Source organism: Paraferrimonas sedimenticola, assembly GCF_002282855.1.
Taxonomy (GTDB): Bacteria; Pseudomonadota; Gammaproteobacteria; order Enterobacterales; family Shewanellaceae; genus Paraferrimonas; species Paraferrimonas sedimenticola.
Genome location: NZ_NRIR01000004.1, coordinates 285649 through 342620, shown reverse-complemented (window position 1 = coordinate 342620; position 56972 = coordinate 285649). Strand labels below are relative to the sequence as shown.

The window sequence follows — 56972 nt, the reverse complement described above, 5'->3', positions numbered from 1 at the left end:
GATTACGTAGCCGATGCACCAGATACTGTGCTGCAAAGCTGGCTGCGCGATTTCAACTTCGAAGACTTCGCCGGTAATCTCGATAAAATCCAAATCGCCGCTGACTTTAGCGAAGATCAGGTGCTAGATCTGCACCTAAAGCTAGAAAACAAACTGATTGGTTTGTTGGAAGAAAACGCCAAGCGCTTATCAACCAAAGACGCTGTGCAAGCGGTAGAAGCTTTAGTGGCTGTCGAGCAAAATCGCCAAAAACGCCTAGTGCACTCTACTATGCGTATGGATGACATCTAACACCTGTCTTGCCTTTTGAGCGCCCTTGGCCTAACTTGGTCTGACCAGTTGCCAAGGAGTGCTCTATCTATGTCTGCTCAAAGTTCCGTTGCTCGTCGAGTTCAATCACTGCAGCGTTGGCCTGATTGGCTAGCCAAACCCTTAATGACCCTTGCTTTTACCCGTATGGTACCGTTTGCGGGGACCGCTGGTGTGCGCTTTGAGCAGTGGGATGGCGATGGGGTTTGCCTGACCTTAGCCAACAAGCGCAAGGTCCAAAATCACATCAAGAGCCCGCACGCTGCGGCGATGGCTTTGCTGGCGGAGAGCGCCTCTGGAGCGGCTTTCGCTTGGCACTTACCCAATGACAAATTGCCGCTAATAAAACGCATGGATATTCGTTACGTGCGTCGTGCCACCGGTGGTTTGAAGGTTCGTGCTTGGGTTACGCCAGAACAGCAAACACAGCTGCAAAGCGAAGAGCGAGGCAGTATTAAAGTGGCCATCGAATTGACCGACAGTCTGGGTGAAGTCCCAATTGAAGCCGAAATGGAGTGGGCCTGGGTTACTCGCTAGCTGGGTTTGTTGGCTTGATCAATTGCTGAGCGTCGCGATGGCGCTCCGTCCCACTGAGTTTGACGAATCATGCGCAACAAATAAAACAGAAAAATTCCGCAATTCAGCCCTAGCAGCGCAAAAATCACTTCTAGTTCGACATTAGTTAGATTAATCAGAGCTAAACAGAGGGCGAGCAGCAGTAAGTTTACGATCATCATCCGTGACATCTACCTTGGTTTGAATAGGGCTGCCACTGTCGTCCTTAACAGGGCCTTAGCCGATTACTCGTGCAAATCGATGCACTTGTTGATCCTGATTCTAGTGACAACTTTGAGAAAAGTCTAAAATTCAGAGCAATATTGCTACTGACTTCGTTTTTTGGACTCGATCATGCCAACCCAATTTCGACCTCGACAAGCCATCTACACGGCACAGGCCCTGCGAGCTGGTGAGCAAGCTTGTTTGCAGCAACTGGGCATTAGTGGGTATCAGCTCATGTGCCGCGCCGGCGAAATTCTGCACGCAGAATTAATACAGCGCTGGCCAGAGGGTCGAGTCAACATTGTCTGTGGTCGAGGAAACAACGGTGGTGATGCCTATGTGGTAGCGCGCTTACTGTTGGCCGAAGGTCGAACCATTCAGGTCTACCAATGGCAAAGCGAGCGCGAGCTAGCTGGTGAGGCGGCACAAGCACAGCAAGATTTCATTGATGCCGGCGGCACGATTCAACCCTTGAACGACGAAAAATTGGCTGACTGCGACTTGATAGTGGATGGACTGTTGGGCAACGGCTTTAGCGGTGAGCCAAACGACGAGCTGGTGAGCTTGATACGCGCCATCAACCAATTCCCCGCGCCTGTGCTGGCGATTGACCTGCCTTCAGGGCTAGAACCCGATACGGGCTGCGCCCCTGCGGGTGCTGTGGTTGCCGATGTCACAGTGACTTTAGTGGCCTATAAGTTGGGCTGTTTAACCGGGCAAGCGCGTCTTTACGTCGGCGAGCTGGTGTTAGCGGATTTGGGCATAGGTGAGTGCCTAAGCAAGCACGCCGAAATGCTGGCCCAACGCCATACCGCCGAGCAGGTGGGTGATTACTTACGCCCAAGAAGCGCCATTGCGCACAAGGGGCAACATGGCCGCCTTACGGTGATTGGCGGCGATTTGGGCATGCCTGGGTCGGTGAAGCTCGCCGCCGAAGCCGCCTTGCGCGCTGGTACTGGTTTAGTGACCGTGGTCTCTCAACCACAACACCAAGCCACCATTGTCCAAAATCGCCCCGAGTTGATGTTCTGTCGATGCGAGCTGGTGGATATGGAGGTGTACTCTCGCTTGGGTTGGGCCAACGTACTGTTACTCGGGCCTGGCTTAGGACAGCACGAATGGGGCTACAACTTATTCAAAGCTTGCTTACTGAGCGAGAAATCCATGGTGCTGGACGCCGATGGTTTGAATTTCCTCGCTATTGAACCCAGTAAAAGTGACCACTGGATTTTAACGCCACACCCGGGCGAAGCCGCGCGATTACTCAACACCAGTGTGGCGCAAGTGGAGCAAGACCGAACAGCCGCGGTGCAAGCTCTGCAGCACAAATATGGCGGTGTAGTGTTGCTTAAAGGGCCTGGTACTCTGATCTACGACGGTCAGCGTCTAGCTTTGTGTGATGTGGGGAATCCGGGACTTGCGGTTGCGGGCAGCGGCGATTTGCTGGCGGGCATTATCTCGGCGATGTGGGCGCAAGGGCTTGAGGCCTTTGAAGCCGCGGTTGTGGCAACCCTAATTCACGGTGGAGCGGCGGACCGCGCCGCTACTGAGGGTCAGCGTGGCATGCTGCCAAGCGATTTGTTACCTTATGTCAGAATTATGGCTAACCCTTAAAGTCGATGGACGCTGTACAACAACTGACAATAACTCTGGCCGATGACCAGGCCACCTGTGCCTTTGGTGAAAAACTGGCTCAAGCGGCACAAGCCCCCTTGGTAATATACTTAGAAGGCCCACTGGGCGCGGGTAAAACCACCTTTAGCCGAGGCTTTATTCAAGCCCTTGGGCATCAGGGCGCGGTCAAAAGTCCCACCTATACCTTGGTGGAACCCTATCAGCTAAACGGCGTCGAGCTATTTCATTTTGACTTGTATCGACTGGCCGACCCAGAAGAGCTGGAGTTTATGGGGATTCGGGATTACTTTCATCAAAACAGCATGGCTTTGGTGGAGTGGCCTGGACAAGGCGAAGGCTGTCTTCCCGATGCTGATCTTGAAATTAAAATCGGTTACCTTGAGAGTGGTCGGCAACTAACCGCGCGTGCGCTAACGCCACAAGCAAGCAAATTATTAGAAAAACTAGCATAGCAATGAACAACTGGAAGTGGGTGTGGGGCGTGCTGCTCTGCTGGCTGACCTTGAGTGCGTCAACCGCAATGGCCGCCAACCAACTAAACAATGTGCGCTTTTCGCAAAACGGCGAGAACACTCGATTGGTATTGGACTTAGCTTCTAAGCCCAAGTACGACGCCTTTGCGCTTTCTTCACCCTCTCGCTACGTCATTGATCTCGAGAACAGCCGCTCCAAAGTGGCGTTGGACAAACTCAAGGTCAACAGCAAACTGGTCAAAAAAATTCGCGCCAGTAAACCCAACAAGAAAAGCGATTATCGGCTAGTGCTGGATTTAAACCAGTCGGCGTCGGTAAAGCACTTCACCCTAGCGCCCGCGCCACCTTACGGTCACCGCTTGGTGATTGACCTGGCTCCATCGGGCGCTGCAGCCTCGTCCCAAGTGGTCAAGCAAGCACCGGCACGAATTCGAGATGTTGTGGTGGCGGTGGATGCCGGCCATGGCGGGCGGGATCCGGGCGCGATTGGGCCTAAGGGCACCAAAGAAAAGGTGCTGGTGCTAGAGATTTCCAATCGATTGGCCAAGTTAATCAACGACACGCCTGGCATGCGCGCAGTGATGGTTCGCAGCGGTGATGTCTATGTGGATCTCAATGAGCGCTCGGAACGCGCCCGTCGAGCTGATGCTGATATTTTATTGTCCATCCACGCCGATGCGTTTCACAGTCCCCAACCAAAGGGCGGAGGTGTATTCGTACTGTCAGACAGTCGCTACACTCGCGAGACCAACAAACTGTTGAAATCGACGGATAAACACGAACATTTAGTGGGGGTTGGCGAGGCGATTAAGCACGCTGAAGGCGGCGAGGATGTGGCTCAGTGGCTGATTGAGCTCAACAGCGTTCGTTCGTTAGAGCAGGCTCGCAGCGCCGGTCAGCGCATTTACGCTGAAATGAAAAAAGTTACCAAAATGCACCGCCCTCGCGTGGAGTACAAAAGTTTGGCGGTACTCAAAGCAACGGACATTCCTTCGTTGCTCATTGAAGCGGGCTTTTTGTCGAACCCAAGTGAAGAGAAAAAGCTTCTTACGCGCAGCCATCAGAACCGCTTAGTTAGCGCAATTCACCGCGGTTTGGTGTCGCACTTTGAGAACAACCCACCAGAGCAGACCTTGTTTGCCAAAAACGCCTCCGCCAAGGAAGTGAAGTACAAGGTGCGTTCCGGCGACAACTTGTCGAGCATTGCCCAGGTCTACGGCGTGAGCGTGACTGAAATCAAACGCCGCAATAAGCTCAGCTCAAGTCAGATTCGAATCGGCCAGACGTTAGTAATTCCAAGGCGATAACCATGGCACAAATTCAAGTATTACCACCGCAGCTGGCCAACCAAATTGCAGCGGGCGAGGTGGTAGAGCGTCCCGCATCTGTGGTCAAAGAGTTGGTGGAAAACAGCCTAGACGCTGGCGCCACTCGAGTGGATATCGAGATTCAAGGGGGCGGTGCTCGGCTGATTCGCATTCGCGACAACGGCAAAGGCATTGAGAAAGAGCAACTCGCGTTAGCCTTGGAACGTCACGCTACCTCAAAGTTGGCTAGCTTAGAAGACTTAGATGCAATCTTGAGTTTTGGTTTTCGCGGTGAAGCTCTTGCCAGTATTAGCTCGGTGGCGCGCTTGACCCTTATCTCCCGCCCCAAAGACCAAGCCCAAGCCTGGCAGGCGTTTGCTGAAGGCCGCCAGATGGAAGTGCAGTTGCAACCAGCGGCTCATCCAGTCGGTACCACTATCGAAGTGGCTGACCTGTTTTTTAACACCCCGGCGCGCCGACGATTCTTAAAAAGCGACAAGACAGAAATAGGTCACATCGACGAGTGGCTAAAACGAGTGGCGTTAGCGAGACCGGACATACACTTGAGCTTGAGTCACAACGGCAAGCTACTGCGCAGTTTTCGACCGGCCAAAGACGAGAAGGGTTATCGAGCGCGTTTGCAGCAGGTGTGTGGTAAAGATTTCGTCGCACATGCGCTTGCTATCCAATGTCAGCACGACGACCTTAGCATCAGTGGTCACCTGCAGTTGGGCGGTGAGCCTAGCGCTCATCACCCACAGTATTTTTACGTCAACGGACGCTTGGTGCGCGATCGCTTGATCAATCACGCGGTTAAGCAGGCGTTTGCCGAGTGTGGTCGCGATGCCATCGCCGGTTATGTACTTATGCTGCAAATCGACCCGGCGCAAGTGGATGTCAACGTACATCCAGCCAAACACGAAGTGCGTTTCCATCAATCTCGATTAGTGCACGACTTTGTGGTGCAGGCCTTGGTGTCCGCCATCAATCAAGGACAAGATTTAAGTCTGGACGACTCGATTGACCCACCAAGTGTCCACACGGAACCACAGTCGGCCCAACCTCAGTCAGAAGTCGATCCTTACGCTGACCAAAGCCGAGATTACCCCAGCCAGCTCAGCCCCTATCAAGCCAGTCCCGCGACACCTGCGGGGGGATATTCAAGTACTCGCTCGCCGAGCTCAAGCTACTCTCGCGGTGTTGAAAGGGGTGGTGTCGGTGTTCAAAGCGGTGGCGCTCGCGGTGGCGGCTCGTCCACGGGCGCTCGACACCACTCCAGCTCGCAAGACCCACGAGCCTTTAGTAACTATCAAACTCTGATGCAGGGCAGTGTCGTCCCCGAGGCCAACTCGCGCATGCCTGCACTGTTGGCGGAGCGCTATTGGGTACGAGTCGAGGCCGATACTATCAGTTTGCTGGACCTCGATATTGTGGAGCAGCACACCCTGCAATGGCGCTGTCAGTCGGACCTTGAGTCCAATGGTCAGTTGACCGGGCAACCTTTATTGCTGCCCTTATCTATGCCCATGCAAGCTGAATGGAAGAGGCTTTTAGCCCCATTGCACGAAAGCTTAGCGGCGCTGGGTTTTCAGCTAGAGGTACGCGCGGGCAAGTTAGTCTTGATGCAAGTCCCAGCCTTTTTACGCCAACGAGATATGAGCCAGTTGATGCCCAACGTGCTCGATCAACTCAGCGCGCAATCATTATCCGCTTTTGAACTGCTACCCTTACTGGTGGCCGATGCCTCGCGTACCCAAACCCCTGAGCAGCTGTGGGCTCGGGTTAAGAACGCGACTGAAGCGCAACAGCAATTGCTCTGGCAAAGTGCCATCGAGTGCCCTTGGCAGGATTGGCTCGAGCAATCGGCTGCGGCCAAATAACAATTTCTAGGAACTTCATGTCTCAATCACAAACCGCGCCAAAGGTGCTGTGCATCATGGGTCCTACCGCTTCGGGCAAAACCGGACTGGCTATGGAGCTGATCAAACGCATGCCGGCTGAAATTATTTCGGTGGACTCAGCGATGATCTATCGAGACATGGACGTAGGCACCGCCAAGCCAACCGCAGAGGAGCTAGCCGAGGCGCCGCATCGACTGATCGATATTTTAGACCCCCGTGAAAGTTACTCGGCGGCGGATTTTCGTCGCGATGCCATCGAGCAAATCGAGCAGGTGCTAGCGGCGGGAAATACCCCGATTCTGGTGGGTGGCACCATGTTGTATTTCAAAGCCTTGCTCGAGGGCCTAAGTCCACTGCCCAGTGCCGACCCTAACATTCGAGAGCAGATTCAAGCCGAGGCGGATGCTAACGGCTGGCAAGCGCTGCACCAGCAATTGGCTCAAATAGACCCGGTTTCCGCCGAGCGCATTCACCCTAATGACCCGCAGCGATTGTCTCGTGCCATTGAGGTTTTTCGAATTAGCGGCCAAAGTTTGACCGAATTGACCCAAAAAAAGGCTGAGCCGCTTCCCTATGACTTCGTTCAGTATGCTATCATGCCGCCCCAGCGTGCGGAGCTGCATCGCCTAATTGAACTCAGATTCGAACAAATGCTAGCGCAGGGTTTGGTTGAAGAAGTCGAGCAATTAAAGCAGCGACCGGATTTACACGTGAACCTCCCTTCAATCCGATGCGTCGGTTATCGCCAGGTTTGGCAATATTTAGATGGCGACTATGATTACACCAGTATGGTGGAGAAGGGAGTGGCAGCAACGCGGCAACTGGCCAAACGCCAAATCACTTGGTTGCGAAGCTGGAAGCATGTCACCTTTCTTGAAAAGCAAAAATCAGCTAATGTTGATGTGATTTTGGGTGGGTTTGACTAGCATATTGCAGTTTGCTGTATCATACTGAATCAAAAATATATTTTGAAAAAGCATTTCTATCTTTGAAGGAACTAATAACATGGCAAAAGGGCAATCCCTACAAGACCCGTTTTTAAACGCTTTGCGTCGCGAACGAGTTCCTGTCTCAATTTATTTGGTCAACGGTATTAAGCTGCAAGGGCAAATCGAATCATTCGACCAGTTCGTGATTTTATTGAAAAACACTGTAAGTCAAATGGTGTACAAGCATGCCATTTCGACCGTTGTACCTGCCCGTCCATTCAGCGTATCAAGCCAGCAGCCGCAATCGCAGCAAGGCTTCGACGACAGCAACGGCAACCAGTAATAGCAAAGACAAGCACGGTTTTGCCTTTGCTGTAGGAGCAAAAACACTTGTTTGAACGTCATGAGGGCGGCGAGAACGCCGTCCTTGTTCATATCGATTTTTCCGACGACAAAGATCGCGAAGACCTCAAAGAGCTCGAATTACTCGCTTCCTCGGCTGGTGCCAATGTGCTTAGCATTGTTGGCGGCTCACGAAAGTCCCCACATCCCAAATACTATGTCGGCGCCGGCAAGGCGGAAGAAATCGCTTCAGTGGTTAAAGCCGTTGGGGCGGATGTGGTGATCTTTAATCACGCCTTATCACCAGCCCAAGAGCGTAACGTCGAAGCCATTTGTCACTGCCGCGTGCTGGATCGAACCACGCTGATCTTAGACATCTTTGCCCAGCGAGCTCGTACTCACGAGGGTAAGTTGCAGGTGGAGCTGGCGCAGTTGCGCCACTTGTCGACTCGCCTGGTTCGAGGTTGGACTCACTTGGAGCGCCAAAAAGGTGGTATCGGTTTGCGCGGCCCGGGTGAAACTCAGCTTGAGACGGACCGCCGTTTGTTGCGCGAGCGCATCAAATCGATTCAAAAGCGCTTAGAAAAAGTGTCAAAACAGCGCAGTCAGAGTCGTCGAGCCCGCATGCGCCGTGAAATTCCAACTTTGTCTTTGGTTGGTTACACCAACGCCGGTAAGTCGACCCTGTTTAACGCCATTACCAACGCCGAGGTGTACGCAGCGGACCAGCTGTTTGCCACCTTGGATCCGACCTTGCGTCGCGTCGACCTAGAGGACGTAGGGCCTTGTATTTTGGCGGACACGGTAGGCTTTATTCGTCATTTACCGCACGACTTGGTTGCGGCTTTTAAAGCGACCTTGCTCGAAACCCGTGAAGCAGACATTTTGCTGCACGTGGTAGATGCGGCCGATGCCAACATGAGTGAGAACATGCACTCGGTGCAGGTAGTACTCGACGAGCTGGAAGCGGATGAAATCCCACAATTAGTGATTTGTAACAAAATAGACCTAATGGACGAGGTGGCGCCAAAGATCGATTACGATGAGCACGGCGTACCAATTCGTGTATGGGTATCAGCACAAGAGTCTCGCGGGCTTGAACTGATAGAGCAAGCGCTGAACGAACGGCTAGGTAAAGCTATACGTTTGATTAGCTTACAAATCCCGCCAACCCACGGTCATTTGCTCGGACGTTTTTTTGATTTGGAGATTGTTCAAGATCAAAACTATGATGAAGAGGGTAACTGTATTGTTGATGTGCGCGTCACCGAAGTGGATTGGCAACGATTACTAAAACAGTTTGGCGCTGAACTGGAGAACTTTATCCGTCCGTCGCAGCCTGATAAAGTAAGCGACTGATAAGTTTAACTTTCACACTTTCCTGAACTTGGAGTATTGAATGGCTTGGAATGAGCCCGGCAACAAGGGTAATGACCCTTGGGGAAGCGGTGGTGGCAATAAGAATCAAGGGCCACCAGATTTGGACGAAGTGTTCCGCAATCTATTTAGCAAATTCGGCGGTAAAAAAGGCGGTGGCGGTAGCCAGCGACCTAGCATAGGCGGCTTCGGCATTGGCCTTGTGGTTATCGCAGCGATTGTGGTTTGGGGCTTATCGGGTTTTTACACCATCAAAGAAGCTGAGCGCGGTGTGGTTTTGCGCTTCGGCCAGTACATTGGTGAAGAAGGCCCAGGTTTGCACTGGAAAGCGACCTTCATCGATGAAGTGATTCCTGTGAACGTCAGCAACGTACGCTCGCTACCAGCCACTGGCAGCATGCTAACTGAAGACGAGAACGTGGTTCGCGTCGAGATGGAAGTACAGTACGTGATCACTGATGCGCATCGATTCCTTTTTGCAGTGACTGATGCACATGAGAGCTTGAGCGGCGCCATGGACTCCGCCTTGCGTTATGTGATTGGTCACAACGTCATGAATGACATTCTGACTACCGGTCGTGAAAAGGTTCGTCAGGACACTTGGGCGGAGCTTGAAAACATCATTGCCCCGTACAACATGGGTCTGACCATTCGCGACGTCAACTTCAAAGCGGCCCGTCCGCCAGAAGAAGTGAAAGAAGCGTTTGATGACGCGATTGCCGCGCAAGCGGATGAAGAGCGTTTCATCAAAGAAGCCGAAGCCTACGCTCGTGAGCGCGAGCCAAAAGCTCGTGGTACCGTGAAGCGTATGGAACAAGAAGCAAACGCTTACAAACAGCGCGTTATCTTGGAAGCCGAAGGTAAAGTGGCTCGCTTTGAAAAGCTTCTGCCTGAATACAGCGCAGCGCCAAAAGTGACCCGTGACCGTTTGTATATCGAAGCCATGGCCAAGGTATACGGCAACACTTCTAAGGTATTGCTCGATGGCGGTGAAGGTAATGGCAACATGATGTATTTGCCACTGGACAAAATGTTGAGCAATCAGCAGCGCTCCATGCCGGTACTGCCAAACGCGAACGATTTTCAGCAGCCGCTTCCAGACTCTGCTGGTCAAAACTCTTCGCCTAATAGCTTAAGCGGCCGCGGTATGCGCGGTGACCGCCAAGGGAGAAACTAAATCATGACACCAGCAAGAATTATTGTCATAGCCCTGGCTTTGGGTCTCGCCCTAAACTCACTGTTCGTGGTTAGCGAAGGCGAGCGCGCTGTGGTGACTCGCTTCTCAAAACTGATTGAGAAAGACGGTGAAGCGCGCGTGTTTGCACCGGGTCTGCACTTTAAAGTGCCTGCGATTGATACTGTGCGTCATTTAGATGCTCGCATTCAAACCTTAGATGGCCAACCTGACCGCTTTGTGACTAGCGAGAAGAAAGACCTGTTGGTAGACAGCTTTGTGAAATGGCGCATCGCCGATTTTCGCAAGTTCTTCTTAGCGACCAACGGCGGTAACAAACAAAACGCTGAAGCCCTGTTGCAGTCAAAAATCAACAACGGACTTCGCAGCGAGTTTGGTTCTCGTACCATTAAAGACATCGTTTCGGGCAGCCGTGACGAGCTTCAACAAGAAGCCCTAAGCTCTGCCTCTGAGAGTGCGGAAGACTTGGGTATTCAGGTTGTCGATGTGCGGGTTAAGCAAATCAACTTGCCTCGCGAAGTATCGAATTCGATCTTCCAGCGCATGCGCGCCGAGCGTCAGGCAGTGGCCAAAGAGCATCGCTCAAAAGGTCGAGAGAAAGCCGAAGTAATTCGAGCTGAAATCGATGCGCAAATCACTGTGATGATTGCGGATGCTCAGCGTTCAGCGCTAACCACTCGTGGTCAAGGTGATGCGGAGTCAGCGGCGATTTACGCAGGAGCGTACAAAAAGGATGAAGAGTTCTTCTCATTCCTGCGCTCAATTGATGCCTATCAAGAAGCTTTCAACAGCAAGAACGACGTGATGCTGGTCTCACCAGACGGCGATTTCTTCCGCTTCATGAAGGATTCTCGCGGTGATAAGCCAGCGGCTCAGTAATCGCTCTCAAACTAGGCCCGGTTGTTCCGGGCCTTTTTGTGCCTAATCACAGAACAAGGATGTGCGGGTGTCGGAACCAAAACTCTGGATAATGGCGGTGGCGTTAGTACTGGTCATTGAGGGCCTTGGCCCCATGCTATTTCCAAATAAATGGCGGGAAATGCTGTCGCAAGTGACCCAGATGGATAGTAATAGCTTACGTCGCTTTGGCGGGGTGCTAGTGGTTAGTGGTGCTTGCCTGTTGTTCATTTTTTCGTAATAAGATTGGAAAATTCGCTTCGGCTTCTGCTAAACTCCCCGCTTAACTTTCAGCCTGAAGCGAAAAATGGGTAAAAATGTAGTTGTGCTCGGCACCCAGTGGGGTGACGAGGGTAAAGGTAAGGTCGTTGACCTACTAACCGATCAAGCTAAGTACGTGGTGCGCTATCAAGGCGGCCATAACGCCGGTCACACCCTAGTGATCGAAGGCGAAAAAACCGTACTTCATCTAATTCCATCGGGTATTCTGCGCAGCAATGTTAAATGCATCATTGGTAACGGCGTAGTTCTGTCTCCCGAAGCTCTGCTTAAAGAAATTCAGATGTTGAAGGATCGCGACGTTCCCGTTGAAGAGCGTCTACTGATTTCTGAAGCTTGTCCGCTAATTCTGCCTTTCCATGTCGCTATCGACTTGGCTCGCGAAAAAGCCCGCGGCAACAAAGCGATTGGTACCACAGGTCGTGGTATTGGTCCTGCCTACGAAGACAAAGTGTCTCGTCGTGGCCTGCGCGTTGGCGATTTGTTCAACCCAGAACTGTTCGCCGAGAAGCTAAAAGAAGTGATGGAATATCACAACTTCATGCTTACCGAGTATCACAAAGAGCCGGCTGTCGATTACCAGAAGACTCTGGATGACGCGCTAGCCATCGCTGATACCCTAAAAGCCATGGTAACCGACGTTACCGAACTGCTTGACCAAGCCCGTCGCAATGGCGATGCCATTATGTTCGAAGGCGCCCAAGGCACCTTGTTGGACATCGACCACGGTACTTACCCGTACGTGACCTCGTCGAACACCACTGCAGGCGGCGTTGCCACCGGCTCTGGCTTCGGTCCACGTCACCTAGACTACGTACTGGGTATCATCAAGGCATACACCACTCGCGTAGGTGCAGGCCCATTCCCAACCGAGCTGGACAACGAAATTGGCGAACACCTAGGTGTTAAAGGCCACGAATTCGGTGCCACTACCGGTCGTAAGCGTCGTCCAGGCTGGCTAGATGCCGTTGCCATGCGTCGCGCCGTGCAAATCAACTCTATCTCAGGCTTCTGTCTAACCAAGCTAGACGTATTAGACGGCCTAGAAGAAGTGGGCATTTGCGTAGGCTACAAGTACCCAGACGGTACCGTTGCCGAAGTACCACCAATGGCAGCCGAAGGCTACGAGCAAGTAACTCCAATCTACGAGTACATGCCAGGCTGGAGCGAAAGCACCTTTGGCGCAACCTCCTTCGAGCAATTGCCTCAACAAGCCCGCGATTACATCAAGCGCATCGAAGAACTGCTAGAAACCCCAGTAGACATCATTTCTACCGGCCCAGACCGCGTAGAAACCATGATTCTGCGCCACCCGTTCGCTGAGTAAGCGATTAGGTGACATACCAGTCGAGCTCGTCATACCCAGCCGAACTCGTCATACCCAGCTCGACTGGGTATCTCGCAAAAGCCGCTTTAAGCGGCTTTTTTTGTGGGTGGTCACTGGCGGTTGGGAAGGGCGCCGCTGGCATGTAGCCGCTTGAAGGCTACGAAATTGATACGCGCCTCGGAGCGGCTAACGGGCGAAGTCTGCCAAGGCTCGCGTCGGGACGCTCAAGACATCCATGTTCGCTCTCAGGTCGTTCCCGACGACCTGAAGCCCTCCTTTGAGCCTTGCCAGACCTCTCCCGCGGCCACTCCATTGGCGCATACCAATTTCTCCGCCTTGGCGCGGCCACATGCCAGCGGCTATTGAGCGATTAGCTGATTAGCTGATTAGCTTATTAAGCAGGTGAGCTGCGCAGCACCCCAGTTTGCAACCCGCTTTAGGCCGCTTGGCACTCGCTAAGGCAACTTCGTCGTTTGGGAGTGCTCCGCAGTGGGACGCCCTTGTAGGGGCTGCGGTCGTCGGGAACGACCGCGCAGCGCATAGGGACATCTAGAGCGTCCCGACAAGGGAGTTCAACGGAGGGGCGCTCCCAAACGACGGTTGCCGCAAGCGAGTGCCAAGTGGCCGCTGGTTGCAAACAGCTACCAGCGGCGAACAGCTAAGAGCTAGCGCCGATTAACCTTGCTGGCTTTCTACCCAGCGGTTGATCTTGGCTTCTAGGATGGTGAGCGGCATGGCGCCGTCAATTAGGACTTGGCGGTGGAATTCGCGCAGGTCGAACTTGCCGCCGAGTTTGGCTTCGGCTTTGGCGCGGATTTCTTGCAGGGTCATGCGGCCAATCATGTAGCCTAGGGCTTGGCCTGGCATGGCCATGTAGCGCTCGACCTCGGCGACAACGTCAGCATCTGAGATTGGCGAGTTGGACTGCATGAACTCGATGGCTTGCTCGCGGGTCCAGCCTTTGGCGTGTAGGCCGGTGTCGACGACTAGGCGGTTAGCGCGCCAGATTTGGGCGTAGAGCATACCGAAGTATTGGTATGGGTCTGTGTACATGCCCATTTCGAGTCCGAGCACTTCGGCGTATAGGCCCCAGCCTTCTACATAGGCACCGTAGCCGCCGTAGCGGCGGAATGGCGGTAGGTTACCGGCTTCTTGGTTTAGCGATACTTGGAAGTGGTGACCAGGAGATGCCTCGTGGAGGGATAGTGCCTCCATGAACCACTTGGGTCTGGCTTTTAGGTCGTAGGTGTTGGCGTAAAACACACCAGGACGTTTGCCGTCTGGGGAGCCGCGGAAGTATTGGGCGGGTGCCATGGATTTTTCGCGGAAGGGTTCTACGGCCTTAATAATGTAGGGTGCTTTTGGCTCTACGTTAAAAATCTTGTCCAGTTTTGGGTCGACTACCGCTCGAAGGTCTTCGTAGCCTTGGAGCAGGTCTTCGGCTTTGGTGTAGTAGAACTTTGGATCGGTTTTTAGGTATTCGAAGAAGGCTTTCATATCGCCTTTAAAGCCGGTCTTTGCTTTTACCTTTTTCATTTCCTCAAACAAGCGGTCGGCTTCTTTGAGTCCCATTTGATGAATTTCTTCAGCGCTTAGGTCGGTGGTGGTGAATTGCTTAATGGCTTGTTGATAAACCAGCTTGCCCTTGGGAATACCATCGATGCCGTGGCTCTTGCGGGTTTTTGGCATGTACTCGGTTTCGATAAAGGTCGCTAGGCGCTCGAAAGCAGGAATTACGCCTTGCTTGATTTGCTGCTCGTATTCGAAAATGATGCGGGCTTGGTCTGGCTTGCTAAATGAATCTGGCAACTTCTTGATAGGGCCCCAGAACGGGCTCTTTTGTGGCGTCAATCCAACGAAGGCTTGTACTTGTGGCAGTAGCTTTTCCGCCAGTATGGTTGGTAGGACCACACCTTGTTCGGCACCTTTGCGCATCTTGGCAATCACTCGGTCGACGTAGGGGGCAAAGCCAGATACTCGCTTAATCCAATTGTCGTAGTCCTCGACGGTATTGAAAGGTTGACCTAGCATACCGTCACTCATTTGTGGCAGGTACATTGGCCAGCCGCCAAATTGGGTCAGTGGCATTAGCCCTTGGATTTCGGCAACCCCTAGTTTGCGGTTTTGCTCTGCTGTTTCGCGGTCATAAAGGAAGATGTCGTAGCTGACTCTGTCTTGGCCGCTTAAGGTTTTGGGGTCAATGGCGCGAATTTTGTTGAGGTACTTGGTGTTTAGCGCCTGCTGAGCTTTGTCATTTTCTTCGCTATCCCAGTCGCCGAACTGATCGTTAAAGCGCATGTCGCCGCGGATGGTCGCCACAATCGGGTTGAGCTGCAGCATCTCTTCCTGATAATCCATAAACAGCTGATTTAAGTGTTTAGAGGCAGAAACAACGGCTGCTTGGGTACTTGGGTCTTGCGGTGGCTCGGCGTGAACGGCTGGTGCAGCGACCAATAGAGCACTGCAAGCCATTGCGATCAGGGATAGGCGCATGGTTAGTCCTTTAGTTAGTGTAATTTTTATCCGTCCCTTACCTTACTCGGTGAGTCGTCGCTGTCAATCTTGGCGCTCAAGGCTGTCAATCTTGGCGCTAAAGCTCATGGGCTGTTGGCCGATAACTAAAGCAATCACAAGGAGTCTATTGATGCGTACACTTTCCGGCCTATTGCTATTTTGCCTATGCGCCAGTTTTGCTGCGAGCGCGCAGATGCGCGCTGTCGAGCAGTATTCTCAAGCGGGATTGCTGGAGATGATCCGCAATAACAGCTACTTAGCTCAGGTTAAGCGGGACCGCTGCCAGATTGTGCAGGACATTCAGGCCAATGCCATGGTGCTCAAGCAGCCGGTTTACCAGTTCTTGTGGGGCGAGATGCTCAACCATGGGGTTTGTGTTAAACGCAGTGTGCCAGAGGGTATGCCGCTGTTGGTAAAAGCGGCGGAGCAGGGCTTGCCCGAGGCCATGGTGAAACTGGCTCGCTACTATCGCAACGGTCAGTTGGTGATTGCGGATTCGGACAAGGCGGTGCGCTTGGCGTATCCGGCGGCGGCCCACGGTAACTTGGAAGCTCAGCTGTTGTTGGGCGAGTTGTACGCCGAGGGGCATGGTAGCCCGCGTGACTACACGCAAGCTTATGCTTGGCTTCATAATGCCTACTATCAGTCAGACTTTGAGCGTCAGCAAGCGCTGCGAATTTTGGCGCGATTGAGTGAGCGAATGCCGGCCAGTCAGATTGCACGGGCGAAAAAATCTGCTGAATTAGCATACTAAGTCCCTTATTTCCCATATAATTGGGCTTTCAACCCGCCAAGCTTGGAAGCCCATGAGCCACGACCCTCATTTTGAGCGCGAGCAGCAAAAGTACGACAATCCCATCCCCAGCCGTGAATTCATTCTCGAATGGCTAAACGGTCAATCCGGCCCCTGTAATCGAGACCAAATCGGTCAAGCCCTAGGTTTGTCTGGTGAAGACCAGTGGGAAGGCCTGCGCCGTCGCCTGCGTGCCATGGAGCGCGATGGCCAACTAGTCTTTACCCGTAACAAGTGCTACGCGCTGCCTGAGCGCATGGACATGATTCTCGGTCGCGTAATGGGCCACAAAGATGGCTTTGGTTTCTTACGTCCAGATCACGGCGATCAGGACTTATTCATTCCTTATCGTTGCATGAGCAAGTACTTCGATGGCGATCGCGTCATGGCGCAGCCATTGGGAGTCGATAAGCGCGGTCGTCGCGAGGTGCGTTTGGTTCGTTTGCTTGAGCCGCGCAAAGCGCCGATTGTTGGTCGCTTTCACAAGGACGGTTCTATCGCGTTTGTGACTCCTCAAGATAAGCGCATTCCCCAAGACATTCTGATTGATAAGGGCATGGCCAACGGCGCTCGTGAGGGTGATATTTGTGTGGTCGATGTGCTTGAGCGCGCCACTCACTTTATGGCCGCTAAAGGCCAGGTGCGTGAGATCTTAGGCGAAGAAAATGCGCCGGGCATGGAAATCGAAATTGCCCTGCGCAATTACGACTTGCCGCACCAATGGAATCAACGCATAGACCGTCAGTTGCGCAAACTGTCCGATGAGGTCGTTGACGACGATAAGACCAATCGAGTCGATTTACGTCACTTACCATTAGTGACCATTGACGGCTCGGACGCCCGCGACTTTGACGATGCGGTATATGCCGAGCGCAAACGCAGCGGTTGGCGCTTGTGGGTGGCGATTGCTGATGTCAGTCATTACGTTAAAAAAGGCTCGGCGCTAGACGAAGAGGCGATTGCCCGCGGTAACTCTGTGTACTTCCCGTCCCAGGTCATTCCTATGCTGCCCGAAAAGCTGTCCAACGGTCTGTGCTCGCTCAAACCAAAAGTGGACCGCCTGGCCATGGTGTGCGAGATGACCATTAGTGATAGCGGCAGCTTATCCGGCTACAAGTTTTACCCAGCGGTTATCCATTCTCACGCTCGCCTGATTTACGAGCAAGTAGCGGATGCGCTGGAGCAGGGCACCAAAGACCCGAATTTAGAGCGTTTACTGCCGCATCTTGAAGTCTTGCAAGAGTTGTATCTGACGCTTAATAAGGCCCGTGAAGAGCGCGGTGCCATTGCCTTTGAGACCGAAGAAACTCAATTCATCTTTAACGACCAGCGCAAGATTGAGTCGATTGTTCCGCGTTCGCGCAACCAGGCGCACAAGATCATCGAAGAGTGCATGATTTTGGCCAATGTCGCGGCGGCGCGCTTTATTAAAAAGCACAAGGCTGAGACTCTGTATCGGGTTCACCAAAGTCCATCGGAAACCAAACTCACCAGTTATCGCGAGTTTGTTCGCGAGCGCGGCCTGACCTTAGGCGGTGGTGATGAACCTCAGCCCATGGATTACTCCAATCTGTTAGGGCAAATTGGCGATCGCGATGATGCTGAGCTGATTCAAATTATGTTGCTCAGAAGCATGAGCCAAGCCCAGTACAGTCCGGATGAAGACGGCCACTTTGGTTTGGCACTAAATGCCTACGCCCACTTTACCTCGCCGATTCGTCGCTACCCAGATTTGCAGTTGCACCGCAGCATACGCTATTTGCTCAATCGCGAAGCCGCCGCTAAAGCAGGTAAACCGATTACCGAGAATTGGACTCGTGACGGTGGTTACTTCTATCAAATCGAAGAGCTCGATGAACTCGGCGTGCAGTGTTCGACCACTGAGCGTCGCGCCGATGACGCCACTCGTGAAGTGTCCGATTGGCTCAAGTGTGAATACATGCAAGCCCACCTCGGTGATGAGTTTGACGCTGTGATCGCCTCGGTGACCAGCTTTGGCTTCTTTGCACGCCTTAAAGGCTTGTTTATCGACGGCTTAGTACATGTATCCTCATTGGCCAACGATTACTATCATTTCGATTCAGGACGTCAGATGTTGCAGGGCGAGAGCTCGGCGCGCAGCTATCGCATTGGCGATGCGGTGCGAGTCAAAATCGCCGCAGTGAATTTAGACGATAAGCAGATCGACATGGTGCTGGTGGACAATGTAAAATCCCGCGCCAAATCAGGACGCACGGCTAAAGCCAGCAGTGGCCGCTCCAAAGCCAAAGGCTCGATTCGCTCGCAACTTGCTCGCGGCGAGATAGGCGGCAAGTCAAAGTCTTCACGCTCAACTAGTAGCAAAGCCAAAGGCGGTCGGGGCAAAAGCGGCGGCAGTAAGAGCAGGACCAGTCGCGGCGGTAAGAGCAAGCGTCAACGTTAATCACAGAGAGACACAATGAGTAAGCCACAATGGGTTTTCGGTTTGCATGCAGTGCAAGCCATTTTGGACAGCCAACCAGAACAGGTACTGTCTATCTACTGCCTTAAAGGACGCCAAGACCAGCGTTTACAACAGCTGTTAGACGCGGCTGCGCCTTATGGTATTAGCGTGCAGCAGGCCAATCGCAAAACCTTGGACGACAAAGCCGGTAGCACTCAACACCAAGGGGTGTTGGCTATGGTCAAAGAGATCAAACCCAAGAACGAAAATGACTTGGACCGCATTCTCGATGCCACCGAGTCCCCTTTGCTGCTGATTCTTGACGGGGTGACTGACCCTCATAACCTAGGCGCCTGTTTGCGCAACGCTGATGCTGCTGGTGTGGCTGCAGTGATTGTGCCTAAGGACAAGTCAGTGGGTATTACTCCAACCGTGCGCAAAGTGGCGGTGGGTGCGGCGGAATCTGTGCCGCTAGTGGCTGTGACCAATCTGGCGCGTACCATGCGACAGCTACAAGACAAAGGCGTTTGGATTGTCGGTGCGGCAGGCGAGGCCGATTGTGACTTGTATCAGGCTGACCTAAAAGGGCCATTGGCAATTGCCATGGGCGCAGAGGGTAAAGGTTTGCGTCGCTTAAGCCGTGAAAGCTGCGATACGCTAGTGTCGATCCCTATGCTGGGTCAGGTGAGCAGTTTGAATGTTTCCGTGGCCACTGGCGTGTGCCTGTTTGAAGCACTGCGCCAGCGTCGCGCCGGATAAAAGATTTACTGGAAGGTATAGAGTAAGTTCACAGTGGTAATGGTATCTGTGTTCTTACTGCCTTCTGGAACCACTCGGTTGTGCTTGATGAACAAGCCAACTTTTAGCGCCCAATCTTTAAAGAACAAGTTTTTGTAGCTCAAATCCAAAGTGGTTACCGTGTTCTTTTCACCCACCTCAGAAACTAAGTCAGCGTTAAAGGTGGTGTACTCTTGCAGCTTGTGTTCAAACTTGGCGGCACCACGGGCAATCACTTCTCGCTCATCCTCTGGTTTGGGAACGTCTGCGCTGACCTGCGGCAAGGACAAACGATAACCAGGACCCGCTTCAAAACTTAGCTTGGAGCGCGAATTTTGAAGCACGTCAAAACCGTAACCGGTCGAGAAGATGTATTGGCGAGTGAACGAACCAAATTCGTCCCAAGTCAAATCGCCACGGCCGTAGAGGTAATCGCCGTCGGCAAACTTGCGGTCCGACTGAAACTGCAGCTGATATTGCTGGGCGGTGATTTTTTCCGAATCCGATGCGAAGTAAGCGCGAAAGTTACCTTCCTGCTTAGCATTTAAGGTGTCGTAAATGACTTTGGTGCGGCCGTTGAAGGAGTTGGCCACAGTGTTACCTGTGGTCAGTTGTAAGCCCATCTCCACTTCAGCGCTGAAAGGATTGGAAGGGTCTTGGTATTCAGGCGGCACAATAGCCCAGGCAGGACTGACAACTAAGGCCAGTAACGCGAGGCGGTTAGCTTTCATAGTTCTTGTTGTAGCTCTCGTTATTCTAGTTTTTAGCGCACGTTTGGGGTTGCTCCGCATATGATACGCAACTGCCACGCAATGTGAAGAGTCAAAGCACACCCCAGTGATACTTTGGTAAGCACGCAGACAGGTTTTGAACTATTGTATTTTCGGTGGCTTTTCTGTACGATACGCCGCCTGAATCAGTCACACATCTTTATGTTCCTTGCCTCAAAGTGGTCCGACTGAACCCAGACGAGGCTGATTAACCCGTAAGGAGCTCTAAATGCGTCATTACGAAATCGTATTTATGGTCCACCCTGATCAAAGCGAACAGGTTCCTGGCATGATCGAGCGTTACACCGGCATCATCACTGAAGCTGGCGGTACTATTCATCGCTTGGAAGACTGGGGCCGTCGTCAACTAGCTTACCCAATCGATAAGCTGCACAAAGCCCACTATGTTCTGGTAAATGCCGAAACTACTGCTGACTCTGTTGCTGAGCTGGAAACTGCTTTCCGCTTCAACGACGCTGTTCTACGTAGCATGGTTATCCGCGCGAAAGACGCTGTAACCGAAGCATCTCCAATGGCTAAAGCCAAAGAAGAACGTGAAAGCCGCCGTCCTGCTCCACAGCAAGAGGCACCTGCAGCAACTACTGAAGAAGCGAAGGCCGAGTAAGGAATTCTGTGACCACCAATCAGGTACGGATTGTTGGCTTGGTAGCCAGCGCGCCTAAGCAAGTCACCAGTGCCGCGGGAATCCCGCACACGGTATTGCACTTAGAGCACCGCTCCAACCAAACCCAAGCCGGCATGCTGCGAAGCGTGTTTTGCCCGATAAAGGTTGTGGTCAGCGGCAGCCATCTACAGGATGCCTGCAAGCGAATTTCTTCTGGTAGTAACGTGAAAGTCGAAGGCTTTCTGGCCTGGCAACAAGCCAGAGATGGCAGCGGCAAAGTCATGTTACACGCAGATTCAATTGAATTGATAAGTTAGGAGACTAACCAATGGCACGTTATTTTCGTCGTCGCAAGTTCTGCCGTTTCACCGCTGAAGGTGTAACTCAGATCGATTACAAAGACATCGCTACTTTGAAGAACTACATCACTGAGAGCGGTAAAATCGTACCGAGTCGTATCACTGGTACTAGCGCTAAATACCAGCGCCAGCTAGCCACTGCTATCAAGCGTGCTCGTTACTTAGCTCTGTTGCCTTACACCGACCTACACAAGTAAGTCAGTAAGCAATTCATCACTGAATTAGAGAGGAAAAGTAATGAACGTTATTTTGCTTGATAAAATCGCAAACTTGGGTGGCCTAGGCGACCAAGTTTCTGTTAAAGCTGGCTACGCACGTAACTTCCTGCTGCCTCAAGGCAAAGCAGTAGTTGCGACCAAAGCCAACATCGAAGTTTTCGAAGCTCGCCGCGCCGAACTTGAAGCCAAAATGGCTGACGAGTTGGCTGCTGCTGAAGCTCGCGCTGAGAAGCTGGCTGCGCTGGGAGGTGTTAGCATCGCTTCTAAAGCTGGTGACGAAGGCAAACTGTTCGGTTCTATCGGTACTCGCGATATTGCTGAAGCGGTTTCTGCTGCTGGTCACGAGCTGGCTAAGTCTGAAGTTCGTCTACCACACGGTGCTCTGCGCACTTTGGGTGAGTTCGACATCGACGTACAATTGCACACTGAAGTTAAGACCACTGTTAAAGTAACTATCGTTGCTGAATAAGAGTCTTGCTTGATGCAATAAAAAGACACCGCCTTCGGGCGGTGTTTTTTTTACCCTAAATTACATTAGCAAAAACTTTGTCTGACTTAGCCGGTCATACAAAGGGATGCAGGAAGCGTTATAGACAAGGAACAGTTATGAAAACTCGAGTTACTATCCTGTTGGCCTTAACCCTTATAACGGGGTGCGCCACCAACAATTACTCGCTCACCGAGTCGATTGCCGACGCTCGAGACCAGAGAGTGGCCCAAGGCGGTGCCAGTGAATCGCACAATATTGAACGCTCTGACGTCAATGTGGGGCTCATCGATGGCTTGATTAACGCCATCGCCGGATTGATATTTGGTTCAAACGACTAACCTGCACGGTTGGCGTTTGCCAAGGCGGATGCTTGAGGTACACTGTAGCCCACAAGCTGTAGGGGGTGTCGTTTGAAGACCATAGCGCTAACTTTATTATCTGGATTACTGGCTTTTAGTAGCATTGCTAACGAATACACCATGAACGTCGATGGCAGTCGTTTAGTGGGCCGTTTGCAGTACCACAAAGTCGACAAAGGCGAGCACCTCAACGGTATCGGCCAGATGTACAATGTTGGTTTGTTGGCCTTAATGGACGCCAACCCAGGCGTTGATCCTTTCCTACCCGACCCAGACAGTTTACTGGTGATCCCAACTCAAGCGCTATTACCTGATGTCCCACACAAGGGTGTGGTGATTAATCTGGCCGAGTTGCGCCTGTATTACTTCGAGCCTAAATCCAACAAGGTGCACATCTTCCCGATTGGGATTGGTCGAGTTGGGCGCGAGACACCCGAAATGAATACTAAAGTCGCGGTGCGTATTCCTGACCCATCGTGGACGCCAACCCCAGGCATTCGCGAAGACCACTTCAAGCGCACGGGTGAGATTTTGCCACGCGTGGTGCCCGGCGGAACCAAAGACAATCCGCTAGGCCGGCATGCGCTTAAGTTGGCCCACGGCGATGGCAGTTACTTAATTCACGGCACCAATAAAGACTTTGGCATTGGTTTACGCGTTAGCTCGGGCTGTATTCGCATGAATCCGCCGGACATCGCTTGGTTGTTTGACAAGGTTCGTGCAGGCACGCCGGTACGAGTGATTAACCGCACGGTAAAAGCGGCTCGTGAGCCTGATGGAAAGTTGATTGTGGAAGTGCACTCGCCACTGACGGAGAAGGAAGGTCAGGCGCCGAGTCGTCAGATTAATTTCACGCCGTCGGTGCGGACTTTATTGGCCGAGTCGGATGTGGATCCTAGCCACTTGAAGCGCGAACTCGAAGCTCAGCGCGGTATTCCTGTGCGCCTAAATATAAAGGCGCAGCTAACAGCTGCGCCTTTATCAAGTTCTGCTCGCTAAGAGCTCTTACTTCTTGTAAGAGTCTGCGATGTTGTCTACGCGCTCGTTTGCACGGGCAGCTTCTTGCTGAGCTTCCATTGCAGCGGCTTTAGCAGCGTTAACGTCAGAGCGAAGAGAAGCGTGCTCAGATTTCAGAGAGCTAACTTCAGCAGACAGCGCGTCTACTTTGTCGTTCAAGCTTGCAACGCTAGACTCTAGTTGCTCGGTGTTAGCACAACCGGTCAGCATAGCAGCCATGGCAACACCTGCCACAGTGATCAGTTTCTTGTTCATGCGAATTATCCTTTATCAAATGTTTAAGCTCAGCCTACGCCTAGAATCGAACAGGCGTACTGCTTAAGTATGTCATAGTTTTCGCTAACTTCATCAAATAATTCAAAAAAAATCCGAATTGTTGCGAAAATTATGCACACTTAAGCGCAAATCCTGAAGGTTAGTCCAAAGTAATGATGTGTAGCTTGGGGGCGCTAGAGTCAGCCGCTTCGGTCACTACTATTTGGTAGTGTTTGCCCGCCTGCAGGTTCTGCTCGTCAAAACTACCCAGGTTATTGGCCGGATTGCCAAAGTCTGGTGCTAGGTTTGCATCGGTGACTATGATGCGATCCGCTCCAGGTTGAGCGGTGACAGCAGTGACCGCACCGCGCTCACCAAAACCAACTTTGTCGCCAATTTTGTCGCGTATGCCGTGAGTGAAATACACATCCACCACCAAGCTCGAACCTGGCGTGTAGGCGTGTACGACACTAATCGCAAACTGATTGGAATTGAGCGGGTCGTTGAGCTCGCTCAACGACGGGGCAGCAACCAGCACGGCTTGTAAGCTCTTGTCGCTTTGCCCTACCAAATACACTTGCTGATGGGCGCCATTAGCGACTTCAGTTTCTTGAGTGCCCAAGGTCTGGCCCGAATCGGCGTCGAGTACTGTGGTGCTTAGCTTTGAGTTAGCCACCGGTGACTCGTTTGTCTGAACCCAAGTCAGGTTTTGACTGTTTTGCTCACCTAAGCCCAAATTAGTCACCAGATTGTCAAAGCTCTTAGTTTCCTCTTTTGAGGTAATACTGGCATTGACGTTGATCTTACCCGAGTAGTTACCATCAATGGGTTTTGCCGCGTTAAACACGCTGACTTCGATGGCTTGGTCGACGGTGCCGCCGCCGGGTGGAGGTGGTGTGGGGTTGGGGCTTGAACTGCCGCCTCCGCAGCCGGCAACGAGTAAAGTGCAACCCAAAAGTATTGTCCCTAGACGCATCAAAATTCTCCCTTAGTACAGGCTAACGCTAAGTGTAGTTCAGTCTATTCAACAGGCAGCAAATCAAAGGGCTTTTTTGGCAATAAAAAAGGCCGGTGAATACCGGCCTTAGAAAGTTACTTAACCAACTCTAGCTCATCGAGTAAGTTGTGGGCGTTGTCCACCTTATCCATCATCCACAGGATGTAGCGAATATCCACGTGGATGGCGCGAGTGATCTCTTCGTTGAAGAACCAGTCTTTAGTGATGGCTTCGTAGGTTGAGTCAAAGTTCAATCCCACCAGTTCGCCTTTACCGTTAAGAATTGGCGAGCCCGAGTTACCACCTGTAGTGTCTACGCTGGACAAGAAATTTACCGGCACTGAGTTAAAGCTCGGCTGTGCATCGTTACAGCTGATAAAGCGGCACATCCAAGACTGACGATTCGGGTAAACTTGCTCAACTTTGTGCTCGCCCATGTCGCCTTTGGCAATCACTTCAAGTAGGCGACTAGGCGCGTTGAACGGCTCCTGACCCTTGTGCTTGGCGACAATCCCTTCTAGCTTGGTGAAAGGTTGTTTGTACAAAGCGTCGGCAGAACGATAACCGTCCACTGTGCCATACGAGATGCGCAGAGTGCGGTTGGCGTCTGGGTATACCGGTTTGCCTTGTTCTTTATTGAAGGCAATGATGGCTTTCATGTATGCAGGACGCGCCTTGGACAATTCACCCCAAAGGGTTTTTTCGAGGCGTTCTTGCTTTTCAATCACAGGGTAGAGGGATACCGCCGCGCGAATGAATGGGTCAGCGCTGCTCTCAAACTCAGCCACGTCTTTGTTCATCCAGTCCAAACGAGCCTGTTGGTCGCGCAACGATGATAGCGCGTATAGCGCTTCTAGACGCTCGCCCAGTGGCACCTCGGTATTCTCTTCCAACAGGGCGTCGAACTCAGGCACACGGTGGTCTTGGGCAAGATAGGCTTCAATGTCCATTTGCCACAAGGCTTTGTCCACTTTGGCATCAAAGCTGGTGTCCAAACGTTTAAGGCGCGCGGTGAACATCTTTTGATCGCGCTGCTGAAAGCCCAGTTCGCGCTCCGCGTCCGGCTTTTGTTTTTCTAAGGCCCAACGGTAGAGGTTCATCGCGGTTTTAAGTAGTGCGCTGGATTGGGCGTTTTCAAAGTAGTGGTCGGTTTGCTGGCGGTCGCGCTTTTGCGCCAGCAGTTGCTCGAGTTTTTCTACCTCAACCAGCACGTCGGCGTGGTCTTTTTGTGCCCACTTAGCAAACTCCGCTTGTTGCTGTTGCTTGATGCCAACAATGTCGGTGGCGCGAAAGCCGTCCATCAAACCATTGAGCTTTTTCATGCGGTTGGCCATGCTGGCCACTGAGCCGGCGTACTTAATGGCCACCTCTTCGTTGTCTTTTGACATCTCAGCAATGGTGTCCAACTGACGCTGGTAACGAGCCGCCTGGGTTGGGTAGAGCCACTCTTTGGAAAATTTCAGTTCACTGGCGCGACGGTAGCGTTGGGTGGCGCCCGGGTAACCGGCCACCAATACGCCATCACCAGCGCTAACACCCTTGGCGTTCACTTTCAGATAGCTTTTTGGTACGTAGGGCACATTGTCTTCTGAATACGCCGCTGGTTTGCCGTCTTTGCCAACGTAGGCGCGCAAGAAGGTGAAGTCACCGGCATGACGAGGGTACTCGTAGTTGTCGATATCCCCACCAAAGGCACCGACACTCTTGGGTGGCGCGTACACCAAGCGCACGTCGCGAATGATTAACTGCTTGATTAGGTAGTACTCAAGGCCCGAGTGAAAACTCGGTACCGAACAGCGGTAGTTCTCGTCCGCTTCGCACTCAGCAATTAATGCTTTGCGATTATCTTCTAGTGCGCGGTAGCGCAATAGCGGATCTTCTGGCAGGTTAGAACGAACTTTATCGGAAACGTCGGTAACCGATTCGGTCACGTACAAACGCTCGCTTGGACCGGCGTGGACCTCAGCGCCCATGGTGTTTGCCAGGAAACCATCGCGCATGTAGTTGTGCTGTTTGCGGCTGTTGTATTGGATGGCGCGGTAGGCGCAATGGTGGTTAGTGACCACCAAACCTTTTGGTGAAACAAAACTGGCGGTACAATAGCCCAAACCTACGACGGCATTCATCGGATACTGGGTCAAATCGGCCAAGTCTTCGGCAGCAATGCTAATGCCACTTTGCTTGAGTTTGTCAGCGATTTGGGGCATTTGATAGGGTTGCCATTGCCCTTCGTTGGCCTGAGCTAGGCCCATGAGCATCATCAAAGATGCGGCAGATAGCGCTTTGCGCATATGCGATCCTTTTTTATTATGAGTATTTTTACGACCGACATTTAACCATAACTGAACGGTCGATAGCCAAGAGAAACAGCGATTCATGACACAGCAAGGGCAATTTAGCAAAAGCAAAAGTGTGGCTCAGCGCGATGCGCAAGTAGCGCAGCTCAAGGTACCACCGCACTCGCTCGAAGCTGAGCAATCGGTTTTGGGCGGCTTGATGCTAGATGCCGAAGCATGGGATCGAGTATCCGAGCACTTGGACAAGGGTGATTTTTACGCCCGCGCCCACCAGTTGATCTTTGAAGCTATGGCCAGCTTGGTCGAAGGCGGTCATCCGCTGGACATGATTACCGTGTCCGAGCGCTTAGAGCTTCACGACCAGCTCGAAGACGCTGGTGGCTTTGCTTACCTGGGCGAGATTGCCAAGAACACGCCAAGCGCTAGTAACATTGTGTCTTATGCCGAAATCGTGCGCGAGCGCGCGATCGTACGCGACATGATTCGAGTCTCTAACGAAATCGCCGAAGCGGGCTTTAATCCTGAAGGGCGCAATTCGGCGGACTTGCTGGACTTGGCGGAAACCAAAGTCTTTAAGATTGCCGAATCTCGCGGTAAGGAAAACGAAGGTCCAGAAGACGTTAAGAGCATTCTGGAAAAAACCGTCGACCGTATCGAGCAGCTTTACAATAACCCAGACTCCGGCGGTATTACCGGCGTGTCTACCGGTTACCAAGATCTCGACAAAATGACCGCGGGACTGCAACCCAGTGACCTGGTGATTGTGGCGGCACGTCCTTCTATGGGTAAAACCACCTTCGCCATGAACTTGTGCGAATACGCGGCGATGAACGAAGACAAGCCAGTGCTGATTTTCAGCTTAGAGATGCCTTCAGAGCAGATCATGATGCGTATGCTGGCCTCCCTTGGCCGCGTTAACCAAACCAGCGTGCGTACCGGTCAGCTCAACGACGACGATTGGGCTCGCGTATCTTCCACCATGGGCTTAATGCTCGAAAACGCTAAGATGCACATCGACGACAGCTCAGGACTGACCCCAACCGAAGTGCGCAGCCGCGCCCGTCGTGTCGCCCGTGAGCACGGTGGTCTTAGCATGATCATGATCGATTACCTGCAGTTGATGCAGGTGCCGGCACTGTCGGACAACCGGACTCTGGAAATCGCTGAGATTTCGCGCTCGCTAAAAGCGCTGGCGAAAGAGTTAGAAGTGCCAGTGGTAGCACTGTCGCAGCTTAACCGTTCTTTGGAGCAGCGTGCCGACAAGCGTCCGGTTAACTCGGATTTGCGTGAATCTGGCTCTATTGAGCAGGATGCGGACTTGATCATGTTCATTTACCGCGATGAGGTGTATAACGACGACTCGCCGGAAAAAGGCGTCGCTGAGATCATTATTGGTAAACAGCGTAACGGACCCATCGGACGGGTACGACTGACCTTCCAAGGTCAATTCTCCCGATTCGATAACTACGCCGGCTCTTACGAGTTCGACGAATAAGCGCCAAAGAGACGCCATTTGAAACCTTTTCCCCGGGCTGAAATCAGCCGCCAAGCTTTGCTGCAAAACCTATCGCGGTTAAAGCAGCTCGCGCCGAACAGCAAGATCATGGCGGTGGTGAAAGCCAACGCCTATGGCCACGACCTGATACAAGTGTGTCAAAGCCTAACTCAAGCCGATGGCTTTGGGCTGGCACGTCTAGAAGAAGCACTGCAGGTGCGCAGCGGCGGTGTGAGTGCTCGCTTACTCTTACTTGAAGGCGTGTTCCGCCAAGAGCACCTCAAGCATTTGGTCGCGCACAACATTGATACTGTGGTGCATCACGACAATCAAATCGCCATGTTAGAGCAGGCTCAGTTAAGTCGGCCGGTGACCGTGTGGCTGAAAGTCGATACAGGTATGCATCGCTTAGGGATTCGCCCAGAAGATTTTGAGCAGGCCTATCAGCGTTTAATGGCTTGCGAGAACGTGGCAAAGCCCATCAATCTGATGAGCCACTTTGCCAGTGCTGATGAGCCTTCAAAGGCGCAGAACCAGCAACAACTGGCTGTCTTTGAGCAACTGACTACAGAGTTGGCGGGCGAGCGCTCGATGGCCAATTCGGCCGGTATTCTCAATCTAGAACAAAGCCACTTTGATTGGATCCGTCCAGGCATTGCTCTGTATGGCGTGAGCCCTTCTGACGATGATGGCGCGCGTCGACGAGGATTAAAACCGGCGATGCGGCTGGTGTCCGAATTGATAGCTGTGCGTGAGCACAAAGCCGGCGAGCCTGTGGGTTATGGCGGGATTTGGCGCGCAGGGCAAGACACTCGCTTGGGCGTGGTGGCGATAGGCTATGGTGATGGCTATCCGCGCAATGCTCCGCAAGGCACGCCGGTTTGGGTCAACGGCCGTATTTGCCCGATTGTCGGTCGCGTGTCGATGGATATGCTCACCCTTGATTTGGGGCCAGCCGCCGCCGATAAACCCGGTGATGAAGTGGAAATGTGGGGGCCAAACCTGCCGGTTGAGATGGTGGCGCGCACAATAGACACAATCGCCTATGAATTAGTCACCAAGTTGACCCCCAGAGTTGCCGTACAATTCGACTGATTGAACGAGTTGTTCCCCATTTAAGAGTTTTTTCGTATTGCGTTTTCTTGTTGTACTCATCGGCTTGTTGGGCAGCCTTGCCCACGCTCGCGAAGATTTGCCCGCTGATATAGACCTCTCTGGTGCCAGCGCTAGTGATAAAGCGACAGCCAAGGCTTTGCCCTTTGCCTTTGCCTCCGATACCTTAGGTGTCGCCTTTGGCGTGGCCGGTGTGGTCAATCACGCAGGTCAACCCCAAGCGAGTTTGGTCGGCATAGGTTTTACCACCAACAACAACTCGAACCTAGGTTACCTTGGGGCTCACAACTATACCTTGGCCGACAGTCAGTGGTTGCTCAGTGCCGAGAGCTATCGCGGTCGCTACACTCAGGCCAATTACTATCTGCCCGGCAACCCGAATTTTCCCAATGAGCGCCCAGGTGCTAACGAATCGAGCCACGACAATCGCGTTACCACATTGGGAATCGAAGGCTTTCACCGAGTTTATTTGGACTATGTACTGCCCTTTGGTGATGGTGCCCAAGGCGCTGCAGCCAGTTTGTTGTCGCAGCCCAATGCCGCCAAAGGCTGGAATCCACTGAACAACGGTGTGACTCGAATAAAGAGTCGTTGGTTTAATGAGTGGCAAGATCTGGTCGGTTTGGGGTCAGACGGACCGCGCCAGTCGAGTAAGGGAGTGAAGCTCACTCTGCAATGGGACAATCGCGACTCGACTCAACACAGCACCCGTGGTGGGCGTACTCAACTCAGTGTGACCAAAGATTGGGGAAGCGCGGATCGCCCCAGTTGGAGTACCTGGGAGTTTGAGCAAAGCCTCTTTGTCCCCTTGCTTAAAATGCTCGGCACTCGCTCGCAGGTGTTGGCACTCAATTACTACTTGGCGGATACCCCGAGTTGGAACCAAATGGACAGTCGCACCGGGATGATGCGCCGGCCGCCGCCTTTTATCGGTATAAACTTGGGTGGCATGGATCGCATGCGCGGTTTTGACAGTGTCAGGTTTCACGGGCGATCAGCGACGGCTTATACAGCAGAGCTTCGAGTTACGCCCGAGTGGCAGCCCCTGGCAAATCTGCGCCTGTTGAGGCCCTATGACATTCCCTGGTGGCAGTTTGTTGGCTTTGTTGAAACTGGTCGCGTGGCAGATAGCTTTAACCTAACCGAACTGCACAAAAACATGCGAGTCAGCTATGGTTTTGGCGCGCGAGCAGCAATCGAGGGATTGGTAGTGCGTGCCGATTTGGCGTTTAGCCAAGAGGGTAGCCAAGCTTGGTTCATGATAAACCAGAGCTTTTAGCAATCTTCAACTATAGTGGATCAATGTATGCGGCAGCCTTGGGCTGCCGCTTTTAGTTTATTTGTCTAACAAACTGATGAAAAAAGAAATTTTATTCTGCAAAATTCCCTCTTTGATTGCTTGAAGCATCAATAATCTCGACTAAGCTTTGCTAAAGCAGCAGCGGAATGGACTAGGGTTTAACTTCAAGAAGACCCCTTATTTCAGGAGGAAACACTGCAAGGGAACCTCAATAGAGGTCGTGGACACACTCGGAGAGCAAACAAAAAGGGCAGTATCGATGGAGAGAGGCCTAATTCGAGATCATGAATTGGAATTCGCGCTATTTTTCCGGTTGGCGGATCTATTCATAATCTGTGCGAGCTTGTACGCTTGCCTCAGCCTATATCAAGTCAAACTCAGCGACTTTTACGGTTTTTGCTGCGCGATTATCTGCTTAAGCTACCTGGTTTGTGCAGAAAGCGGCGACTTATATCGCTCTTGGCGCATGAACAACTTCCGCCGCCAGGTGGGGGTGGTCTTCGTAAGCTGGGTCGTCGCTATTTTGGTGCTGCTGGTCTGCGCTTACTTCTCCAAAACCTCAGAAATCTACTCTCGCCTAGTCATGGGTACCTGGTTCTTAAGCGCTCCAGCCTTGATTTTGGCCTGGCGTTTCGTGGTGCAAAGCGCCAAAGGGCAGTTGCGTAGCCACGGCTTTAACAGCCGCCGTGCAGCCATTATCGGCCTCACTGAAAACGGTGTGCGCTTGGGGCACGAGCTCGAAAAGCAACGGGACTTGGGCATAGTCTTGGATGGTTATTACGACGATCGTTGCGACAATCGGTTACAGAACGCCGAGGGGTTGCACTGTCACGGTACCGTCAAAGAGGCGATTAAGCGGGCTAAGAACGCCGACATCGACCAAATCTATATCGCCATGCCGCTGTCGGCAAAGGATCGCATTGCTCAGTACTTAAAAGAGTTCAGCGATACCACGGCTAATACATATATCGTGCCGGACTTCTTTACCTACAACTTGATGCACAGCCGCTGGAACAACGTCGGCGATGTGCAAACCTTTAGCGTCTACGACACCCCATTTTACGGTCTGACGTCTTGGGTCAAGCGCGCAGAAGACATCATTTTTAGCTCGTTGGCTTTATTGGTGCTATCTCCGGTAATGCTAACGGTCGCTGCTGGGGTAAAACTATCCTCCCGCGGACCTGTGTTGTTTAAACAGGACAGATATGGCCTAGACGGACGAAAAATCAAAGTCTGGAAGTTCCGCTCAATGCGCACCATGGAGAATGGTGACAAGGTCACTCAAGCGACGCGTGACGACCCACGGGTCACTCGCTTTGGCGCCTTTATTCGCCGTACATCGCTGGATGAATTACCGCAGTTTTTCAATGTGCTTCAAGGCGACATGTCGATCGTGGGCCCGCGCCCCCATGCGGTGGCCCACAACGAACAGTACCGCAGTATTGTCGACCGCTATATGTTGCGCCACAAAGTGAAACCGGGCATTACCGGACTGGCACAAATCAATGGTTTCCGTGGTGAAACCGACACGCTGGACAAAATGGAGCGCCGCGTGGAATACGACCTGAAATACATCAATGACTGGTCGATTTGGATGGACGTAAAAATTATAGGATTGACCGCGATTAGAGGCTTTACCGGACACTCCGCTTATTAACGGTGGCCCGTTTGGGCCGTCGGTGCGCTACAAAAGGAACTCCTATGAACCACGCTGTTAAGAAGGTGGTGATCCCAGTTGCTGGACTGGGCACCCGCATGCTTCCCGCTACCAAGGCTATCCCCAAAGAAATGCTGCCTTTGGTGGACAAACCCCTAATCCAATACATAGTCAACGAGTGCGTCAGCGCTGGGCTGACCGAAATTGTGTTGGTGACCCACGCTTCTAAAAACGCCATCGAAAATCACTTTGATACCAGCTTTGAACTTGAAGTGACGCTGGAGAAACGGGTTAAACGACAGTTGCTGGCCGAAGTGCAAAACATCTGTCCGCCAGGGGTGACAGTCATTAGTGTGCGCCAAGGGGAAGCCAAAGGGCTAGGCCACGCCATTCATTGCGCTCGTCCTATCATAGGTGATGAGCCTTTTGCTGTGGTACTGCCAGACGTGATTATCGACCAGTATTCCTGCCGCCTCTCCGACGACAATCTAGCGGCCATGGTGCAACGCTTTAACACCAGTGGTGTCAGCCAAATTATGGTTGAACCGGTTGCCGAAGAAGACGTTAGCATATACGGCATCGCCGATTGCAATGGCACTCAGTTGCACCCCAGTTCCATCGCTCCGATTTACGCCATTGTTGAAAAGCCAGAACGCGACGTGGCGCCTTCTAACCTTGCGATTGTGGGTCGTTATGTATTTACCTCCGAGATATGGCCCTTGTTGGCGAAAACGCCTGTTGGAGTTGGAGGTGAAATTCAGCTGACTGATGCGGTGGGTATGTTGCTAGAGCAACACTCGGTTGAGGCCTATCACATTGAAGGTTGCTCCCACGATTGTGGGGATAAGTTGGGTTATATGAAAGCCAACATGGCCTATGCCTTGCGCCACCCTAAAATGGGAGCGGCCATGAAGGACTATTGTCTAGAGCAAACTCAAGCCCAGCAAAAGCCCGCTCATTTGAAGCGGGCCTAATTGGGGCAGTTAGCGCAGCGCGGTCTAACGTTTTTTATCCAGCTCGGCTTGAATCGCGTCCAAATCATCTTGGCTGAATGCTCCTGAGCGAATCAGGTGCACAATTCCTTGAGTAGGATTATGGTCTCCCATATCCAATACCATCTCTTGGTGCTGTTCTGAGTCGCCGTGTTTACGGATGATTTGGATGCGCTTATGTGGCGAGCCCTCCACTTCGTGGATCACGTGAAACTCTTCATCGGCCATTACCCACATGTCTTCATGCATGCGCTGTAGCTCTTCCATTTCTTCATCACTGATTGCAGCTTCTGCGGCGGCTTGGGCTTTGAGTTGAATGACTTGGATCTCTTCCTCGCTAATTGCCGCATCGGCCGCAGCTTGAGCTTTAAGCTCAATCGCTTTGGTCTTAGCGCGAATGGCTTTTTGTTTCACCGCGATGACATTGGCGTCTAAAGCTTGGACTCGAGCCAAGGCGCGCTTTACCGTGGCTTGAGTTTTTTCGTCTAGGTTGGCCAATTTCTCCTGTAGTTCTTTAGAGTCCAGTGCTTGGCCTTCCTTAAGCTCAAAGACTTCGGTACCACCATCGGTATTAATGGTCACAACCGTAACACCGTCTTGTTTATCCGCATCGATTTCGATGCGCTTGAATTCTTCATCGGCAAAGCTGACGGCGCTTAGGCACAGAGCGCCGATAAATCCGATAGCTAGAGTGAGTTTTGCAGTCATTGCACGAGCATCCTTTTGGGGTTGAAGTTGATAGTCACTCTGTTTCTAATCAAGAACAGTGCCAATAAACTAAGCTTGTTTTATTTCAATAGCTTAAGCAAATATTTTTGAAACCTTGAAAGCAGCTGCAAGGCAACATATCCCGATATGGGCAATGAAAATTCCCCATATCAGGACAGATTTTCTTGGAGCAAATATCAATGAGTTGTAACTCTCTGTTTTAGCTAAAAAAGTCTGACAGACGCATTGGCTCGATCCTTGAACTACAACTTGGTATAAAAAACACAGCAAAGCTACTCTAAGGACGTTATGAGTCTCACCAAATACTTGTTCAGTTGGATGACTGGATTGATTGTGTTGATGGCGGTTGTGCAGGCGGGTTGGATTGTTTACGCCGGCCAAAAAATTGAAACCGAGATTGCTCAGCAGTCGCAAGCCTTGTCGTTTCAGATTGTGAATCGCACTTTACAGTCGATCCCTGAACTGCCGGAAGTTCCAGCACTGGACAGCCAGCGAGTGCGCGAGCTGCTTCGGCAAAATCAATGGCGCTATGCCGATGACGACAATATTCGAATTCTGGCCAACGAGAGTGGTCAGCTGCAGGTGGTCAAATTCGACGAGCAACAAAAGCCCATCTCCCTGATTGTTCTGCCGCTTGACGATTTGGTGCCCTCCGGTCGGGAGAACTTTCGCCGCGAACTCGAGAGTATGCTGTTGCAGGTTCAGCAGGAGTTCGGAGGGGTCAACACCCCCGACTTGGCACCCACGGTTACTCGCCTGACGCCACAAGCCGGTCACTATCGAGTCTTGCTCAACAACGCATTAGCTGTGATTGCCGTTACCAGCGTGTTCGCTTTGTTATTGGCCTTTTGGTTGTCGCGTCATATCAGTGCTCCGTTAAGCCAGCTTTCCAGCGGTCTGTCGCGTTTGGCCAAAGGCGAGTTAGGGGTACAACTCCCCCCCTCAGGCAAAGGAGAAAGCGCTCAGGCGCTTAGCGATTTTAACCAGTCCAGCGAACAGTTAAGGCAGTTGAGCGAGCGTCAGCAACAACTCAAAGACAAACAGCACTTGGCGGAAATTGGCGAGGTCAGTCGCGGCTTGGCCCACGCTTTGCGCAATCCGCTGCACACACTAGGCCTGTACTGCGAGCAGGTAACCCCAAACGAGTTACAACAATCGATGCGCCAAAAGCTCGCGCATCTCAACCAAACCATTAGTGCCTTACTCAGATTGGCCACCGGACCATTGGACAGAAGCCAACCCTTAAGCCTGAAAGCACTGGTGGACGATGTGGCGATGGAGCTTAGCGCCAGTCGCAGCAGTGATGGTGTGGTTCATATCGACAACCAACTCCCTAGAGAATTACAAATTCTGGGGAATTACGACGAGTGGCGAGTGGTTTTGCACACTCTAATGGTTAATGGTGTTGAGGCCAGTCAAGCGGGACAAACGGTCACTGTGAGCGCAGAGACACAAGCGAGTCGGTTGCAAATTAGTGTTAAGGACAGTGGCGCTGGTATCGACCCTCAAGTGTTACCTAGGCTGTTTGAGGCCCACGTTAGCGGCAAACCACAGGGGGCGGGCATGGGGCTTTACATAGCGAAGCGCTTGTTAAGCCTATACTATCGAGCCAATCTGAGTGTTTTCCCTCAGGAGCAGGGTACCTTAGCTTGTATTGAATTGGTTCTTGATGAGAAAAGCGCTGAAGAGCATTAGCCGGGAGTAAGGGATGACAAAACCAATTTGCAACCTATTGTTGGTTGAAGACGAAGCCGAACAGCGCGGCTTAATCAGCCAGATGCTCGAACAGGCCGGTTACCAAGTCACTGCCTGCGATTCGGTGGAGGCTGCGATTGTTGAGCTTAAGCGCGGCCGTTTCGATTTAGTGTTTTCCGACTGGAAGCTGGGTCAATTGACCGGCATGGAGTTGTTGGATTACGTGCGTCGACAGCATCCCCATCTCGGATTTGTGGTGGCCACAGCTTACGGTTCGATTGAGCACGCGGTCGAGGCGATACAATCCGGTGCCGATGATTATCTGGCCAAGCCCTTTGGTCGCCAAGAGCTGTTGTTAGCGTTAGACAAAGCCGCCAAAGCGGCCGCTTTACGTCTGCAAAACAACCACCTAAGTCAGGCGCTATCCAAGCAGACCGCCATGGTGGGGATCGTTGGCGATGCCCCTTGCATGCAGCAAATGTTTGAGCGAATTCGTCGTGTTTCTCCGACTAAAGCCACCGTGTTGATTCACGGTGAATCCGGTACCGGTAAAGAGCTGGCCGCACGGGCTTTGCATCAGTTGTCCGAGCGCGCTGAGGCCCCCTTTGTGGCGATCAACTGTGGTGCCATCCCGGAGTCGCTAGCTGAGGCTGAGCTTTTTGGCGCGGAGAAAGGCGCCTATACCGGCGCCACTCAAACCAAAATTGGCAGTGTCGAAGCCGCCGATGGCGGTACTTTGTTTTTGGACGAGGTGGCTGAACTCAGCCCTTTGATGCAAACCAAGCTGCTGAGATTTTTACAAGAAGGAGTGATTACTCGTTTAGGCAGTCACGCCGAGCGTCAGTTGGATGTTCGAGTGATTGCCGCATCCCATAAGCAGTTGTCGGACTTGGTAGCCAAGGGGGAGTTTCGCGAGGACCTGTTTTATCGACTCAACGTGGTACCACTGAGCATACCGGCACTGCGTCAGCGTCAAAGCGACATTCCCCAATTGGTGCAGCACTTTGTCGAGCGCGCGGCGCATCAATATCAGTGCCAGCCACCTCAACTCAGCGAGGAAACCCAGCGATTGTTGTTGGATTATCACTGGCCAGGCAATGTACGTGAGTTGGGTAACCTAATCGAACGCATGGTATTACTCGGCGACGAGCAAGAACTGCAATTGTCGCTAAAGCCGGTAGTCGATGGACAGTCATCCTCCTCAGAGGTGGAGCTTCCCGAGCAAGGGTTGGACTGGCAGGCGTTTGAGCGCCAGGCATTAAGCCATGCTTTGCAAGCCAACCATGGCAACCGCCGCAAAGCGGCGGCCTGGCTCAAACTGTCTTACAAAGCGTTTTTGTATCGCCTAGAAAAGTATCAGATCACGGCTGACTGAGGAGAAAGCTGAGCTTGCTGCTGAGCGCGCTTTAGGTCGCGCCAAAACAGCGGAGCAATCACAGCCACCAAAATCACGTTCGATGCTGGCATGGCGGCCCAAATACCAATTTCGCCAAAGTATTTAGGCAACCAGTACAAGAAGGGCAACTGCACTAGCATGTTGCTAACGGACACGGCCAACGCGCGCCCACCTTGGTTGACCGACATGTAGTAGACGGCGAACAAGGCCAGCAAACCGTCCAAAAACATCCCGCTTAGGTGTACTGCGAGTCCCAAACTAGCACTGCGAATAACGTCAGTATCCGAGTTAAATAAGCCAATGCCGAAGGCGGGATCTATGTTGAGCAGTGCGTACCAAACCAGTCCACTGAACAACACTACTTTACCGGCGAGGAAAACTAATTTGCGGATTGGATTGGCTTTTTGGGCGCCGTGGAAGAAGCTCACCAGCGGCTGAACCCCTTCGCCCACGCCTTGGGAGAACAAATAGTAAAGGGTCATCATGTAGCCCACCACAGCATAAGCGCTGACCGCGGCGATGCCCGAGTACTCCATAAATAGCCCGTTGTGCAGAGCAACCACAAAGCCACCGTACAGGTGCATCACCAGTAGCGAACTGCCTAGTACTAGGCTTCTGAGCATTAGATTTGGCTTGATCGCAAAGTTGTCGCGAGTCAGGCGAATACTGGCGTGTTTAGAAAGGTAATAGTAAACACCGCTAAGCAGTACCAACAGGTTGGCAATGACGGTCGCAATCGCCGCTCCCTCTAAGCCCCAGCCTAACCAAACAACGAATAGCGCGTTCAGGCCAATGTTTAGCAAGGCGCCCGTGACCATGATGACAGTCGCTAGGGTTGGGCTGTCATCGTTGCGGATCAACATCGGGATCGCCGTGGCAGCAATCGGCGCGATAGAAAATAGCGCGAACACAGCCAAATAATCGATGGCCATCGCCATGGTGTCGCCGTTGCCGCCTTGAAGCCCAATCACTGGCTCGGCGCCAAAGTACAAGGCCGCTGTAGCGATAGCGCCACAACCAAAGATCAAAGCGAAAGCACTGACTACTCCGTGGGCCGCTTTTAGCGCTTGGTTTTCGCCGCGAAAAATTGAAACCACAGCACCGGCACCCATGCCCACCATCAAGCCGATGCCAAACAGCAGGCTAAGCACAGGGTAAGCCATGTTCACCGCAGCTAAGCCTTGGTGACCCACGTATTGACCGATGAATATACCGTCGGTTATGACATAGATGCCGCTGACCAACATGGCGACAATCGCCGGCATGGCGTTCTTCCAAAATTGGCGGGTCAGGGACTGATTGGCATCGATGGAAATGGTTGCGGACATACTTCAACGGCTCTGAGTGAATGAATGTGGTAATTATCCACAAATAGCTAATACTTCAAAGTTACTATCCATCAGATAAGCTGATAGTTGATGAGCCTGTGAAACAGATATCCGCAGCGGCGAAGAATTTGACTATAATGCGCCAAAACCAACCCAACAGAAGTAAGCCCATGGCTCGTACCGCACACGCTTTGCATATTTTGGTCAAGCACAGATCTCAGGCTGAAGATTTAATGGCTCAGCTCAACAAAGGGGCTAAGTTTCAAAATCTGGCCAAAAAATTCTCCACCTGTCCGTCGGGTAAGAAAGGCGGCGATCTGGGTGAGTTCAAGAAGGGGCAGATGGTGCCTCAATTCGATAAAGTGGCGTTTAGCGGCGAACTCATCACCCCTCATCTGGTGAAAACCCGCTTTGGCTGGCACATAGTAAAAGTGCTGTATCGCACCTAATTGACTGAGATTCGAACTCACACAAAAAAACGGCGAGACCTGAGTCTCGCCGCTCTTCTAGTGGGAAGTTAGTTTTCCCAGCGATTCAATATCCAAAGAGACACAACGGCAACACCGATAAAGCCAACAATGAATATGGTAGGCATGGCGGCGTAACCAAGGACATGCCAGATGACGGATTCTAGAGTGCTCATAGGGCTCCTTTTTGGTTATTGCCAGCCTTCGACATCTTTCATGTCAGGCAGTTTGTGGGCGATACCTTTGTGACAATCCACACAGGTCGCATCGCCATCGGCTAACGCGGTGGAGTGCATTTTGACACTGCGTGGGCCTTGCTCAGAAAAGTCCATAAAGTCGAACTCGTGACAGTTACGACACTCACGAGAGTCGTTCTCTTTCAGTCGTTGCCATTCCCTTTCCGCCAAATGTTTGCGGCGTGCGTAGAACTTTTCCTTGGTACTAATGGTGCCCATCGCAAAGGCCACTAGCTCTTTACTGGCCTGTACTTTTCGAACAATTTTACCAGTCCAATCGTGAGGCACGTGACAATCGGAACAAATGGCGCGAACACCGGAGCGGTTAGACCAATGAATGGTCTCCTGAATCTCCTCTACAATTGGCTGGTGGCAGCCGCTGCAGAAAGCTTCAGTATTGGTAGCTTCCATGCCAGTGTTAAAGGCACCCCAAAACAGGATGCCGCCGACAAAGCCCATGCCTAACACGGCGCCAACGGCGACCTTGCTAGGCGTTTTGAGTCTTTGCCAGAAGTTTTTTATGAATTTCATAGTTAACCTCAATTAACGGCTACTGGCGGAGCGATTCCACTCGCTCAAAGGTGTTGTTAACAATGGGTTCTGCGTCCACTTGCGGCACATGACATTGCAAACAGAAGTAGCGACGTGGACTGACGTCCGCGAGCACCTCGCCATCACGCGCTTGGTAATGGGTCACGCTGATTTTGGTGGCACCGCTATCGCGAGCGTTTTTCCAGCTGTGACAGGCCAAGCATTTGTTGGCGTTCAGGCTCATTTCATAGTGACGAATTTTGTGTGGGATCAGCGGCGGCTGAAACACATAGTCACTGGCGTAAGGCTTGTCCTGGTCAACAGGCCCTTTAAGCGCGTCCGCTGCGTCTTGAGAACTTAACTCGGTGTCACCTCGAAGCGACTTCACGCCGCCGGTATTTGCTTGAGACACTTGAACTGCGCCAAGGGTCAAACTAACCAGTGCCACTAGGGTTAAAACGGATGGTTTCATTGATTTTCTCCTTCCACCGTTAGGGCGTTTAGTATTGCCGCCAAGTGCCCTTGGCGGCAGGGCAGTTAGGCTTTGCTGATCTTCACCGCACACTTCTTAAAGTCCGTCTCTTTGGAGAGCGGATCAGTGGCATCTAGGGTCAGCTTGTTGGTTAACTGCTTGGCGTCAAACCAAGGCATGAATACCAGCCCTTTTGGTGGTCGGTTGCGCCCACGGGTCTCGATGCGGCTTTTGAGCTCGCCGCGTCGGCTGCTCACAAGCACCTCGTCACCGCGTTTTAAGCCGCGATCTTGCGCGTCTTGCGGATGAATGTAGATAACCGCATCCGGGAAAGCGCGATATAGCTCTGGAACGCGGCGGGTCATGGTGCCTGAGTGCCAATGCTCCAGTACGCGACCGGTAGACAGCCATAAATCGTACTCGGCATCTGGCACCTCAGGTGGCGCTTCGTACGGAGTGGCAATAATCCAGGCTTTGCCATCTGGCTTGCCATAGAACTCAAATCCTTTGCCTTTTTTGACGTATGGATCTGAGCCTTCTCTAAAGCGCCATAGAGTCTCTTTGCCATCCACTACCGGCCAGCGCAAACCGCGCTCGCTGTGGTAGCGCTCAAATGGGGCCAAGTCGTGGCCGTGGCCGCGTCCAAATTCGGCGTACTCTTCAAACAAGCCTTTTTGAATGTAGAAACCAAAGTGCTTGGCTTCGTCGTTAAGCTCAGTGTTCACCTCTTCAATCGGATACTTGTCGATTTGCCCGTTGCGATACAGGACTTCGTACAAAGACTTACCGCGATACTCTGGCATTTTCATCACCAGCTCTTCGGGCCATACGTCTTCGATTTGGAAGCGCTTAGAAAACTCCAGTAGCTGCCACAAATCCGATTTGGCATCGCCCGGCGCTGACACTTGTTGATGCCACAACTGGGTGCGACGCTCGGCATTACCATAGGCACCCGCTTTCTCTACCCACATAGCGGTGGGCAAAATCAAGTCGGCCGCTTGAGCGGTCACGGTTGGGTAGGGGTCTGACACCACAATAAAGTTGTCGGGGTTGCGATACCCTGGCAGGCCTTCTTCGTTGAGGTTTGGCGCCGCCTGCATGTTGTTGTTACACATGACCCAGTAGCAGTTGAGCTTACCGTCTTTGAGCATGCGGTTTTGCAGTACGGCGTGGTAGCCAGGCTTAGGCGGAATGGTGGCGTGGGGCAGTTTCCAAATCTTCTCAGCCGTTGCGCGGTGTTTCGGGTTAGTCACTACCATGTCTGCAGGCAAGCGGTGGGAGAAAGTGCCCACTTCGCGAGCGGTACCACAAGCTGACGGTTGTCCGGTTAGAGAGAACGGACTGTTGCCCGGCTGCGAAATCTTCCCGGTCAGCAGGTGAATGTTGTACACAGAGTTGTTGGCCCAAACACCACGAGTGTGTTGGTTAAAGCCCATAGTCCAGAACGAAGTGACCTTGGTTTTCGGGTCGGCATAGGTTTCTGCCAGTGCTATCAGGTTCTTTTCGGGCACGCCTGAGAGCTTGGCCACACTCTCTAGGTTGTAGTCTTTTAAGAACTCGCGATACTCGTCAAAAGTCATGTCGCTCACCGCGCCAGAATCCGGGTTTTTCGCCTTCTTCTGCAGCGGATGCTCAGGACGCAAACCGTATCCAATGTCGGTTGTGCCGCGTTTGAAATGGGTGTGCTTGTTGACGAAGTCCCAGTTCACCTTGTCGTTTTCGATGATGTAGTGGGCGATGTAGTTGAGGATCGCCAAGTCGCTTTGCGGTGTGAATACCATGCCGTTATCGGCCAGCTCAAAGCTGCGATGCTCAAAGGTGGATAGCACGTGAACTTTTACGTGCGGCGCGGATAATCGACGGTCGGTGATGCGCGTCCAAAGAATTGGGTGCATCTCAGCCATGTTTGAGCCCCACAATACAAAAGCGTCTGCTGCTTCCATATCGTCGTAGCAACCCATGGGCTCATCGATACCAAAGGCGCGCATAAAACCACCCACAGCCGATGCCATACAGTGGCGAGCATTCGGGTCGATATTGTTGGTTCTAAAACCGGCTTTGTGTAGTTTAGAAGCGGCGTAGCCCTCGTACACGGTCCATTGACCTGAGCCAAACATACCTACAGAGGTTGGCCCCTTCGCCTTGAGGCTGGCTTTCCACTTTTCAGCCATAATATCGAAGGCTTGGTCCCAACTAATTGGGGTGAACTCGCCATTCTTGTCGAATTTGCCGTCTTTCATGCGCAGCAAAGGTCGAGTCAGTCGATCTTCGCCGTACATCACCTTGGATAGGAAGTAGCCCTTGATACAGTTAAGGCCACGGTTAACTGGTGACTCTGGGTCACCTTGAGTGGCAACCACCTGGCCATTCTTAGTACCTACTAGCACCGAACACCCGGTACCACAAAAGCGACAAGGGGCTTTGTCCCAAGTCACTCGAGTGTCTTCCGAGGAGGTGATCAGGTTGGTTGCGGATGAAGGTAATGAGATCCCTGCAAGAGACGCCGCCGCACTCACTGCATTGGCTTTCATGAACTGTCGTCGGTCCATTTTCATATTGTTTCCTCATGATGAGAAATTACTGCCTCGACACACTCGCGTGTACGGGCAAAGTCAGTTGATCCAAAAGGGCGTCCAAACCGTTTACTTCTGGTTAACCTAAGTTTAGTCTTGGCTAATTAAAAATCTTTGTAAAGCCGTGATGTTTCTCACGTTTCGTTTTACACCTGTCGAAAAATGGGGGGTATACCTCCAAAGTGGCGTTCTTATCAGCTCTTGATCGAGATCAACAAATTGGAAAAGTTTTTTTAACTTTTCATGGGGGTATGAGTCTTGAAGGACGAGGGGGAAAAGCTGTTGGTCAAACATTGACCAGAGGCGAGTAGGACGCCAAGCTCAGGCACAAAAAAACGCGCCCTTTTGCTGCTGCAAAAAGTGGGCGCGTTTTTTGTAGAACCTGGGGTTTAACCCGTATGGCGGTTAAACCAGTATGCAGGCTAGCTCAACATTGCCATTAAACAACCAGAGGTCCAATCGCGAAACCAAAGGCGACCGCCAACACTATGGTAAGTAGTCCTGGAATCACAAACGGATGATTGAATACCCAGCGACCAATGCGGGTGCTGCCGGTATCGTCCATCTCGACTGCGGCGATTAGGGTTGGGTAAGTCGGCAACACAAACAAGGCTGACACCGCCGCAAAGGCGGCAATCGCGGCGACTGGGTCAACGCCCATGGCTAAGGCTGCCGGCATCAAGGCTTTGGTGGTGGCTGCTTGTGAGTAAAGCAACATCGAGGCAAAGAACATCACTACCGCCAGCATCCATGGATAATCGCTCAACACATCGCCTGACAGAGCCTGAATGTCACTCAGGTGGTTGGACACAAAGGTATCGCCAAGCCAAGCCACACCCAATACACACACGCAGGCGCTCATGCCAGACTTAAAGGTGGCGGCATTGGTGATTTGGGCGACATCAAAACGGCAGACCAAGCTAATTAGGGTCGCAATCGACAGCATAAAGCACATGATGGCTTGGTCTCGGCTCAGGATTGGGTCGCTGATTAGACCGACTTTGTCTGAGATGGCGGTGGCATAAGCGACCACTAACAAAATACCCATCAAGAAAATGGCCACACTGCGCTTGGCGCCGGGTTTCACTTGCTGAGATTCGCGACTTGCCGAACTGACCAAGCCAGCGGCTAAACGCTCTTGGTAGATTGGGTCTTTGCTCAATTCTAAGCCCAAGAAGTTAGTCACTAGCGCGGCGATTAATACCGCAAACAGCGATGCTGGAATGCTGATCATGAGTAGCTCAATGTAGCTCACACCCAGCGGCTCAAGGATGCCACTAAAGAACACGACGGCAGCCGATATTGGCGATGCGGTAATCGCTACTTGCGAGGCGACCACGGAAATACTCAATGGGCGCGATGGGCGAATGCCTTGTTCCTTGGCCACTTCGGCAATCACTGGCAGAGTAGAAAAAGCCGTGTGTCCGGTGCCGGCCATTAGGGTCATGCTATAGGTCACTAGTGGCCCGAGTACGGTGATGTATTTGGGGTGCTTGCGCAGTAAACGCTGAGCTAAGTAGACCAGATAGTCCATGCCGCCGGCCATTTGCATTGCAGCGATAGCGGCAATCACCGACATGATGATCAGAATGACATCGATTGGAATGTGGCCTGGGGTCATGCCCAGTCCTAAAGTGAGTACCAACACACCGGCACCACCGGCAAGTCCAATACCTATGCTGCCTAGGCGCGAGCCCAAGTAGATAAAGAAGAGTAGTACGGCGAGTTCGACAACAATCACACCAAAACTCCAGCGCTAATTTTTGAAAGGCGCCACTTTAGCAATCTTGAATTTGAATTTATGTGTGACAAACCGCAAAAAAAGGGGCGCGATGGCCCCTTAATTCCAATCCTTGCCTAATTTTTAAGTGATACCGGTGTGCTCGGCCCACTGCTTGTCTTGAGTGAAAATCACATCCACCGTGGTGGCTGGGTATTCGCCGGTCAGTTTGTCGTGAATTTTTTGGCGTAGGGCGTCTTGCTCAGCCAGCCCCATATTTGCCTGGTTAGGCTCAAACACCAAATACACTCCCACCAAGCGCTGTCGACCCGGTTGGATCATGCGAACAAATCGGCTTTGCAGCGGTACCTCATTCAGCACTGTATCTATGCTTGCAGTGACCGCCTCCATCGTCGCTTGATTCGGCGCGCGATTTAACAGGCTCATTAGCGCATTCCATGCCATGCGCACAGGTACTGATATAGACAGTAGCACCACGATTAGTACAACTAGGGGGTCAACATAAGGTGTAAGGTGCTCGAGCTCTAAGGCCTTGAGTAGAAAAATGCCGCCAAAGGCCAACAATACACAGGAGGAAATGGCTGCATTTACTAACCAGTTTTCTGCATCGGCAATTAACAAGGGGCTGTCGGTGGCCTTGGCGCCGCGGTGAACAAACCAGGCCATCCCCCAGCAGACTGCCGAGGCAAACACGCCATAACTGACTGCCATGCCGGCATCGATGTTACGCCCGCCGGCAATTAACGCCTCTACGGAGCCAATAAGCGCCATCACAGAAACGCCCAGCACTAACATGCCTTTGACGCCGTTAACGAGCGGCTCAAAGAAGTTATAGCCCAGGGGCCACTCGGCGCTATCCCCTAGGCTTAACAGCCAGGCAATCCGCACGGCAAACAAACCGGTGACTGCGTAAGTCAGGTTAAAAAGGCCGTCGAGTAGAATAGCTTCTGACTCGCTGACCATAAATACACTGATGCCGACTATACCGATAAGCACGTTGCCGGCGGCGGCCATGTACAGGTAGCGGATTTCCTTTGGCATTGCGGATGACATGCAGACTCCTGTTGTGTGGGGCAGATAAGCGTCTGAAACATAAAGGTGTAACTAGTGTTTACCCTAGCAGTTTAGATTCGTCTGTCTAGCAAAGATGGCTCGAATCCAATCGGCACCTAAGAGATTTTAGATAGCGCTTGCAGCAATTGCTCTGCCGCGGGGTTTAACGGCATATTGGAGCGCCAAAAGCCGATAATTGATACGAACTCTCGCTTGTCTATTGCGCTGGGCTGCAGCTCTTTTAATTCGCCGCTGTCCAAATAAGGCCGCGCCATTTGATATGGGATACCGCCCCAGCCGATTCCCATGAGTATGAGTTCCAAAGCGGTCTGGGGATCGTTCACATAACTGAAACGATGCGCGGTACGTTGCCAGTCGTCGCTTTGGTAGTAATACATAATTTGAGTGTTGGCTCGCATCCAGGCGGCCACATTCTGGTCAGCTTCGTCTAACTTATCCGCACGACCAACCAGGCAGGTTTCGAGCGAATAAAGCTCTGCGCGACTCAGTTGTTGAGAGAACATGCGGTAGTCATAGGCGTACCCTAGGTCCGCCTGCCCCTTGTTGACCCAGTTGAGGACCTGCTCGGCATCGCCAGTCAATACGTGTAACTGCATTGAGGGAAAGCGCTCAGTCAGCCGCTGCATTTCTCGCAATAAATAGGTGTCTTTGAGAATGGGTACTACAGCTAGAGTAAAGTCGCTGGGAGCGCCTTCAATCACTCCGGCAACTTGGGTTTCAAACATCTGTGACTCGGTAATCACCGAGCGAGCACTTTGATAGAGCGCGCGGCCTTGTTCGGTGAGTTCCAGTGAGCGACTGCCACGCTCAAACAATTCGCAATTGAGTTCATCCTCGAGATTTCCGACTAATGCGCTTACCGAAGTTCTGTGCTTGCCCATGGCTTGTGCCGCTTTTTGAAAGCTTCCGAGTTCTTTAGTTAGCGCAAATGCGTTTAGCTGCTCCAAGGTATAGGCCATAGCGGTTTCCAATTTAAGAATTTGACTTAGCGAGGTTAAAACCCTCTCTGAGAGATTATAAGAGTTATCTTAATTAGTCCATAATTTGCTCCAACGAACGATTCGAACGCAGTCAAACGTGCGCTAGCCAATTGATTGTCACGACAATGGAAGGTTGTCAGTGTTGCTATCTAACTGATTGACACTGCAGTGAATTCTCATTTTTTCGAACTAATATGTTGAGGCATATCATGAAACTTAACACTGTTTCTACCAAACTAATCGCGCTAGGTCTTTTCGCCACTGCTGCTACTGCTGTTAACGCTGCTGAGCAGAAAGAAGAGCAAGTAAACTACGGTAGCCCGACTGCTATTTACACCTCTGGTGGTGTTAGCTTGGCTGATGGCCACGTTCAAGGTAACTTCAATATCGGTGCTGGCCAGCACATGTTCTTCGCTGACGTAGGTCACAAGAAGACTGCTAACCCAGCCACTGGCAAAAGCGAGCACAACATTGATTACCGTGCCCGCTACTTCTTCCTGACCGAAAGCGGTAAAGCGGGTCTGTCTATTGAATCTTTAGGTGACAACTTCTCTAACACCACTATGGCTGGTGGTTTGTTGGCGTTTAACTTGACCGATGCTATCAGCATCTACCCAATGGCTTACGTTGGTAAGCAAACCAACAAGTACGCGGTTACTCTAGAAGACGGTACTTCGTTCAAAGATTCTAACGTAGCTAACGTTGGTCTGTACGCTATGTACGCCTTCGAAGCTGGCCACTGGTTGTACGCCAACCCACGTGCCATGTACGTTCAAGAAGCGAAAGAGACTGTGCCTCAGCTAGAAGCCGGTCTGGGTTACATGGTTCGCGACAACATGTCTGTTGGTCTGCGTGTAACCACTGTTGGCGCGACTAAAATCAGCCAAAAAGATACTGCTGTAGCTGCTCAGTTCTCTGTGTATTTCTAAGCTAAGTTACAGTTGATTGCGGAAACGGCGTCTTCCTTCGGGAAGGCGCCGTTTTCGTTTGTGTGGGTAGGGCATCCCAAGCTGGGCGTTATCGTGTATGATTAGCCCTGCTTTTAATTACGAATAATCACAGTGTTAGGGAATTCATCATGCCAAAGGCCAGTGAAATCAAAAAGAACGCCGCCATCGAATTTAACGGCAAAACTTATATCGTGCGCGATATCGAGCGCTCAGTACCACAAGGCCGCGCCGGTGGTAGTCTGTATCGCATGCGCATGTATGACATTGTGACAGGCTCAAAGGTCGATGAGACCTTTAAAGATTCCGACATGTTGGATTTAGCCGACTTGCGTCGTCGTCCTGCCATGTATTCCTACCTAGATGGTGACGAGTATGTGTTCATGGACAACGAAGACTACACCCCATACCACCTCCATAAAGATTCAATTGCCGATGAAATTCCCTTCTTTAACGAAGCGACCGAAGGCATGCAGGTGGTGATTATCAGTGATGCGCCTGTGGCACTAGATATGCCAACCAGCGTGGATTTGGAAGTGGTAGAAACAGACCCGTCAATTAAAGGGGCGTCGGCGACTTCGCGCACTAAACCTGCGGTACTGTCTACCGGCGTAACCGTGCAGGTGCCAGAGTACATTGCCACTGGCGATGTAGTTAAGGTCAACGTGGCCGAGCGCAAATTCATGAGTCGTGGCGATAAGTAAACTCGCCAGATTTAAATAGCAAAAAGCCACTCTAGCAAGAGTGGCTTTTTTGATGCTCGCTGCGCTTAACAGCTAACAATAGAAAATTATTGAGACACCAGTTGTTGCTCTTGCCACTCTTTTAGCAGTAGTTGTGCCAGCGCTTGAATGTCTTGGGCATCAGAACCCGAGTGGTTTGAGCGAGTGGTGGCCTGCCAAATCGGTTGCAAGCTCTTGCTGTCGAGTAAGCGCACGTACAGTTGGTACTTGCCTGAACCCGCCCAGCTAATTAGCGCGCCTAAGTCGGTGCCTGCGCCAGGCTCACCACCAAGAATTCGCACCGTGCCTCGAGTTGCTAGATAATCGCCATAGTCATAGTCGTAACCAGGATCTATGGTAGAGATCACCAGTAGCGAATCCGACTCTGTGTTGGCCAGCGCCGCTTGCAATAACTCTGGTTGATTCAGGGTTTCCAAGTCGGGAATCACACTCTGCGAAGCTTTGGCATTCAAGCCCTGATTAACCAAAGTCTGGGCGATACCGCTTTCGAGCATTGCACGCTCAGTAGCATCAGCGTATTGACCAACCACAGCCACCGAAGCGATCGGTTGGGCTTGGTATGCGGTTTCAACCGCTTCTGTTTTAAACACGTGGGGGCTACCAGCACAGCCCGCTAGGCTTAGCGCAACCAGCGCTAGCGTTAGGTATCTCATGATTAACCTCGTTCACTTTTCATTGCTCGATAATTGTACCGATCCAGATCACATTGTCGCGGGCTTTTATCGGTAAATCAGCTACTTGAACCGATGCCGTTCAGGCGTGTTTGGGTTGTGAAAACATTTCAGCGTGGCGACAGCGTTCAGCCTTAAATTCACAAGGTTTTCTATCATCGGCATCGCCAGTGGTTCCCTTGATACTTACTAATTTCTCGCTGGCGCAATGAGTTTTGTTTTCACTAGTAGAAGCTAAACTTGTCATTGGATTGGTCTTGTGCAAAAATCCGCCGCCCTTGGGTTCTCTCACCCCAATTATCAAAAAGAGTCAGTTTATGAAGAGTGTATTTTTATCGCAGTGGCGCTTAGTTGCTGTGCTTAGCCTGTTTCACGTGGTTACCATTGCCGCTAGCAATTACTTAGTGCAAAAGCCGTTTAGCCTGTTCGGGCTACACACCACTTGGGGTGCGTTTACTTTCCCCTTTATCTTTCTAGCGACAGATCTCACCGTACGTCTGTTTGGCGCCGCAAATGCCCGTCGAATCGTGTTTGCCGCCATGTTCCCTGCGCTATTAGTGAGTTATTTAGTGTCCGTGTTGTTTGTTGACGGGGCGTTTGCCGGCTGGAGCGCGTTAAACGACTTTAATGGCTTTGTCGCGCGCATCGCACTGGCCAGCTTTCTGGCCTATTCAGTGGGTCAGCTGATGGATATTTTGGTGTTTAACCGTCTGCGTCAACAACGCCGCTGGTGGGCCGCGCCTGCGGCCTCGAGTATTGTTGGCTCTGGAGTGGACACCTTTGTGTTTTTCTTTGTGGCCTTTTACGCCTCGAGTGATGCCTTTATGGCGGAGCATTGGGTTGAGATTGCGACAGTGGATTACGGCATTAAGCTGTTGGTGAATCTGGCCATGTTCGTACCTTTATACGGCGCTTTGCTCAGTCTGTTGCAGCGCTGGTTGCGCCCGGTGGAAATCCAGACGCAAGTCTAGATACAGAATCAGCTCGAGGTCTGAGCACCCGGCGCTGGTGCACGAGCACTCAGGCCCAAAAGTCCAGCGCCGAATAGCAAAACTATCGCTATGGCATAAGGTAAGTACATGCCAAGTTCGGCGTATATCACGCCGACCATCAATGGCGCAGCTACACGCCCCATCAGCGAGAAGGACGAAAAAGCACCCATCACGCTGCCCATTTTATTGCTTGACGCCTGTTTGGAGACCAAAGATTGCAGTCCCGTGAAAAATAGCGCTATTCCCATGCCACCCAGTGCCAGAGCGACTATCGCTATCCAAGTGTTTGTCAGCATTGACGCGATTAGCATGCCTGCGCAGCTGGCGCTGTAGAGCAGGGTGCCGAGTAAATAGATTCCGCGCTCACCAAGTTTTTGAGTGAGCGGTGCGATTAAACTGTACTGAGTGACAGTCAGTGCAACGCCAGAAGCGAGATACAACCAACTGAGCTGATTCGGACCATCGACCAGTTGAGCGTCCTTGGCGAATAGGGGCAAAATAATGTCGCTAAAAGCGCAGGCTAGATTGAACAGCAGTGCACAAACGAAGAGCTGCATTAGCAAGCCTTGGCCCATGACCTTGGGGACTTCGCGAAATGGATTGAGTTTCAAATTAGCTGAGTTCTTGCTCTGTCGTTTGTCCTGCGGCAAGCTTTCCGGCAATACTAAGATCACCAATAAAAATGCGCTAAAGCATAGCGCCGCTGCCACTACTGCAACTATGTGCATATTCTGTTGCTCAAATTGGCTACCGGCCAACCAAGCACCTAAGCTCGGTCCAAGCACAAAGCCCAACCCAGTCGCGGCCCCAATTTTGCCCATTAGCTTGGCTCTTTGTTCACTAGAGCTGATATCTGCCGCATAGGCTTGTACCACAGCCAGATTTCCCGCCATGAAGCCTTGCAGCAAGCGCGCTATTGCCAGTAGCAATAACGACTCGGTAAACCCGAGTAGTAGGTAGGCGGCACTTGCCCCTAGTAGCGCCAACGCCAGCACGGGCTTGCGTCCATAGCGGTCGCTAAGCATTCCAAGGTAGGGCGAGGCGATAACATGTGCGATGGGATACAGGGCAAAAAATGCGGTGGCGAGCTCTGGGCCGGCACCGAGCTCCATGGTGTACAGCAAGAACACTGGAATCACGATCCCAAATCCCATGCTATCGAGAAAGGCAACCAGCATCAGTATCTTCATTGTTATTGGCCTGTATGACGCGTAAGTGACAGGGGTGTCACTTTTTAACCTAGCAATAAATCCGCAACAGTGACAGGGGTGTCACTTTTCTTGAAAGACGTTCAAGGTAGGCGCTGTTTCACCAGAGCAACCGATTGATTTAAAGACGTTTATAACTCGTTGAAGTGATACCGGTGTTTTGATAAAAACAAAGGGTCAAACATCGGCTCGAGTTATCTAATGCCAAAGGCGCGCTTTTTTAATTTATCCCCACAAAGACAAAACCAATTTATCGATGTGGCGCTTGAGGAGTTTGGTAGTCAAAGCTACGACCTAGCGTCCATTGTGCAGATTGCCAAAGCTCTTGGGATTGCCAAAAGTAATGTGTATCACTACTTCGAGAACAAAAAAGACCTCTACTTCTATTTGATTGACAAGGTGAGCGGTGCACGCCAAGCCATGATGCATGACTATCTCGAGCGCGAAGAGGGCGAATTTTTTGATAACTATCTGGCCCTGACTCGCGAGTCTTATCGCTTTGAATTGGAACGGCCACTGGAGTGTCGCTTTCTCGATAAGGTGCGCAACGAAACCAATGAAACTGAGCTTGGTCGAGTGCAGCGGGCGGTGGAAGCGGATCTCATCAGGCGTATTGAAAGCTGTTTGAGCAAAGCCATTGAACAGGGGCGTGCTCGGTGCAAGGTAGAGTCCAAACTTGCTGCCTACTTACTGGTTAACTCCACTTTGAGCGTGCACGCCTATTTGGGAAGCCAGGCACCAAGTTCGGATGCTGGGGTTGAACACAACATTTCGGTGGCTGCGCAAATCATTGAGGTGATTAAGCGCGGCGTTAGCTAACCCATTTGAACTAGTCGACTTTTCTTTTCTCTTTTGAACAAGCTAGTTATACTGCTCGCACTTGTCGGAGAGCTAGGCTGCATTGCAGTACTTGGCTGAGACCGCTTAGGCGGGATCCGTTGAACCTGATCGAGGTAATCCTCGCGCAAGGGAACAAGCACAGTATCACCTGCCTGAAAACCGCATTGAAATAACGCGGTAATTCCTTCAGTAGACACTGCTCGCCGACAAACCTCTTAATTAAAAAGAACAACGAGGCGAGTATGTCTAACTCACGCGAAACCCGCGCAGCGGCTCAGGCTTTCTTGGATAGCCTGCAAGGTCAACCATTTCCAAATTCCGACAAAATTTTCGTTGAAGGCGAGCGGGTCAAAGTGGCCATGCGCCAAATCAACCTGACCGACACCCTAGTCGGCGGCACCAAAGACGAACCGATTTTCGAGCCGAACGAGCCGGTTCGCGTATACGACACCTCGGGTGCTTACTCAGATCCTAACGCCCAAATCGATGTGCGCCATGGTTTGCCAAAGCTACGCGCTGACTGGATTGACGCTCGCGCAGATACTGACGAAGTGGCATCCCTTGGCTCTCAGTTCTCCCAGCAACGTCTGGCGGACGAAGGACTCGATCACATTCGCTTTGAAGCTTTGCCAAAACCGCGCAAAGCCAAAGACGGTAAGTGCGTGACTCAATTGCACTACGCTCGAGCAGGTGTGGTTACCCCAGAAATGGAATACATTGCCATTCGCGAAAATCTGGCTCGTGAAGACCAGTCAGCGGAGCTTTCTAAACAGCATCTAGGCGAGAGCTTTGGCGCTAACATTCAGAAAATTACTCCTGAGTTTGTGCGTGATGAAGTGGCCGCGGGTCGCGCGATTATTCCAGCCAACATCAACCACCCAGAAGCCGAGCCAATGATCATCGGCCGCAACTTCCTAGTGAAGGTGAACGCCAACATTGGTAACTCGTCGGTGACCTCAAGCATCGAAGAAGAAGTGGAAAAGCTGGTGTGGTCTACCCGCTGGGGTGCGGATACCGTGATGGACTTGTCCACCGGTCGCTACATTCACGAGACTCGTGAGTGGATCATTCGCAATTCGCCAGTGCCAATCGGTACGGTGCCAATTTATCAAGCGCTGGAAAAAGTGAACGGCATTGCCGAAGACCTAAGCTGGGAAGTGTTCCGAGACACCCTAATTGAGCAAGCCGAGCAAGGGGTGGACTACTTCACCATTCACGCCGGCGTATTGCTGCGCTATGTGCCGATGACTGCTAAGCGCACCACGGGTATCGTATCTCGCGGTGGCTCTATCATGGCCAAGTGGTGCCTATCTCACCACAAAGAAAACTTCGCTTACGACCACTTCCGCGAAATCTGTGAGATCTGTGCTCAGTACGATGTATCCCTGTCATTAGGCGACGGTATGCGTCCAGGTTCAATTGCAGACGCCAACGATGAAGCGCAATTCGCCGAGTTGGAAACCCTAGGTGAGCTGACTAAAGTGGCATGGGAGTACGATGTTCAGGTGATCATCGAAGGCCCAGGGCATGTGCCGATGCAGCTGGTTAAAGAAAACATGGAAAAGCAGCTGAGCGAGTGCCACGAAGCGCCGTTCTACACCTTGGGCCCACTGATTACCGACATTTCTCCGGGCTATGATCACTTCAGTTCAGGCATTGGTGCGGCGATGATCGCTTGGTATGGCTGCGCCATGCTGTGTTATGTGACCCCAAAAGAGCACTTGGGTCTGCCCGACAAAGAAGACGTTAAGCAGGGCATGATTGCCTACAAGATTGCGGCTCACGCTGCTGACTTGGCCAAGGGCCACCCGGGCGCGCAAATTCGCGACAATGCCATGTCAAAAGCGCGCTTTGAGTTCCGTTGGGAAGACCAATTTAACCTGGCGCTAGACCCAGACACTGCCCGTGCTTATCACGACGCCACTTTGCCGCAAGAGTCGGCGAAAGTGGCTCACTTCTGCTCGATGTGTGGTCCTAAGTTTTGCTCGATGAAAATCAGCCAGGACGTTCGTGATTATGCAGCAGAGCTAGAGAAAGGTATGGCGGACAAAGCCGCTGAGTTTAACGACACAGGTGCAGAGTTGTATCAAACCATTGAGGTTCAGCCTGCTGAGGCGACTTCATGAGTCTAAAACCTCTGGTTTGGTCGATCGCTGGCTCGGACAACCGAGCTGGCGCTGGCCTTCAGGCCGACTTGCTCACCGGACACGACTTCGAGGTGTCGGTTAGCACTGTAGTGAGCGCAGTAACCGCGCAAAACAGTTCGGGCGTGAGCGCGGTAGACGCGGTGTCACTGGATACCCTGTCTGCTCAGCTTGAAAGCCTGGCTATCGAGCAAACCCCAAAGGCGATTAAAATCGGGATGCTGGCTAACGCCGAGCAACTGAGGTTTGTGGCGGATTATCTAGCGAGCCTGAAGCAACGCTGTGATGTGTTTGTGGTGTGGGATCCGGTAATGCGCGCTTCTAGCGGTGATTCGCTTGCTGGAGAGTCGCTAGCTGCGTCGGCTAAGGCTCTGTTGCACGTTGTTGATTTGGTGACTCCCAATGCAGGCGAGCTTAGCTTGCTTAGCGGCATGAGCGTTAATGACGGTGCTAGCCTAAAAGCCGCTTGTCAGGCCATGTTAGCTCAAGGCTGCACCGCTGTGCTGGCCAAAGGCGGCCACTGGAATCTCGACGGCGAAGCGCTGGATTACTATCTGGATGCTCAGCAAGAATTACTGATTTCTAGCCCACGCTTGGACACCGCCCATAGCCACGGTACTGGCTGTACTTTGGCTAGCGCGATTGCCGCAACACGCGCTAAAGATTACCCCATTGAAGACGCGCTGATTCTGGCCAAGGCCTATGTCAATCAGGGGCTAAGACTTGCTGAAGCGCAGGGCGAGGGCACAGGCTCTGTGGCCCACGCCGGTTGGCCAACCAATCGTGCGGACTTTCCGCGGATTGAGTCGGCACACTCGAAAATCGGTCAGTGGTTTGGCATCGACAACAATTGGCCGGCGTTAGCGCCCTTTGCTAGTTGTGACACTTTGAATCTTGGCATTTACCCTGTGGTGGATAGCCTTGAGTGGATCGAGCGTCTATTAGAGCTTGGGGTGAAAACCCTGCAACTTCGCATCAAGGACAAGCGTGATGCGGAAGTTGAAGCGGACATTAAAGCTGCCATTGAGCTAGGGCATAAGCACCAAGCTCGCTTGTTCATTAATGATTACTGGCGCTTGGCGATCCAGCACGGTGCTTACGGGGTTCATCTCGGCCAAGAAGACCTGCTGGAAACTGACCTAAACGCGATTGCCGATGCCGGTTTGCGTTTGGGCGTGTCCACTCACGGTTATTTCGAACTATTGAGAGCCGTGCAAATTCGCCCAAGCTACATCGCCTTAGGGCACATCTTCCCAACCACCACCAAAGACATGCCGTCTTTACCGCAGGGATTAGCGCGATTGCAGCGCTACGCGGATTTAGTCCGCGAATACCCGCTGGTGGCGATTGGCGGTATTGATTTGGCCCGTGCGCCATCGGTGGCGCAAACTGGGGTGGGCAGTATTGCTGTGGTTCGCGCGGTGACCGAGGCGGATGATCCGGCTTTGGCGCTTGAGCAGTTGGAAAGTGCGCTTTGTCATTCCCATGAAAATGGGAATCCATCCACTGGCAATGGGCTAGATTCCCGCTTTCGCGGGAATGACGGAATAGCTCGCGGCAATGAACCCGTTTGTCATTCCCCTGACCTCGCCTGTCATTCCCATGAAAATGGGAATCCACCCACTGGCAGTGGCCTAGATTCCCGCTTTCGCGGGAATGACGGGGTAGCTCGTGGGAATGACAAATCCCAACGCGAGGAGGCGCTATGTCCCAAGGACTGAGCGACGCCAACTTCATGCGCTACTCGCGCCATATCCTACTGGGCGAAATTGGCGAGGCAGGGCAGTTAGCCCTGTCTCAGTCGTCGGTGCTATTGGTGGGCATGGGTGGCCTGGGCAACCCGGCTGCTCAGTACCTGGCCGCTGCCGGGGTTGGCCATTTGCTACTGGCCGATGACGACTCGGTGGAATCGTCTAACCTGCAGCGCCAAGTCCTGTTTGATGAGTCTGTGGTGGGACTTGGCAAGGTCGAAGCCGCCGCTCAACGCCTGCGCGAGATGAATTCAGAGCTGCAAATCAGCGAGTACATCGAGCGCTTGCAAGGCGAGTCACTGGCTCAAGCCATAAGGCACGCGGACCTAGTACTGGATTGCTCCGACAACCTAGCCACTCGCTATGCGGTCAACGCCGAGTGCCAACGCCAACGAACGCCACTAATTAGCGGTGCGGCGGTGGCGTTTGACGGCCAGCTAATGGCCTTTGATTTTAGAAACGCTGAGAGCCCTTGTTATCAGTGCCTATTTCCCAATGCCAAAGAGCCAAGGCTTAACTGTTCCAACGCCGGCATTCTGGGGCCTTTAGTGGGCATGATAGGCACTATGCAGGCCCTAGAAGCGGTCAAGCTGTTGACTGGCATACAATCCGATGCCATCAGCCGCTTTAGCCATTTTGACGGGCGCAGTGCTAATTGGATGCACGCCCAAATTCAGCCAAACCCCGATTGCCCCAATTGCAGCAAGTGTTTGGCGAATACACAGGAGAAATAACTAACATGACAACTCCGACTCTAACCATCACCTTAAACGGCCAGCAACACCAAGTAGCCGAAGGCTCGACTTTAGCCCAAGCACTGGCGCTGCTTGAGCGCCCGTTAGAGCAGCTAGCTGTCTCAGTGAACCAACAAATTGTGCCAAAGAGCCAGTGGCAACAGGCAATTGAGCCCAATGCCAATATCCAAGTTTTTCACGCCATTGCCGGAGGTTAAGCGTGCTTACGATTGCTGATACTCAGTTTGATTCTCGCCTGTTCACAGGCACAGGCAAATTCGCCAACGGCCAACTGATGCAAGACTCGCTTAAGGCCTCGGGAAGCCAGCTAGTAACCATGGCGATGAAGCGCGTGGACCTGGCTAACCAAACCGATGACATAGTGAAGCCTCTACTGGATATGGGGGCTAAGTTGCTGCCCAACACTTCAGGCGCTCGAGACGCCGAAGAGGCCATTTTTGCCGCGCGCTTAGCTCGCGAAGCGCTAGGTACTCGCTGGCTCAAGCTGGAAATTCACCC

Annotated in this window: 56 protein-coding genes and 1 riboswitch (2 of these 57 only partly in view); of the genes, 39 read left to right on the top strand and 17 right to left on the bottom strand. The window is 52.2% G+C overall.

The annotated features are described in order from the left end of the window. From CLC93_RS09555 to CLC93_RS09490, 13 genes are all read left to right on the top strand, one after another. Positions 1-291: the 3' portion of a hypothetical protein gene (locus CLC93_RS09555; RefSeq protein WP_095505735.1), read on the top strand. Its footprint begins 165 nt before the window's first position; only the last 291 of its 456 coding nucleotides appear in the window; its start codon lies beyond the left edge, outside the window; the stop codon is at positions 289-291. Between the two features lie 69 nt (positions 292-360). After that, complete coding sequence (locus CLC93_RS09550; protein WP_095505734.1) at positions 361-846, top strand: DUF4442 domain-containing protein; 486 nt, start codon at positions 361-363, stop codon at positions 844-846. Between the two features lie 372 nt (positions 847-1218). Then, positions 1219-2703, top strand: a complete 1485-nt coding sequence (locus tag CLC93_RS09540; RefSeq protein WP_095505732.1) for an NAD(P)H-hydrate dehydratase — start codon at positions 1219-1221, stop codon at positions 2701-2703. Positions 2704-2708: 5 nt separating this feature from the next. Next, positions 2709-3176 carry a tRNA (adenosine(37)-N6)-threonylcarbamoyltransferase complex ATPase subunit type 1 TsaE gene (gene tsaE / locus CLC93_RS09535; RefSeq protein ID WP_095505731.1) on the top strand — a complete coding sequence of 156 codons (468 nt, stop codon included), beginning with the start codon at positions 2709-2711 and terminating at the stop codon, positions 3174-3176. Positions 3177-3178: 2 nt separating this feature from the next. After that, positions 3179-4504, top strand: coding sequence for an N-acetylmuramoyl-L-alanine amidase (locus tag CLC93_RS09530; protein WP_095505730.1), 1326 nt, complete (start codon positions 3179-3181; stop codon positions 4502-4504). Positions 4505-4506: 2 nt separating this feature from the next. Beyond that, positions 4507-6384, top strand: a complete 1878-nt coding sequence (gene mutL, locus CLC93_RS09525; RefSeq protein ID WP_095505729.1) for a DNA mismatch repair endonuclease MutL — start codon at positions 4507-4509, stop codon at positions 6382-6384. A gap of 17 nt (positions 6385-6401) precedes the next feature. Continuing rightward, positions 6402-7331: a tRNA (adenosine(37)-N6)-dimethylallyltransferase MiaA gene (gene miaA / locus CLC93_RS09520; RefSeq protein WP_095505728.1), complete on the top strand. Its 930-nt coding sequence runs from the start codon at positions 6402-6404 to the stop codon at positions 7329-7331. A gap of 79 nt (positions 7332-7410) precedes the next feature. Beyond that, positions 7411-7677: an RNA chaperone Hfq gene (gene hfq / locus CLC93_RS09515; protein ID WP_095505727.1), complete on the top strand. Its 267-nt coding sequence runs from the start codon at positions 7411-7413 to the stop codon at positions 7675-7677. Positions 7678-7724: 47 nt separating this feature from the next. Further along, positions 7725-9035 (top strand): ribosome rescue GTPase HflX, encoded by a 1311-nt coding sequence (hflX, locus tag CLC93_RS09510; protein WP_095505726.1) that lies wholly within the window; start codon positions 7725-7727, stop codon positions 9033-9035. A gap of 40 nt (positions 9036-9075) precedes the next feature. Then, entirely contained in the window at positions 9076-10230 is a 1155-nt protein-coding gene (hflK, locus tag CLC93_RS09505; protein WP_095505725.1) for an FtsH protease activity modulator HflK, read from the top strand. Positions 10231-10233: 3 nt separating this feature from the next. Then, the gene (gene hflC, locus CLC93_RS09500) at positions 10234-11127 is read left to right on the top strand and encodes a protease modulator HflC (RefSeq protein WP_095505724.1); all 894 of its coding nucleotides are present in this window, start codon (positions 10234-10236) and stop codon (positions 11125-11127) included. A gap of 91 nt (positions 11128-11218) precedes the next feature. Further along, on the top strand, positions 11219-11386 hold the full coding sequence (locus CLC93_RS09495) for a DUF2065 domain-containing protein (protein ID WP_095505723.1): 168 nt from the start codon (positions 11219-11221) through the stop codon (positions 11384-11386). A gap of 66 nt (positions 11387-11452) precedes the next feature. Further along, positions 11453-12751 carry an adenylosuccinate synthase gene (locus CLC93_RS09490; RefSeq protein ID WP_095505722.1) on the top strand — a complete coding sequence of 433 codons (1299 nt, stop codon included), beginning with the start codon at positions 11453-11455 and terminating at the stop codon, positions 12749-12751. A 4-nt stretch (positions 12752-12755) separates the two neighbouring features. Here CLC93_RS09490 and CLC93_RS17725 read toward each other — a convergent pair whose 3' ends face one another. Together CLC93_RS17725 and CLC93_RS09485 are read right to left on the bottom strand one after the other, a co-directional pair. Continuing rightward, positions 12756-12893 carry a hypothetical protein gene (locus tag CLC93_RS17725; protein WP_169902938.1) on the bottom strand — a complete coding sequence of 46 codons (138 nt, stop codon included), beginning with the start codon at positions 12891-12893 and terminating at the stop codon, positions 12756-12758. 533 nt (positions 12894-13426) lie between these two features. Then, on the bottom strand, positions 13427-15244 hold the full coding sequence (locus CLC93_RS09485) for a DUF885 domain-containing protein (RefSeq protein WP_095505721.1): 1818 nt from the start codon (positions 15242-15244) through the stop codon (positions 13427-13429). A 151-nt stretch (positions 15245-15395) separates the two neighbouring features. Here CLC93_RS09485 and CLC93_RS09480 point away from each other — a divergent pair, with 151 nt between their 5' ends. The 3 genes from CLC93_RS09480 to rlmB are packed head-to-tail and all read left to right on the top strand — an operon-like array spanning position 15396 to position 19239. Then, positions 15396-16019: a tetratricopeptide repeat protein gene (locus CLC93_RS09480; RefSeq protein ID WP_095505720.1), complete on the top strand. Its 624-nt coding sequence runs from the start codon at positions 15396-15398 to the stop codon at positions 16017-16019. A 52-nt stretch (positions 16020-16071) separates the two neighbouring features. Beyond that, positions 16072-18480 (top strand): ribonuclease R, encoded by a 2409-nt coding sequence (rnr, locus tag CLC93_RS09475; protein ID WP_095505719.1) that lies wholly within the window; start codon positions 16072-16074, stop codon positions 18478-18480. Between the two features lie 15 nt (positions 18481-18495). Then, the gene (gene rlmB / locus CLC93_RS09470) at positions 18496-19239 is read left to right on the top strand and encodes a 23S rRNA (guanosine(2251)-2'-O)-methyltransferase RlmB (RefSeq protein ID WP_095505718.1); all 744 of its coding nucleotides are present in this window, start codon (positions 18496-18498) and stop codon (positions 19237-19239) included. A gap of 5 nt (positions 19240-19244) precedes the next feature. Here rlmB and CLC93_RS09465 read toward each other — a convergent pair whose 3' ends face one another. Continuing rightward, on the bottom strand, positions 19245-19988 hold the full coding sequence (locus CLC93_RS09465) for a DUF481 domain-containing protein (RefSeq protein ID WP_095505717.1): 744 nt from the start codon (positions 19986-19988) through the stop codon (positions 19245-19247). Between the two features lie 268 nt (positions 19989-20256). Here CLC93_RS09465 and rpsF point away from each other — a divergent pair, with 268 nt between their 5' ends. The 6 genes from rpsF to CLC93_RS09435 all read left to right on the top strand — a co-directional run bounded on the left by rpsF (position 20257) and on the right by CLC93_RS09435 (position 23077). Next, on the top strand, positions 20257-20652 hold the full coding sequence (gene rpsF, locus CLC93_RS09460) for a 30S ribosomal protein S6 (RefSeq protein ID WP_095505716.1): 396 nt from the start codon (positions 20257-20259) through the stop codon (positions 20650-20652). Between the two features lie 8 nt (positions 20653-20660). Next, entirely contained in the window at positions 20661-20969 is a 309-nt protein-coding gene (gene priB / locus CLC93_RS09455) for a primosomal replication protein N (protein WP_095505715.1), read from the top strand. Positions 20970-20980: 11 nt separating this feature from the next. Then, positions 20981-21208: a 30S ribosomal protein S18 gene (gene rpsR, locus CLC93_RS09450; RefSeq protein ID WP_095497146.1), complete on the top strand. Its 228-nt coding sequence runs from the start codon at positions 20981-20983 to the stop codon at positions 21206-21208. A 40-nt stretch (positions 21209-21248) separates the two neighbouring features. After that, positions 21249-21698, top strand: coding sequence for a 50S ribosomal protein L9 (rplI, locus tag CLC93_RS09445; protein ID WP_095505714.1), 450 nt, complete (start codon positions 21249-21251; stop codon positions 21696-21698). 137 nt (positions 21699-21835) lie between these two features. Next, positions 21836-22057, top strand: coding sequence for a hypothetical protein (locus tag CLC93_RS09440; protein WP_095505713.1), 222 nt, complete (start codon positions 21836-21838; stop codon positions 22055-22057). Positions 22058-22129: 72 nt separating this feature from the next. Continuing rightward, the gene (locus CLC93_RS09435; protein WP_169902936.1) at positions 22130-23077 is read left to right on the top strand and encodes a L,D-transpeptidase family protein; all 948 of its coding nucleotides are present in this window, start codon (positions 22130-22132) and stop codon (positions 23075-23077) included. A 6-nt stretch (positions 23078-23083) separates the two neighbouring features. Here the strand turns inward: CLC93_RS09435 and CLC93_RS09430 are convergent, their stop codons facing one another. The 3 genes from CLC93_RS09430 to CLC93_RS09420 all read right to left on the bottom strand — a co-directional run bounded on the left by CLC93_RS09430 (position 23084) and on the right by CLC93_RS09420 (position 26638). Continuing rightward, complete coding sequence (locus CLC93_RS09430; protein WP_095505711.1) at positions 23084-23350, bottom strand: Lpp/OprI family alanine-zipper lipoprotein; 267 nt, start codon at positions 23348-23350, stop codon at positions 23084-23086. Between the two features lie 160 nt (positions 23351-23510). Then, positions 23511-24326, bottom strand: a complete 816-nt coding sequence (locus tag CLC93_RS09425) for a hypothetical protein (RefSeq protein WP_141237373.1) — start codon at positions 24324-24326, stop codon at positions 23511-23513. A 116-nt stretch (positions 24327-24442) separates the two neighbouring features. Beyond that, positions 24443-26638, bottom strand: a complete 2196-nt coding sequence (locus tag CLC93_RS09420; protein WP_095505709.1) for a S46 family peptidase — start codon at positions 26636-26638, stop codon at positions 24443-24445. An 85-nt stretch (positions 26639-26723) separates the two neighbouring features. On the opposite strand from CLC93_RS09420, the gene dnaB reads away from it, so the two are divergent. The 5 genes from dnaB to galU all read left to right on the top strand — a co-directional run bounded on the left by dnaB (position 26724) and on the right by galU (position 33183). Next, positions 26724-28139: a replicative DNA helicase gene (gene dnaB / locus CLC93_RS09415; RefSeq protein WP_095505708.1), complete on the top strand. Its 1416-nt coding sequence runs from the start codon at positions 26724-26726 to the stop codon at positions 28137-28139. Between the two features lie 18 nt (positions 28140-28157). Further along, positions 28158-29234, top strand: coding sequence for an alanine racemase (gene alr / locus CLC93_RS09410; protein ID WP_095505707.1), 1077 nt, complete (start codon positions 28158-28160; stop codon positions 29232-29234). 37 nt (positions 29235-29271) lie between these two features. After that, positions 29272-30531, top strand: coding sequence for a BamA/TamA family outer membrane protein (locus tag CLC93_RS09405; protein WP_095505706.1), 1260 nt, complete (start codon positions 29272-29274; stop codon positions 30529-30531). A 280-nt stretch (positions 30532-30811) separates the two neighbouring features. Continuing rightward, positions 30812-32209 carry an undecaprenyl-phosphate glucose phosphotransferase gene (locus CLC93_RS09400; protein WP_095505705.1) on the top strand — a complete coding sequence of 466 codons (1398 nt, stop codon included), beginning with the start codon at positions 30812-30814 and terminating at the stop codon, positions 32207-32209. A gap of 44 nt (positions 32210-32253) precedes the next feature. Then, the gene (gene galU, locus CLC93_RS09395) at positions 32254-33183 is read left to right on the top strand and encodes a UTP--glucose-1-phosphate uridylyltransferase GalU (RefSeq protein ID WP_095505704.1); all 930 of its coding nucleotides are present in this window, start codon (positions 32254-32256) and stop codon (positions 33181-33183) included. A gap of 24 nt (positions 33184-33207) precedes the next feature. Here galU and CLC93_RS09390 read toward each other — a convergent pair whose 3' ends face one another. After that, complete coding sequence (locus tag CLC93_RS09390) at positions 33208-33909, bottom strand: hypothetical protein (protein ID WP_095505703.1); 702 nt, start codon at positions 33907-33909, stop codon at positions 33208-33210. 309 nt (positions 33910-34218) lie between these two features. Between CLC93_RS09390 and CLC93_RS09385 the strand changes: the two genes are divergently transcribed. Further along, positions 34219-35625 (top strand): sensor histidine kinase, encoded by a 1407-nt coding sequence (locus CLC93_RS09385; RefSeq protein WP_095505702.1) that lies wholly within the window; start codon positions 34219-34221, stop codon positions 35623-35625. 13 nt (positions 35626-35638) lie between these two features. Continuing rightward, positions 35639-37000, top strand: coding sequence for a sigma-54-dependent transcriptional regulator (locus tag CLC93_RS09380; protein ID WP_095505701.1), 1362 nt, complete (start codon positions 35639-35641; stop codon positions 36998-37000). Here the strand turns inward: CLC93_RS09380 and CLC93_RS09375 are convergent. Next, positions 36982-38349, bottom strand: a complete 1368-nt coding sequence (locus CLC93_RS09375) for an MATE family efflux transporter (RefSeq protein ID WP_095505700.1) — start codon at positions 38347-38349, stop codon at positions 36982-36984. The genes CLC93_RS09380 and CLC93_RS09375 overlap by 19 nt on opposite strands. A 170-nt stretch (positions 38350-38519) precedes the next feature. Here CLC93_RS09375 and CLC93_RS09370 point away from each other — a divergent pair, with 170 nt between their 5' ends. After that, on the top strand, positions 38520-38798 hold the full coding sequence (locus CLC93_RS09370) for a peptidylprolyl isomerase (RefSeq protein ID WP_095505751.1): 279 nt from the start codon (positions 38520-38522) through the stop codon (positions 38796-38798). 68 nt (positions 38799-38866) lie between these two features. On the opposite strand, the gene CLC93_RS09365 is transcribed toward CLC93_RS09370, so the two are convergent. The 7 genes from CLC93_RS09365 to CLC93_RS09335 all read right to left on the bottom strand — a co-directional run bounded on the left by CLC93_RS09365 (position 38867) and on the right by CLC93_RS09335 (position 46402). Further along, positions 38867-38992, bottom strand: a complete 126-nt coding sequence (locus CLC93_RS09365) for a TIGR02808 family protein (protein WP_095505699.1) — start codon at positions 38990-38992, stop codon at positions 38867-38869. Between the two features lie 15 nt (positions 38993-39007). Beyond that, a complete protein-coding gene (locus tag CLC93_RS09360) occupies positions 39008-39583 on the bottom strand; it encodes a NapC/NirT family cytochrome c (protein WP_095505698.1) in 576 nt (191 codons plus the stop codon). Positions 39584-39602: 19 nt separating this feature from the next. Further along, entirely contained in the window at positions 39603-40055 is a 453-nt protein-coding gene (locus CLC93_RS09355; RefSeq protein WP_095505697.1) for a nitrate reductase cytochrome c-type subunit, read from the bottom strand. A 65-nt stretch (positions 40056-40120) separates the two neighbouring features. Beyond that, positions 40121-42610, bottom strand: a complete 2490-nt coding sequence (gene napA / locus CLC93_RS09350) for a periplasmic nitrate reductase subunit alpha (RefSeq protein ID WP_095505696.1) — start codon at positions 42608-42610, stop codon at positions 40121-40123. A 457-nt stretch (positions 42611-43067) separates the two neighbouring features. Further along, positions 43068-44369 (bottom strand): anaerobic C4-dicarboxylate transporter, encoded by a 1302-nt coding sequence (locus tag CLC93_RS09345; RefSeq protein WP_095505695.1) that lies wholly within the window; start codon positions 44367-44369, stop codon positions 43068-43070. 123 nt (positions 44370-44492) lie between these two features. Next, positions 44493-45422 carry a cation diffusion facilitator family transporter gene (locus tag CLC93_RS09340; RefSeq protein ID WP_095505694.1) on the bottom strand — a complete coding sequence of 310 codons (930 nt, stop codon included), beginning with the start codon at positions 45420-45422 and terminating at the stop codon, positions 44493-44495. Between the two features lie 116 nt (positions 45423-45538). Further along, complete coding sequence (locus tag CLC93_RS09335) at positions 45539-46402, bottom strand: LysR family transcriptional regulator (RefSeq protein ID WP_095505693.1); 864 nt, start codon at positions 46400-46402, stop codon at positions 45539-45541. Between the two features lie 230 nt (positions 46403-46632). On the opposite strand from CLC93_RS09335, the gene CLC93_RS09330 reads away from it, so the two are divergent. Then, positions 46633-47352 carry a hypothetical protein gene (locus CLC93_RS09330; protein WP_095505692.1) on the top strand — a complete coding sequence of 240 codons (720 nt, stop codon included), beginning with the start codon at positions 46633-46635 and terminating at the stop codon, positions 47350-47352. 149 nt (positions 47353-47501) lie between these two features. After that, positions 47502-48074: an elongation factor P-like protein EfpL gene (efpL, locus tag CLC93_RS09325; protein ID WP_095505691.1), complete on the top strand. Its 573-nt coding sequence runs from the start codon at positions 47502-47504 to the stop codon at positions 48072-48074. Between the two features lie 86 nt (positions 48075-48160). Here efpL and CLC93_RS09320 read toward each other — a convergent pair whose 3' ends face one another. Then, a complete protein-coding gene (locus CLC93_RS09320; RefSeq protein WP_095505690.1) occupies positions 48161-48766 on the bottom strand; it encodes a hypothetical protein in 606 nt (201 codons plus the stop codon). Positions 48767-49101: 335 nt separating this feature from the next. Between CLC93_RS09320 and CLC93_RS09315 the strand changes: the two genes are divergently transcribed. Next, the gene (locus CLC93_RS09315) at positions 49102-49755 is read left to right on the top strand and encodes a 7-cyano-7-deazaguanine/7-aminomethyl-7-deazaguanine transporter (protein WP_095505689.1); all 654 of its coding nucleotides are present in this window, start codon (positions 49102-49104) and stop codon (positions 49753-49755) included. An 8-nt stretch (positions 49756-49763) separates the two neighbouring features. Here the strand turns inward: CLC93_RS09315 and CLC93_RS09310 are convergent, their stop codons facing one another. Beyond that, entirely contained in the window at positions 49764-50966 is a 1203-nt protein-coding gene (locus tag CLC93_RS09310) for an MFS transporter (RefSeq protein WP_095505688.1), read from the bottom strand. A 219-nt stretch (positions 50967-51185) separates the two neighbouring features. On the opposite strand from CLC93_RS09310, the gene CLC93_RS09305 reads away from it, so the two are divergent. The 6 genes from CLC93_RS09305 to CLC93_RS09280 form a co-directional block, all read left to right on the top strand. Beyond that, positions 51186-51803, top strand: coding sequence for a TetR/AcrR family transcriptional regulator (locus CLC93_RS09305; RefSeq protein WP_095505687.1), 618 nt, complete (start codon positions 51186-51188; stop codon positions 51801-51803). 55 nt (positions 51804-51858) lie between these two features. Continuing rightward, a riboswitch (TPP riboswitch) is annotated at positions 51859-51973 on the top strand. A 93-nt stretch (positions 51974-52066) separates the two neighbouring features. Continuing rightward, entirely contained in the window at positions 52067-53950 is a 1884-nt protein-coding gene (thiC, locus tag CLC93_RS09300) for a phosphomethylpyrimidine synthase ThiC (RefSeq protein ID WP_095505686.1), read from the top strand. Further along, complete coding sequence (thiE, locus tag CLC93_RS09295) at positions 53947-55689, top strand: thiamine phosphate synthase (protein ID WP_095505685.1); 1743 nt, start codon at positions 53947-53949, stop codon at positions 55687-55689. Before thiC ends, thiE begins: the two co-directional genes overlap by 4 nt. Beyond that, positions 55674-56453 (top strand): HesA/MoeB/ThiF family protein, encoded by a 780-nt coding sequence (locus CLC93_RS09290; RefSeq protein WP_095505684.1) that lies wholly within the window; start codon positions 55674-55676, stop codon positions 56451-56453. Before thiE ends, CLC93_RS09290 begins: the two co-directional genes overlap by 16 nt. A gap of 5 nt (positions 56454-56458) precedes the next feature. Then, positions 56459-56671 carry a sulfur carrier protein ThiS gene (gene thiS / locus CLC93_RS09285; protein WP_095505683.1) on the top strand — a complete coding sequence of 71 codons (213 nt, stop codon included), beginning with the start codon at positions 56459-56461 and terminating at the stop codon, positions 56669-56671. Positions 56672-56673: 2 nt separating this feature from the next. Then, a protein-coding gene (locus CLC93_RS09280) for a thiazole synthase (RefSeq protein ID WP_095505682.1) crosses the window boundary here: on the top strand, positions 56674-56972 show its 5' end (the start). Its footprint extends 463 nt past the window's final position; only the first 299 of its 762 coding nucleotides appear in the window; the start codon lies at positions 56674-56676; the stop codon falls past the right edge of the window.

Excerpts from the sequence above, each read along its gene's own strand:
- CLC93_RS09550 (WP_095505734.1), top strand. The coding sequence starts at position 361 with ATGTCTGCTCAAAGTTCCGTTGCTCGTCGAGTTCAATCACTGCAGCGT.
- CLC93_RS09540 (WP_095505732.1), top strand. The coding sequence starts at position 1,219 with ATGCCAACCCAATTTCGACCTCGACAAGCCATCTACACGGCACAGGCC.
- tsaE (WP_095505731.1), top strand. The coding sequence starts at position 2,709 with ATGGACGCTGTACAACAACTGACAATAACTCTGGCCGATGACCAGGCC.
- CLC93_RS09530 (WP_095505730.1), top strand. The coding sequence starts at position 3,179 with ATGAACAACTGGAAGTGGGTGTGGGGCGTGCTGCTCTGCTGGCTGACC.
- mutL (WP_095505729.1), top strand. The coding sequence starts at position 4,507 with ATGGCACAAATTCAAGTATTACCACCGCAGCTGGCCAACCAAATTGCA.
- miaA (WP_095505728.1), top strand. The coding sequence starts at position 6,402 with ATGTCTCAATCACAAACCGCGCCAAAGGTGCTGTGCATCATGGGTCCT.
- hfq (WP_095505727.1), top strand. The coding sequence starts at position 7,411 with ATGGCAAAAGGGCAATCCCTACAAGACCCGTTTTTAAACGCTTTGCGT.
- hflK (WP_095505725.1), top strand. The coding sequence starts at position 9,076 with ATGGCTTGGAATGAGCCCGGCAACAAGGGTAATGACCCTTGGGGAAGC.
- hflC (WP_095505724.1), top strand. The coding sequence starts at position 10,234 with ATGACACCAGCAAGAATTATTGTCATAGCCCTGGCTTTGGGTCTCGCC.
- CLC93_RS09495 (WP_095505723.1), top strand. The coding sequence starts at position 11,219 with ATGGCGGTGGCGTTAGTACTGGTCATTGAGGGCCTTGGCCCCATGCTA.
- CLC93_RS09490 (WP_095505722.1), top strand. The coding sequence starts at position 11,453 with ATGGGTAAAAATGTAGTTGTGCTCGGCACCCAGTGGGGTGACGAGGGT.
- CLC93_RS17725 (WP_169902938.1), bottom strand. The coding sequence starts at position 12,893 with ATGCCAGCGGCGCCCTTCCCAACCGCCAGTGACCACCCACAAAAAAAG.
- CLC93_RS09485 (WP_095505721.1), bottom strand. The coding sequence starts at position 15,244 with ATGCGCCTATCCCTGATCGCAATGGCTTGCAGTGCTCTATTGGTCGCT.
- CLC93_RS09480 (WP_095505720.1), top strand. The coding sequence starts at position 15,396 with ATGCGTACACTTTCCGGCCTATTGCTATTTTGCCTATGCGCCAGTTTT.
- rnr (WP_095505719.1), top strand. The coding sequence starts at position 16,072 with ATGAGCCACGACCCTCATTTTGAGCGCGAGCAGCAAAAGTACGACAAT.
- rlmB (WP_095505718.1), top strand. The coding sequence starts at position 18,496 with ATGAGTAAGCCACAATGGGTTTTCGGTTTGCATGCAGTGCAAGCCATT.
- CLC93_RS09465 (WP_095505717.1), bottom strand. The coding sequence starts at position 19,988 with ATGAAAGCTAACCGCCTCGCGTTACTGGCCTTAGTTGTCAGTCCTGCC.
- rpsF (WP_095505716.1), top strand. The coding sequence starts at position 20,257 with ATGCGTCATTACGAAATCGTATTTATGGTCCACCCTGATCAAAGCGAA.
- rpsR (WP_095497146.1), top strand. The coding sequence starts at position 20,981 with ATGGCACGTTATTTTCGTCGTCGCAAGTTCTGCCGTTTCACCGCTGAA.
- rplI (WP_095505714.1), top strand. The coding sequence starts at position 21,249 with ATGAACGTTATTTTGCTTGATAAAATCGCAAACTTGGGTGGCCTAGGC.
- CLC93_RS09440 (WP_095505713.1), top strand. The coding sequence starts at position 21,836 with ATGAAAACTCGAGTTACTATCCTGTTGGCCTTAACCCTTATAACGGGG.
- CLC93_RS09430 (WP_095505711.1), bottom strand. The coding sequence starts at position 23,350 with ATGAACAAGAAACTGATCACTGTGGCAGGTGTTGCCATGGCTGCTATG.
- CLC93_RS09425 (WP_141237373.1), bottom strand. The coding sequence starts at position 24,326 with ATGCGTCTAGGGACAATACTTTTGGGTTGCACTTTACTCGTTGCCGGC.
- CLC93_RS09420 (WP_095505709.1), bottom strand. The coding sequence starts at position 26,638 with ATGCGCAAAGCGCTATCTGCCGCATCTTTGATGATGCTCATGGGCCTA.
- dnaB (WP_095505708.1), top strand. The coding sequence starts at position 26,724 with ATGACACAGCAAGGGCAATTTAGCAAAAGCAAAAGTGTGGCTCAGCGC.
- CLC93_RS09400 (WP_095505705.1), top strand. The coding sequence starts at position 30,812 with ATGGAGAGAGGCCTAATTCGAGATCATGAATTGGAATTCGCGCTATTT.
- galU (WP_095505704.1), top strand. The coding sequence starts at position 32,254 with ATGAACCACGCTGTTAAGAAGGTGGTGATCCCAGTTGCTGGACTGGGC.
- CLC93_RS09390 (WP_095505703.1), bottom strand. The coding sequence starts at position 33,909 with ATGACTGCAAAACTCACTCTAGCTATCGGATTTATCGGCGCTCTGTGC.
- CLC93_RS09385 (WP_095505702.1), top strand. The coding sequence starts at position 34,219 with ATGAGTCTCACCAAATACTTGTTCAGTTGGATGACTGGATTGATTGTG.
- CLC93_RS09380 (WP_095505701.1), top strand. The coding sequence starts at position 35,639 with ATGACAAAACCAATTTGCAACCTATTGTTGGTTGAAGACGAAGCCGAA.
- CLC93_RS09375 (WP_095505700.1), bottom strand. The coding sequence starts at position 38,349 with ATGTCCGCAACCATTTCCATCGATGCCAATCAGTCCCTGACCCGCCAA.
- CLC93_RS09370 (WP_095505751.1), top strand. The coding sequence starts at position 38,520 with ATGGCTCGTACCGCACACGCTTTGCATATTTTGGTCAAGCACAGATCT.
- CLC93_RS09365 (WP_095505699.1), bottom strand. The coding sequence starts at position 38,992 with ATGAGCACTCTAGAATCCGTCATCTGGCATGTCCTTGGTTACGCCGCC.
- CLC93_RS09360 (WP_095505698.1), bottom strand. The coding sequence starts at position 39,583 with ATGAAATTCATAAAAAACTTCTGGCAAAGACTCAAAACGCCTAGCAAG.
- CLC93_RS09355 (WP_095505697.1), bottom strand. The coding sequence starts at position 40,055 with ATGAAACCATCCGTTTTAACCCTAGTGGCACTGGTTAGTTTGACCCTT.
- napA (WP_095505696.1), bottom strand. The coding sequence starts at position 42,610 with ATGAAAATGGACCGACGACAGTTCATGAAAGCCAATGCAGTGAGTGCG.
- CLC93_RS09340 (WP_095505694.1), bottom strand. The coding sequence starts at position 45,422 with ATGTCATCCGCAATGCCAAAGGAAATCCGCTACCTGTACATGGCCGCC.
- CLC93_RS09335 (WP_095505693.1), bottom strand. The coding sequence starts at position 46,402 with ATGGCCTATACCTTGGAGCAGCTAAACGCATTTGCGCTAACTAAAGAA.
- CLC93_RS09330 (WP_095505692.1), top strand. The coding sequence starts at position 46,633 with ATGAAACTTAACACTGTTTCTACCAAACTAATCGCGCTAGGTCTTTTC.
- efpL (WP_095505691.1), top strand. The coding sequence starts at position 47,502 with ATGCCAAAGGCCAGTGAAATCAAAAAGAACGCCGCCATCGAATTTAAC.
- CLC93_RS09320 (WP_095505690.1), bottom strand. The coding sequence starts at position 48,766 with ATGAGATACCTAACGCTAGCGCTGGTTGCGCTAAGCCTAGCGGGCTGT.
- CLC93_RS09315 (WP_095505689.1), top strand. The coding sequence starts at position 49,102 with ATGAAGAGTGTATTTTTATCGCAGTGGCGCTTAGTTGCTGTGCTTAGC.
- CLC93_RS09310 (WP_095505688.1), bottom strand. The coding sequence starts at position 50,966 with ATGAAGATACTGATGCTGGTTGCCTTTCTCGATAGCATGGGATTTGGG.
- CLC93_RS09305 (WP_095505687.1), top strand. The coding sequence starts at position 51,186 with ATGCCAAAGGCGCGCTTTTTTAATTTATCCCCACAAAGACAAAACCAA.
- thiC (WP_095505686.1), top strand. The coding sequence starts at position 52,067 with ATGTCTAACTCACGCGAAACCCGCGCAGCGGCTCAGGCTTTCTTGGAT.
- thiE (WP_095505685.1), top strand. The coding sequence starts at position 53,947 with ATGAGTCTAAAACCTCTGGTTTGGTCGATCGCTGGCTCGGACAACCGA.
- CLC93_RS09290 (WP_095505684.1), top strand. The coding sequence starts at position 55,674 with ATGTCCCAAGGACTGAGCGACGCCAACTTCATGCGCTACTCGCGCCAT.
- thiS (WP_095505683.1), top strand. The coding sequence starts at position 56,459 with ATGACAACTCCGACTCTAACCATCACCTTAAACGGCCAGCAACACCAA.